Origin of the sequence: Roseibium sediminis (assembly GCF_008711325.1) — a bacterium.
Taxonomy (GTDB): domain Bacteria; phylum Pseudomonadota; class Alphaproteobacteria; order Rhizobiales; family Stappiaceae; genus Roseibium; species Roseibium sediminis.
Genome location: NZ_VXDB01000027.1, coordinates 1 through 54,101, shown reverse-complemented (window position 1 = coordinate 54,101; position 54,101 = coordinate 1). Strand labels below are relative to the sequence as shown.

At 57.9% G+C, this 54,101-nt stretch carries 47 protein-coding genes and 1 pseudogene; 19 read left to right on the top strand and 29 right to left on the bottom strand.

Annotated features, from left to right (window positions below; translation table 11 throughout):
- Nucleotides 1–127: 127 nt before the first annotated feature.
- Together F0155_RS20215 and F0155_RS20210 are read left to right on the top strand one after the other, a co-directional pair.
- Complete coding sequence (locus F0155_RS20215; RefSeq protein WP_150526380.1) at nt 128–1,465, top strand: hypothetical protein; 1,338 nt, start codon at nt 128–130, stop codon at nt 1,463–1,465.
- 134 nt (nt 1,466–1,599) lie between these two features.
- Complete coding sequence (locus F0155_RS20210) at nt 1,600–2,952, top strand: hypothetical protein (protein WP_150526379.1); 1,353 nt, start codon at nt 1,600–1,602, stop codon at nt 2,950–2,952.
- Nucleotides 2,953–2,969: 17 nt separating this feature from the next.
- Here the strand turns inward: F0155_RS20210 and F0155_RS20205 are convergent, their stop codons facing one another.
- The 5 genes from F0155_RS20205 to hmgA all read right to left on the bottom strand — a co-directional run bounded on the left by F0155_RS20205 (nt 2,970) and on the right by hmgA (nt 8,439).
- Complete coding sequence (locus F0155_RS20205) at nt 2,970–3,164, bottom strand: DUF2783 domain-containing protein (RefSeq protein ID WP_150526378.1); 195 nt, start codon at nt 3,162–3,164, stop codon at nt 2,970–2,972.
- A 1-nt stretch (nt 3,165) separates the two neighbouring features.
- Nucleotides 3,166–4,776: an FAD-dependent oxidoreductase gene (locus tag F0155_RS20200; protein ID WP_192913855.1), complete on the bottom strand. Its 1,611-nt coding sequence runs from the start codon at nt 4,774–4,776 to the stop codon at nt 3,166–3,168.
- A gap of 86 nt (nt 4,777–4,862) precedes the next feature.
- A complete protein-coding gene (locus F0155_RS20195) occupies nt 4,863–5,813 on the bottom strand; it encodes an MBL fold metallo-hydrolase (RefSeq protein WP_150526376.1) in 951 nt (316 codons plus the stop codon).
- 198 nt (nt 5,814–6,011) lie between these two features.
- Nucleotides 6,012–7,028, bottom strand: coding sequence for a fumarylacetoacetate hydrolase family protein (locus F0155_RS20190; RefSeq protein ID WP_150526375.1), 1,017 nt, complete (start codon nt 7,026–7,028; stop codon nt 6,012–6,014).
- 37 nt (nt 7,029–7,065) lie between these two features.
- The gene (gene hmgA / locus F0155_RS20185; protein WP_150526374.1) at nt 7,066–8,439 is read right to left on the bottom strand and encodes a homogentisate 1,2-dioxygenase; all 1,374 of its coding nucleotides are present in this window, start codon (nt 8,437–8,439) and stop codon (nt 7,066–7,068) included.
- A gap of 207 nt (nt 8,440–8,646) precedes the next feature.
- Here hmgA and F0155_RS20180 point away from each other — a divergent pair, with 207 nt between their 5' ends.
- Together F0155_RS20180 and F0155_RS20175 are read left to right on the top strand one after the other, a co-directional pair.
- Complete coding sequence (locus tag F0155_RS20180) at nt 8,647–10,680, top strand: methyl-accepting chemotaxis protein (RefSeq protein ID WP_150526373.1); 2,034 nt, start codon at nt 8,647–8,649, stop codon at nt 10,678–10,680.
- A gap of 273 nt (nt 10,681–10,953) precedes the next feature.
- Complete coding sequence (locus F0155_RS20175) at nt 10,954–11,280, top strand: hypothetical protein (RefSeq protein ID WP_204934555.1); 327 nt, start codon at nt 10,954–10,956, stop codon at nt 11,278–11,280.
- 504 nt (nt 11,281–11,784) lie between these two features.
- Here the strand turns inward: F0155_RS20175 and F0155_RS20170 are convergent.
- Nucleotides 11,785–13,257: a helicase HerA domain-containing protein gene (locus F0155_RS20170; RefSeq protein ID WP_150526372.1), complete on the bottom strand. Its 1,473-nt coding sequence runs from the start codon at nt 13,255–13,257 to the stop codon at nt 11,785–11,787.
- Nucleotides 13,258–13,809: 552 nt separating this feature from the next.
- On the opposite strand from F0155_RS20170, the gene F0155_RS20165 reads away from it, so the two are divergent.
- A complete protein-coding gene (locus F0155_RS20165) occupies nt 13,810–14,475 on the top strand; it encodes a cupin domain-containing protein (RefSeq protein ID WP_150526371.1) in 666 nt (221 codons plus the stop codon).
- A 146-nt stretch (nt 14,476–14,621) separates the two neighbouring features.
- On the opposite strand, the gene F0155_RS20160 is transcribed toward F0155_RS20165, so the two are convergent.
- Complete coding sequence (locus tag F0155_RS20160) at nt 14,622–15,149, bottom strand: DUF2867 domain-containing protein (protein ID WP_150526370.1); 528 nt, start codon at nt 15,147–15,149, stop codon at nt 14,622–14,624.
- Between the two features lie 257 nt (nt 15,150–15,406).
- The gene (locus tag F0155_RS20155) at nt 15,407–16,015 is read right to left on the bottom strand and encodes a nitroreductase family protein (RefSeq protein ID WP_150526369.1); all 609 of its coding nucleotides are present in this window, start codon (nt 16,013–16,015) and stop codon (nt 15,407–15,409) included.
- A gap of 329 nt (nt 16,016–16,344) precedes the next feature.
- Between F0155_RS20155 and F0155_RS20150 the strand changes: the two genes are divergently transcribed.
- On the top strand, nt 16,345–16,746 hold the full coding sequence (locus tag F0155_RS20150) for a VOC family protein (RefSeq protein WP_150526368.1): 402 nt from the start codon (nt 16,345–16,347) through the stop codon (nt 16,744–16,746).
- A 258-nt stretch (nt 16,747–17,004) separates the two neighbouring features.
- Nucleotides 17,005–17,877 carry an EamA family transporter gene (locus F0155_RS20145; RefSeq protein ID WP_150526367.1) on the top strand — a complete coding sequence of 291 codons (873 nt, stop codon included), beginning with the start codon at nt 17,005–17,007 and terminating at the stop codon, nt 17,875–17,877.
- 25 nt (nt 17,878–17,902) lie between these two features.
- Here the strand turns inward: F0155_RS20145 and F0155_RS20140 are convergent, their stop codons facing one another.
- From F0155_RS20140 to F0155_RS20120, 5 genes are all read right to left on the bottom strand, one after another.
- On the bottom strand, nt 17,903–19,417 hold the full coding sequence (locus F0155_RS20140; protein ID WP_150526366.1) for a malonate--CoA ligase: 1,515 nt from the start codon (nt 19,415–19,417) through the stop codon (nt 17,903–17,905).
- A 3-nt stretch (nt 19,418–19,420) separates the two neighbouring features.
- Nucleotides 19,421–20,779, bottom strand: a complete 1,359-nt coding sequence (locus F0155_RS20135; RefSeq protein WP_150526365.1) for a malonyl-CoA decarboxylase — start codon at nt 20,777–20,779, stop codon at nt 19,421–19,423.
- Nucleotides 20,776–22,092 (bottom strand): TRAP transporter large permease, encoded by a 1,317-nt coding sequence (locus F0155_RS20130; RefSeq protein WP_150526364.1) that lies wholly within the window; start codon nt 22,090–22,092, stop codon nt 20,776–20,778. Before F0155_RS20130 ends, F0155_RS20135 begins: the two co-directional genes overlap by 4 nt.
- Nucleotides 22,089–22,574 (bottom strand): TRAP transporter small permease subunit, encoded by a 486-nt coding sequence (locus F0155_RS20125; protein WP_150526363.1) that lies wholly within the window; start codon nt 22,572–22,574, stop codon nt 22,089–22,091. Before F0155_RS20125 ends, F0155_RS20130 begins: the two co-directional genes overlap by 4 nt.
- A gap of 120 nt (nt 22,575–22,694) precedes the next feature.
- Nucleotides 22,695–23,696 (bottom strand): TRAP transporter substrate-binding protein, encoded by a 1,002-nt coding sequence (locus tag F0155_RS20120; protein WP_150526362.1) that lies wholly within the window; start codon nt 23,694–23,696, stop codon nt 22,695–22,697.
- A gap of 154 nt (nt 23,697–23,850) precedes the next feature.
- On the opposite strand from F0155_RS20120, the gene F0155_RS20115 reads away from it, so the two are divergent.
- Together F0155_RS20115 and trhA are read left to right on the top strand one after the other, a co-directional pair.
- Complete coding sequence (locus tag F0155_RS20115; protein WP_204934553.1) at nt 23,851–24,534, top strand: GntR family transcriptional regulator; 684 nt, start codon at nt 23,851–23,853, stop codon at nt 24,532–24,534.
- Nucleotides 24,535–24,737: 203 nt separating this feature from the next.
- Nucleotides 24,738–25,385 carry a PAQR family membrane homeostasis protein TrhA gene (gene trhA, locus F0155_RS20110; RefSeq protein ID WP_150526360.1) on the top strand — a complete coding sequence of 216 codons (648 nt, stop codon included), beginning with the start codon at nt 24,738–24,740 and terminating at the stop codon, nt 25,383–25,385.
- Nucleotides 25,386–25,414: 29 nt separating this feature from the next.
- On the opposite strand, the gene F0155_RS20105 is transcribed toward trhA, so the two are convergent.
- Nucleotides 25,415–26,098: a L,D-transpeptidase gene (locus tag F0155_RS20105; protein WP_150526359.1), complete on the bottom strand. Its 684-nt coding sequence runs from the start codon at nt 26,096–26,098 to the stop codon at nt 25,415–25,417.
- Between the two features lie 195 nt (nt 26,099–26,293).
- On the opposite strand from F0155_RS20105, the gene F0155_RS20100 reads away from it, so the two are divergent.
- Complete coding sequence (locus F0155_RS20100) at nt 26,294–27,400, top strand: dipeptidase (RefSeq protein ID WP_150526381.1); 1,107 nt, start codon at nt 26,294–26,296, stop codon at nt 27,398–27,400.
- A gap of 358 nt (nt 27,401–27,758) precedes the next feature.
- Nucleotides 27,759–28,472, top strand: a complete 714-nt coding sequence (locus F0155_RS20095; protein ID WP_150526358.1) for a GntR family transcriptional regulator — start codon at nt 27,759–27,761, stop codon at nt 28,470–28,472.
- An 89-nt stretch (nt 28,473–28,561) separates the two neighbouring features.
- On the opposite strand, the gene F0155_RS20090 is transcribed toward F0155_RS20095, so the two are convergent.
- The 5 genes from F0155_RS20090 to F0155_RS20070 form a co-directional block, all read right to left on the bottom strand.
- Nucleotides 28,562–30,181, bottom strand: a complete 1,620-nt coding sequence (locus tag F0155_RS20090; protein WP_150526357.1) for an ABC transporter ATP-binding protein — start codon at nt 30,179–30,181, stop codon at nt 28,562–28,564.
- An 11-nt stretch (nt 30,182–30,192) separates the two neighbouring features.
- Nucleotides 30,193–31,320 carry an ABC transporter permease subunit gene (locus F0155_RS20085; RefSeq protein ID WP_150526356.1) on the bottom strand — a complete coding sequence of 376 codons (1,128 nt, stop codon included), beginning with the start codon at nt 31,318–31,320 and terminating at the stop codon, nt 30,193–30,195.
- 12 nt (nt 31,321–31,332) lie between these two features.
- Nucleotides 31,333–32,256, bottom strand: coding sequence for an oligopeptide ABC transporter permease OppB (gene oppB / locus F0155_RS20080; RefSeq protein WP_150526355.1), 924 nt, complete (start codon nt 32,254–32,256; stop codon nt 31,333–31,335).
- 134 nt (nt 32,257–32,390) lie between these two features.
- A complete protein-coding gene (locus F0155_RS20075; RefSeq protein WP_150526354.1) occupies nt 32,391–33,977 on the bottom strand; it encodes a peptide ABC transporter substrate-binding protein in 1,587 nt (528 codons plus the stop codon).
- Nucleotides 33,978–34,426: 449 nt separating this feature from the next.
- Nucleotides 34,427–34,891 (bottom strand): BA14K family protein, encoded by a 465-nt coding sequence (locus F0155_RS20070; protein WP_161599852.1) that lies wholly within the window; start codon nt 34,889–34,891, stop codon nt 34,427–34,429.
- A 186-nt stretch (nt 34,892–35,077) separates the two neighbouring features.
- Here F0155_RS20070 and F0155_RS20065 point away from each other — a divergent pair, with 186 nt between their 5' ends.
- Nucleotides 35,078–36,898 (top strand): ABC-F family ATP-binding cassette domain-containing protein, encoded by a 1,821-nt coding sequence (locus tag F0155_RS20065; protein WP_150526352.1) that lies wholly within the window; start codon nt 35,078–35,080, stop codon nt 36,896–36,898.
- Nucleotides 36,899–37,102: 204 nt separating this feature from the next.
- On the opposite strand, the gene F0155_RS20060 is transcribed toward F0155_RS20065, so the two are convergent.
- From F0155_RS20060 to F0155_RS20035, 6 genes are all read right to left on the bottom strand, one after another.
- Nucleotides 37,103–38,872: a hypothetical protein gene (locus tag F0155_RS20060; RefSeq protein ID WP_150526351.1), complete on the bottom strand. Its 1,770-nt coding sequence runs from the start codon at nt 38,870–38,872 to the stop codon at nt 37,103–37,105.
- A gap of 476 nt (nt 38,873–39,348) precedes the next feature.
- A complete protein-coding gene (locus F0155_RS20055) occupies nt 39,349–40,050 on the bottom strand; it encodes a pseudouridine synthase (protein ID WP_150526350.1) in 702 nt (233 codons plus the stop codon).
- Between the two features lie 338 nt (nt 40,051–40,388).
- Nucleotides 40,389–41,432, bottom strand: coding sequence for a class I SAM-dependent methyltransferase (locus tag F0155_RS20050; RefSeq protein ID WP_150526349.1), 1,044 nt, complete (start codon nt 41,430–41,432; stop codon nt 40,389–40,391).
- 67 nt (nt 41,433–41,499) lie between these two features.
- Nucleotides 41,500–42,081, bottom strand: coding sequence for a GDYXXLXY domain-containing protein (locus tag F0155_RS20045; protein ID WP_150526348.1), 582 nt, complete (start codon nt 42,079–42,081; stop codon nt 41,500–41,502).
- The gene (locus F0155_RS20040) at nt 42,078–43,436 is read right to left on the bottom strand and encodes a DUF2157 domain-containing protein (RefSeq protein ID WP_150526347.1); all 1,359 of its coding nucleotides are present in this window, start codon (nt 43,434–43,436) and stop codon (nt 42,078–42,080) included. The genes F0155_RS20045 and F0155_RS20040 overlap by 4 nt, the downstream gene beginning before the upstream one ends.
- Nucleotides 43,437–43,588: 152 nt before the next feature.
- A complete protein-coding gene (locus F0155_RS20035) occupies nt 43,589–44,461 on the bottom strand; it encodes a LysR family transcriptional regulator (protein WP_161599851.1) in 873 nt (290 codons plus the stop codon).
- Nucleotides 44,462–44,554: 93 nt separating this feature from the next.
- Here F0155_RS20035 and F0155_RS20030 point away from each other — a divergent pair, with 93 nt between their 5' ends.
- Nucleotides 44,555–45,316: a sulfite exporter TauE/SafE family protein gene (locus F0155_RS20030; protein WP_150526345.1), complete on the top strand. Its 762-nt coding sequence runs from the start codon at nt 44,555–44,557 to the stop codon at nt 45,314–45,316.
- Nucleotides 45,317–45,328: 12 nt separating this feature from the next.
- Here F0155_RS20030 and F0155_RS20025 read toward each other — a convergent pair whose 3' ends face one another.
- The gene (locus F0155_RS20025; RefSeq protein WP_150526344.1) at nt 45,329–46,264 is read right to left on the bottom strand and encodes a LysR family transcriptional regulator; all 936 of its coding nucleotides are present in this window, start codon (nt 46,262–46,264) and stop codon (nt 45,329–45,331) included.
- A 240-nt stretch (nt 46,265–46,504) separates the two neighbouring features.
- Here F0155_RS20025 and F0155_RS23825 point away from each other — a divergent pair.
- Nucleotides 46,505–47,071, top strand: a pseudogene (locus F0155_RS23825) (DUF992 domain-containing protein).
- Between the two features lie 76 nt (nt 47,072–47,147).
- Entirely contained in the window at nt 47,148–47,597 is a 450-nt protein-coding gene (locus F0155_RS20015) for a hypothetical protein (protein ID WP_150526343.1), read from the top strand.
- Between the two features lie 11 nt (nt 47,598–47,608).
- On the opposite strand, the gene F0155_RS20010 is transcribed toward F0155_RS20015, so the two are convergent.
- Nucleotides 47,609–48,241: a class I SAM-dependent methyltransferase gene (locus tag F0155_RS20010; protein ID WP_150526342.1), complete on the bottom strand. Its 633-nt coding sequence runs from the start codon at nt 48,239–48,241 to the stop codon at nt 47,609–47,611.
- A gap of 100 nt (nt 48,242–48,341) precedes the next feature.
- Between F0155_RS20010 and F0155_RS20005 the strand changes: the two genes are divergently transcribed.
- Nucleotides 48,342–49,268, top strand: a complete 927-nt coding sequence (locus F0155_RS20005) for a LysR family transcriptional regulator (RefSeq protein WP_150526341.1) — start codon at nt 48,342–48,344, stop codon at nt 49,266–49,268.
- Here F0155_RS20005 and F0155_RS20000 read toward each other — a convergent pair.
- Nucleotides 49,243–50,139: a lipase family protein gene (locus F0155_RS20000; RefSeq protein WP_150526340.1), complete on the bottom strand. Its 897-nt coding sequence runs from the start codon at nt 50,137–50,139 to the stop codon at nt 49,243–49,245. The two genes, F0155_RS20005 and F0155_RS20000, sit on opposite strands and share 26 nt — an antisense overlap.
- Before the next feature lie 339 nt (nt 50,140–50,478).
- On the opposite strand from F0155_RS20000, the gene F0155_RS19995 reads away from it, so the two are divergent.
- Together F0155_RS19995 and F0155_RS19990 are read left to right on the top strand one after the other, a co-directional pair.
- A complete protein-coding gene (locus tag F0155_RS19995; RefSeq protein WP_150526339.1) occupies nt 50,479–51,186 on the top strand; it encodes a ParA family protein in 708 nt (235 codons plus the stop codon).
- A gap of 360 nt (nt 51,187–51,546) precedes the next feature.
- Nucleotides 51,547–52,989, top strand: coding sequence for a di-heme oxidoredictase family protein (locus F0155_RS19990; RefSeq protein ID WP_161599850.1), 1,443 nt, complete (start codon nt 51,547–51,549; stop codon nt 52,987–52,989).
- A 66-nt stretch (nt 52,990–53,055) separates the two neighbouring features.
- Here the strand turns inward: F0155_RS19990 and F0155_RS19985 are convergent, their stop codons facing one another.
- The gene (locus tag F0155_RS19985) at nt 53,056–53,592 is read right to left on the bottom strand and encodes a hypothetical protein (RefSeq protein WP_150526337.1); all 537 of its coding nucleotides are present in this window, start codon (nt 53,590–53,592) and stop codon (nt 53,056–53,058) included.
- Between the two features lie 21 nt (nt 53,593–53,613).
- Between F0155_RS19985 and F0155_RS23470 the strand changes: the two genes are divergently transcribed.
- Entirely contained in the window at nt 53,614–53,751 is a 138-nt protein-coding gene (locus F0155_RS23470; RefSeq protein WP_161599849.1) for a hypothetical protein, read from the top strand.
- Nucleotides 53,752–54,101: the final 350 nt, after the last annotated feature.

The window sequence follows — 54,101 nt, the reverse complement described above, 5'->3', positions numbered from 1 at the left end:
CGGCTGCTCCTAAAAGGCCAAGCCAAAATCATTGGGTTTTTGCGGGTGTCCAGCTCTCGTTGCGTTAATCTGCAATTCACCCTGTCATGATCTGATCTTCTGCGTATTTATAACGAGGAGTTCACCATTGCTCGCGCCGGCACCTCTCAGCGGCATTGAAGCACTGATTCTGCACCCACGCAGAGAACGGATTGGCCGCGAGGTTCTTCGCGAGGCTGTTCGGGAAGCGCTTGAGCAAATTTGCCCGGATTCCGAGGTTTCGAATGTCGGTGGAGATGACCCGAACAGTGCGGCATTTGTTCTGGACTTCAATCATATCGAAGTGATTCAGGACTGCGATCCGCTTCAGGTCCATGACTTTCAAGACATTCTGGCGCTGGACGCAACGCTCGCGAGCTTTCCGAATGCCGAGACGGTCCTGCAAGATCACCAGTGCGTGACGAAAGTCTCCTTCATGAAGGGGGATGCGCGGGTCGAGCACCAACAACCCGGGGCCGCTTTTGCCGGTTTTGCGGCAGGTAGCATGATCCAACGCCCGACCTTTCGGACACCGGGAGAATTTCTGGAGGCAATGGCGGTCACGTCCGGTATCCTGGAAGCTCTTCGTCTATTGATGCTGTCGTCTGCGCTGATGTGGAAACATAATGGCGTGATCATGTCGCCAGAGCGCTTCCGGATGCTCAACTCGCCGGAGCTTGTTGAGCTTCTGTCCGTTCGGCCGGACTTCTTTGAGGGACCCGACACACCGGATGGCCGGGAAACATTGGGACTTTCCGTTTACGGATCGGAGTATCTGATCGGCAAACGGGTTGTCTTCGAAGCAGCTCCCGTTCCGATGGAATATCTTGTGGAGCAGGCCCTCGCCTTTCTGAAAACCTGCCTGATGCGCGACGACCTCTTGCCAGATGGCGACCTTTTCGGGGCAGACATCAAGGAACAAATCAGGGTTCGATATTCAGCCGCCCGATCTTCGCACGATGTCGGCAGCATCCGCCTGACCGTTGAGACGAGCACGTCCAATAATATTGTGCCTGATCTGGAGCCAGCGCCCCTCCTGTCATTTGAAGACGAGGAAGGAGTTGCCGACCGCGGCTGGTCCGAGACAGACGAAGCCGCCCTTGATCCGAACGACCCGATTGACGCTGCCATCCTGGCACGACTTCGGGATGCGCAACTTCCTGAGGCGGAGGACGAAGCGGAAAAGCCGTCACCCGCAACGCCTGTGGTGGAGCCCGTTGAAGAACCGCGGATCGCGAAGCCACTTCCCGAAGAGTTTTCCAGCAAACCGATTGTGGCGGAGGTTCAACCCCGCGCTCCGCGCACCTCCATTGCCGAATTGCGGAAATTTGCCGCTGACCACAGGGTTCCGGATCTGTCCGAGACCAAACCCGCAGGAGCCTCCTCCGCCTTCGGCAAGTTCGGGTCCGCGCTGTCCGGCCTTCTCCGGCGCAAGGATCAGCAATAAGGACCTTGCATTACAGCCACCCGAGGAATGCACAACTTGCGGGAACACTGATAAAAATCCGCTGTTTGTATTAAATCGATTTTCATGAATTCAACCCAAGGTTAGTCGGACCTGCTTTTCCGATCGAGATGATATTGACCCCTCCTGCCCTCACCGAAATTTCAAGCACTCTTCTGCATGATTGCCACCCGCAAGCATCGACCGAGCAACTGGTGGCCTTGCTGCAAGGGGAGCTGACCAAGTTCCGCATTCCGTTCCCGCCACGCTTTTCCGGCTCGGCAGACGGCTCGTTCATCGAAGCGGCACTGGGGGATGGCAAGCTTGTGCTGGAAACCGGGCAGGAACGCCTGCCGGTTGACCCTTTGCTTGATCTTGTCGCGGGCCTTCCCGATCCGGAAATCTTTGCAGATGCAGGACCGGTTTTGGCGAGGCATGTGTCCAGCACGCGCCTCACCTTGACACTCGACCCCGATCATCACTGGTCGACAGAAACAACTCTTGCCGTCGTCAGCCACATCACGGCCGTTCTGGCCTACGCCTTGCCGACGACAGCGGTATATTGGCCGCTCAGCGGATATGTGCTGCCAACAGATGCCTTTGCAGACCTTGCAGCCGACGACAATCTCCTGTTCCTGAACACCCGCCCGCAAATTAATGTGGTTTCCGATGGTGGCCTTCAGAAAACGGCGCATCAAGTGGACCTTGTCGGATCGGAAGTCTTCATCGGCCACAGGGTGCGGTTTGTGTCAGCGGACCGGCACCCGGCAGAGATGACGTCGGCCTGCCTGCAGTATCTTGCGGCCTGCCTTGAGCAGAATGCTCTCGTGACATCTGCTGATGATCTGGAACCGAAGGCAGGTGCGCTCACCTCCATAGATGTGCTGCAAGCAACATCGGAACCCGATGGACTTTCTGTCGTTCTCCTCGGCGATGGAAGCACTGAAGAAACGGCCGAAGAAGTTGCGTCTGTGTCCCTGCGTGGTTCGATCTCTGATATCGAAGTGGAGAGCTATGCAGCTGATGATGTTACTGGAGATATGCCAGCGCCACCTTTCTCTGCCACGGAACCGCCAGAAATTCCCGACAGCGCGATAGAGGCGCGTGAAGAGGATGATCGCTTTCATGCTGAAGAAGACCGCATGACCTCGATCGCACAAGAGCCGGACATTGAAACGCAGTCCATAGCCGCAGGGGCTGCGTTACCCCACCCCGCGATTCATTCTATCGAGGAAGACCTGGCCGATGCCGCCTACAGTGCAGCGGACACGGACTTTCAGCAGATGCAAGCACCGCGCTATGGCGAGCGCATCCCGTCCCGAGCAGAAAAGCCAATCGAACCCCAGAAGAGCAACATTGCCGAACTCCGCGCCTTTGCCCTAGCAAGCTCGGTGCGCGAAGAAGAAGCGGCAGCACGCAGACCACCTGTGCCAAACGGTTTGTTGGGTCGGCTGAAAGGCCTCATTCAGAAGCGTGAGAGGGCGAGTTGAGCGGGGCTTGCCCCGGTTCATTCCGAAGACAGGCTGGCCGCCTTCAGGCACTCGCGCAACACCTCGTTGTCGCCGATCTGGTTGGCGAGAACGAGGATCAACCGGGCATTGAGCGCATCGCTGTCCGCCTTGGATAGCCCTTCATGGGCGGCCAGAAGGTCGGCGTAGAAGTCGTCCGGGCGGGCAAGGTTCGGTTTCAGATTTGCACTCATCTCAAAGCTCCTTGCCAATGACGCGGCCCAGCGCACTCACAATGTCCGCTTCGTCATAAGTAGTCCAGCGGGCGGCGACATGCTGGTCAGGACGGATCAGGTAGACGGCACCGTCTTCATTGCCCAGATACCGGTCTTTCACGAACGGGTTGACGTCGCCCCCTTTGAGGCTAAGACCTTTCAGCGAAATTCCATGGGCGGACAGGCTGTCTGGAACATCACGGTTGATACCCAACACAACAAAATCATCCCCCAGCTTGTGCAGCAGCCAGTCCTCACCAAGCGGGCAATCTGCTGCAGGTGAGCCTGGACGGGTGCGCGCTGGAAGACTTGTCACGTCCGCACCGTTCAGCCGCGAGCAGTCATAGGTTGCGGGCAGCGACAGGCGACCGGAATTGACCAGAGGCCGGGCAAAGGCGTGATGTTCGGCAAGATCCAGAACAGCGTCACGGAAGATGCGGCTTTGCTCGGATTTCGGCGTGATGAAGTCGGTCGAGCGGCTGGAGTTCAAGATGTTTTCGTCAGCGGCGTGAATCCGCTCTTCGTCATAGGTATCAAGCAGGCTTTCCGGGGCCAGACCGTCCATCACCAGCTTCAGTTTCCAGACGAGATTGTCCGTGTCCTGAAATCCGGAGTTTGCGCCACGGGCTCCGAAGGGCGAGACCTGATGCGCGCTGTCGCCGGCAAAGATCACCCGGCCATGGCGGAACTTCTCCATTCGGCGGCACTGGAAGGTGTAGATCGACACCCATTCCAGATCGAACTCGACCTCCTCGCCCAACATCTGTTTCAGGCGCGGGATGACGTTTTCCGGCTTCTTTTCTTCTTCCTTGTCGATATCCCAGCCAAGCTGCAGATCGATGCGCCAGACGCCGTCCGGTTGCTTGTGCAGCAAGGCCGACTGCCCCTTGTTGAAGGGCGGATCGAACCAGAACCAGCGCTCGGTCGGGAAGTCCGCCTTCATGATCACATCGGCAATCAGGAAGTTGTCTTCAAAGACACGGCCTACGAAATCGAGGCCCAACATCTTGCGGGTTGGCGAGGCGGCGCCATCACAGGCGATCAGCCAGTCGGCTTCCAGATCATAAGGCCCGTCGGGTGTCTCGACGCTGATGCGGCTATGATCATCCCTCGCCTCCACGGCGGTCACTTTTGAACCGCCACGAATGTCGATTTGCTTGCCTTCCGCCTGCAGTGCGCGAATGCGCTCCACCAGATAAAGCTCGCAGTAATACTGCTGGAGGTTGATGAAGGCTGGTCGATTGTGGCCATCTTCAGGAAGAAGGTTGAACTCGTAGACCTTGCGGTCGCCGAAGAACACCTTGCCCAGATTCCACAATACCCCCTTATTCACATAGTCGTCGCCTGCACCGAGGCGATCGAGGATTTCCAGCGCCCGCTTGGAAAAACAGATGGCGCGTGACCCCCAGGAAACCTTGTCATTTTCATCCAGAATGACGACCGGCACGTCATGCTGTGCCAGATCAATCGCCACAGCCAGACCAATCGGCCCGGCCCCGATCACCACCGCCGGATGGCGAACCGGTGCATCTGCCTTCTGATCAGCAGACAATTGATACGGATAGAGCGGTGTTTCAAAGAGTTTGGTCACAACAATCCTCCTAGGGACCTGTTCAGTCCTTTCAAATGAGCACGGCTCCCTCCAAAACCGTGCTCAATCCGATTCAGGTCTTTTGGTTAGCCCTGCAGATCAGCCCACATTTTCGCGTCGCGTTCGGCGGTCCAGATGCGCGGCGTGTCGATATCGAGTGCCTCGTCATAGGCGCGGGCGACGTTGAACGGCAGGCAGTGTTCGTAGATCGCGTAATCCTTGAACTTCGGATCGCACTCGGCGCGGCAGGCGTCCCACGCTTCTTTCAGCGAGCCACCGCGCAGGGCAACGCGGGCGACCGGGCTGTAGGTGGATTTGACGAAATCCCTGGTGCTGTCGAGCGCAGCATTGACCATCTTGCTGCCGACAAGCGCGTCGCCGCGCCCCGGTGCGATGGCATCCAGATTGAAATTGCGGATCCGCTCCAGCGTGCCCGGCCAGTCATGAAAGTGACCATCGCCGCAGTAACAGGCCGAGTGGTATTCCACGATATCACCGGTGAACATGACATTTTCATCCGGCACATAGGCGACAATGTCACCAGCGGTATGTGCCCGGCCCAAATGCATCAGATCGACCCGACGCTTGCCGAGATAAACGGTCATGCGGTCGGTGAAGGTGGTGGTTGGCCATGTCAGACCGGGAATGCTTTCATGCCCCTGAAAGAGGCGCGGGAAGCGTTCGAATTCCGACGCCCAGTCTTCCGCACCGCGTTCTGCCACCATCGAGCGGGCCTTTTCGCTCATGATGATGGACTGCGCACCATAGGCAGACGCGCCCAGAACACGAACCGCGTGATAATGAGTCAGAACGAGATGCGTGATCGGCTTGTCGGTGACGGAGCGGATCTTCTCGATCACCTTGTTGGCCAGACGCGGGGTCGCTTGCGCCTCGATCACCATCACGCTGTCATCGCCAATGATGACGCCAGAATTCGGATCGCCTTCAGCAGTAAACGCCCAAAGGTCGCGGCCAATCTCGGTGAACGAGATTTCCTTTTCTTCCATGTCCCCGGCGGAAGCAAATTGCTTGGCCATCAGTGTTCTCCAGTTTCTTTTTGGGCAAGATGCCCGTCATGCCAGACAAGGAAGGCGTACCCGACCTCCGATCTCGCATCCTGAAATCAGCGCGGGCATAGCCCGCACAATCAAGGTATTCGTCGCGCCGTGCACGGCTGAAACGCTAGGCCGCAGATCATCACTCAGCCGTGCTGCAATCGTCTGCAATGACGATGCTCAGGTGCCTTCGTATTGTGTGACTGTCTGCTCGATGGCCCCAAAAATGGAATGACCATCCTTGTCGAGCATTTCGATGCGCACCTCGTCGCCGAACTTCAGGAACGGGGTTTTCGGTGCGCCGTCGTTGATGGTCTCGATCATGCGGATTTCAGCGATACAGGAATAGCCGACGCCGCCTTCAGAAACCGGCTTGCCCGGACCATCATCCATTTTGTTGGACACCGTGCCGGAACCAATGATGGCACCAGCGGACAAAGGCCGGGTCTTGGCGGCATGGGCGATTAGCTGCGGGAAGTCGAACGTCATGTCGATACCTGCTTCCGCGCGGCCAAACGGCTGGCCATTGAGATCCACCTTCAGCGGAAGATGCAGCTTGCCACCATCCCACGCATCGCCAAGGCTTTCCGGGGTCACGGCGACCGGAGAGAAAGCCGAAGACGGCTTGGATTGGAAGAAGCCGAAGCCCTTGCCAAGTTCCGCCGGAATGAGACCACGCAGAGACACGTCATTGACCAGCATGACCAGGCGGATCGCATCACGGGCCTGCTCAAGGCTCGCGCCCATCGGCACATCGCCCACGATGACCGCAACTTCGCCTTCCATGTCGATGCCATAGGCCTCATCGGCCATCTGGATCGGATCGCGCGGAGCGAGGAAAGCATCAGAGCCGCCCTGATACATCAGCGGATCAGTCCAGAAGCTTGGCGGCATTTCGGCATTGCGAGCCTTGCGCACCAGCTCCACGTGATTGACGTAGGCCGAGCCGTCGGCCCACTGATATGCACGTGGCAGCGGTGACAGGGCATCATGCTCGTGGAAACGGAGCGAAGGCACAGCATCATGGCTCAGGCTTTCGGCCAGCACTTCCAGCTTCGGCGCAATGGTTTCCCAATTGTCGAGCGCTGCCTGAAGAGTCGGCGCAATGTGCATGGCTTCCGTACAACGGGTCAGGCTGTCATTGACGATGACCAGCTTGCCATCACGGGAGCCATCCTTGAGCGAGGCGAGTTTCATAAAATTTCCCTTGGTTGATAAGGCGGAACGCCCCGGCTTATTTCTTGTCCCAGGTACCTTCAAGGGTTCCGTCAAATTTTTTCTCAAGGTTGTCCCAGCAGTCAATGTAGTCATCCTGCAGCGGAGCTTCCTTGGCCGCAAACTCCGTAAGATGTTGCGGGAAGCGGGTCTCGAACATGAAGGACATGGTCTTGTCCAGCTTGTTCGGCTTCAGCTCTTCTGTCGAGGCATTTTCGAAGGCATTGTTGTCTGGACCATGCGGCAGCATCATGTTGTGCAGGCTCATGCCGCCGGGAACGAAGCCTTCCGGTTTCGCATCATACTGGCCATAGATGTTACCCATCAGCTCGGACATGATGTTTTTGTGATACCAGGGCGGGCGGAACGTATCTTCCATCACCATCCACCGCTCGCGGAACAGGACGAAGTCGATATTGGCCGTGCCTGGAACGCCGCTCGGGGCGGTCAGGACGGTGAAGATCGACGGGTCCGGGTGATCGAACAGGATTGAGCCGACGGGGCAATAGGTGCGCAGATCATATTTCACCGGTGCGTAATTGCCGTGCCAGGCAACCACGTCCAGAGGTGATTGCGGAATCTCGCAGGTGTGGAACTGACCGCACCATTTGATTGTCAGCGTGCTGGTGACTTCGCGGTCTTCATACCAGGCAACCGGCGTCTTGAAGTCGCGGCGATTGGCCATGCAGTTTGCTCCGATCGGCCCCCTGCCCGGCAGCTCGAACTTCTGGCCGTAATTCTCGCAGACGAAACCACGTGCCGGACCATCCAGAAGCTCCACCCGGTAGACAAGGCCACGCGGGATGATCGCGATTTCTTTCGGCTCCAGATCGATTACGCCCAGCTCCGTGTAAAATCGCAGACGGCCTTCCTGCGGAACGACAAGGATTTCACTGTCGGCGGAGAAGAAATAGTCATCCACCATGCTCTCGGTGACAAGATAAATATGGGTTGCCATACCAACCTGCGTGTTCACATCGCCGGCAGTCGTCATGGTGCGCATGCCGGTCAGCCAGGTCAGCTTCTCGCCGGAATGCGCTACCGGATCCCAGCGGTATTGACCAAGCGAGATGACATCATCAATGACATTTGGTGCAGACTTCCAGTATGGCAGATCGATCTTGGTGTAACGGCTGGAATGCTTCACCGACGGGCGGATGCGGTAGCACCAGGTCCGCTCGTTCTGATGGCTTGGCGCGGTAAAGGCCGTGCCGGTGAGCTGCTCACCATAAAGGCCGAAGGCACATTTTTGCGGGCTGTTCATGCCCTGCGGCAAAGAACCCGGAATGCTCTCGGTCTCGAAATCATTGCCGAAGCCGGGCATGTAATCGAGCTTGGCCAGATTTATCGGCAGGCCGCGTGAGTCTTTGAGATCGGTGTTGACTTGGTCCATTGGAATTCCCTCCCGGACTTGGCTCTGATCAATTAGTTACATATGTAACCATCTTGTCGGCATTGGTCAAGCGTGGCTATTTTCAAATCATATAAGCAAAACAACTTATTGGTGTTTTGCATGGGTAATTTTTATCAGAGGTAAGTTTTATTTTACCATCTGAATAATAGCTTCGCCGCAATTACAACCTTGCAGAGCTCCCTGACCATGCCTCTCCGGAATAGAATTTTCTTCACGACAAGCGCCGCTTTTGTGGTCGGATTCGCCGCCCTGATCACCGTGACCATGCAGTCCGTCAACGGCATTGCGGAAGATGCAGGGCGCAGTTCCCTGAGCAAATCAACCGAAGCTCTGGCGAAGGAAGTGCAGCAGAGTGTGGGCGAGGCCCAGCTGGCAGCCCGTATGGCGGCCGATGCCATGGAAGGCTTGTTGAATTCCGGCATTTCGGACCGTCAGGCAATCGGCACGATCATGCAGAACATTATTGCCCGGAACCCTCAGTTTGTCGGTGGTGGTGCGGTGCTGGAGCCGAATATGGCGGGCCTCGACGCAGACAACATGGCTTCCGGCTTTTCCGACAAGGACGGTCGGTTTGCACCCTATTTCTTCCACGATGGCGGACAGGTTGCGTTTGAGCCGCTGCTTTTCGGTGGCGATAGCGGATCGGAAGACTGGTACGACAAGCCCCGGCGCCTTGGACATGACACCATCACCGAGCCTTACCTTTACCCTGTAAACGGCAAAGACGTGCTGATGGCAACGGCCTCCTCCCCGATCATGGGAGAGGATGGAACGGCAATTGGCGGCACGACCATCGACATTGCGCTGGACGGCATCCAGAAGACAGTGACAGCCTACAAGACCTATGAGAGTGGCTACACCGGTCTTTTGAGCGCCAGCGGTGTGTGGATCTCGCACCCGGATGCGAGCCTGTTGGGAAAAAAAGCCAGAGAGCCGCATCTTCAGGGTCTGTCTGCAATGAAGGACGCATTTGCGCTGACCCATCTTGACGGGGCAACCCAGGTGGTGCGTCCGTTCTCGCTGAAAGAGACCGGCGAAACATGGTTTGCCGTTGTGTCGGTCGCTGACAGCGAGCTGTTTGCCAGCGCCCGCCGCACCCTTTTCATTGACCTGGCTCTTTCCGGCGCCCTGCTTCTTGCCGGCACGGCCTTGATGTGGTGGCTGGGTACGGCAATTGCCAAGCCGGTGCAAAACCTTACGGCCCGCATGCGTCTGCTGGCTGAGGGCGACGCAGCCACTCCTGTCGACCATCTCGACCGCAAGGACGAAATCGGCCAGATGGCCAAGGCGCTGGAAATTTTCGTCGCAAACGAGATCGAACGTTGCAAGCTGCAATCGGATACCGATGCCGGGCAGATGGCCCAGATGGAACGTCAGGAAGCCATTGAGGCGATGATCCTCGAGTTCGAAGCCACGATTCGCCACGCTCTTGAAGAAGTGGCCAACGATTCCAGCCGCATGGAAGAAACGGCAACGGCCCTGGACAGGATTGCCCGCGGTACGTCGGACAAGGTCTCCTCTGCGTCTTCTTCTTCGGAAATCACGCGCACGAGCGTTCAAACGGTTGCCTCGGCTGCAGAAGAACTCTCCTCCTCGATCCATGAGATCGGTCGCCAGATCGACCAGACCAAGGACGTTGTCATCGTCGCCACCGAGGCTGCCAATGAGTCCAACCGCAAGGTGGAAAGCCTTGAAAGCGCAGCCCAGAAGATTGGCGAAGTGGTTACGCTTATCCAGGCCATCGCAGAGCAGACCAATCTTCTGGCCCTGAACGCGACCATTGAGGCCGCACGCGCCGGGGAAGCTGGCAAGGGCTTTGCCGTCGTGGCCGCCGAGGTGAAGGAACTGGCAACCCAAACGGCAAAGGCAACCGAAGACATTTCCACGCAGATTGCCGGAATTCAGGCCTCGACCAAGGATGCCGCAGGGTCCATCGAGCAGATCGCGCTGACCATGGATGAAGTCAACCGCTTCACGGCCTCCATTGCATCGGCCATCACCCAGCAGGGTGATGCGACGCAGGAAATCTCCCACAATGTTCAGCAGGCTGCCGCATGCTCGTCGGACATGTCCACGAGTGTCTCCGATGTCCTTGAAGCAGCGGAGAAGACCAGCACCTCAGCCGCCGACGTTCTGGCAGTTTCGAGAAGCGTGTCGGCTCATGCGCGGGATCTGAACACGACGATTGCGGACTTCCTGCAGCGGGTTCGTGCCGCCTGACCCTGTTTGGGGGCGCGATGCACATTCGGGCCGCGCCCTCTTCTCCTTGAAAACGATCAGACCCCGCCCCAATCCCGCGGGGTCTTTTTGCATGCGGACTCTCGCCAATCAGCGATTTCCACGGGTCAGTATCTGATTTCGCGCCGTCTCCTTTCATTCCAGCCTGCCCCATGCAGGAGCCTGCTGCCAGACTCACTTCTTGTTCACATTTGCTGACTATGGTAGGAACAGAACAAGAACATTGAGTGATTCCGGATCAGGAGACAGAGGATCATGACGGCCTTTTTCCCACGCCCGCCAGCGGACCTATTGCCCGAGTTTGCCCGTATGCTTGACCGGACCTGCACACCCGGTACCGCGTCGATCCAGTCGAGCGAACTCGACTTGATGATGCTCTATCTGGAAAAGGCACTTGGACGTGCCATCCGCATCCGGGGCAATGCAACAGCGGGCAGTTATCTTGAACGTGTCCTGCAACGCACGATCAATGGTCTGGAGGCGGAAATCGCCCAGTTGAGATACCTGCTGGCACAAAGGGACTTCGAACCTGCCGTCAGATCCGCCGGACCTTCAACAGAGCGGATGCGACCGGCCATCTGATGGCCGGACCCGCAAACCCGGGCACTTGCAAGTGCCAGATCTGCTGGATCATGTATTCCCCTGCGTGGGGCATGTGATTTTTCCACCGGCCATCGGAAAATTGCCCAGCTACCGACAGCCAAAACTGCGACTACGCATCAAAGTCTACGTATCATGGCATTTTTATCAGTAATGAGCCTGATTGCACAATTCTTCCGCTACGGTATTTTAACGAACTATTAACACTGGGCAATCGAAGCCTAGGGCGTGCGCAGCGGGGCAAGGGACATGGTTTGGCTTCTAGCCAAATATCTTTATATCGGCGGGGTGACTTTTGTCCTGACCGTTTCGATCATTGAGCTGTTGCAACGGCGGAGATTTGACTTCCGAACCTTCGTTGCATCCGTGTTCTGTTCGGTGGCAGCGCCGTTTACTGCCGTAATCCGACTTCTCGGGCGCATTCTGTTCCAACGGAACTAGGCTATCGCGCCATCGTCTGGTTTTTGCGTCAATTTGCCGAGCTCTTCAAGCGGCGGCTTCATCACCGGGTGCGGTTTGCCAGCCGAGATCCGTCAGGGTCACGATCCGGTTTCCCCGCAGGTCGGTCGCGCAAACCAGAAACCCTCTTTCTTCCATATGGCTGAGAAGCCAGCGTGCCCGTCCCGGCGAGCGCGTGCCGTAAGCTGTCGCAATTTCCTGATTGCCCGGACAAGGTGACTTTGCGAGCGCCGCCTTTGCGAGCAACAGGTAAACACCACGCATATCATCCGGCAGCTCGGCCGCGATCAGTTCCGCCTGCTGCCAGGCCCCCTCGTCCACTTCCTCCTTGTCGACACCCGCACGGGCGACAGAGAGCTTTTCTCGGAAAACAGCAAGGTCCGGCGCACCGCCTGCGAGCTTGGCAATCCGGCAGCGGACCTGAAAATCCTGATAGAGCGATGCAATCGGCTGGAAGGCTGCGTCTGGTTCAGCGAGGATTTCGGAGATGATGATCTGGATCTTCTCTTCCCGCTCACCATAATCCAAAAGGTTTTCTGCTGGTTCCACAGCATCGCGTGCTTCCTTGCCCGCCACATCCAGCTGATCAAGAACCTCGCCGGTGGTTGCTGGCTCGGGAATGCGAAACCGCGGTGTGGGCGCCTCCCCCTCGGACGGCGTGAAGATGAGGTCCTTGGCTTCCGCCTTTGGCTGTTCCGGCAAGGGCATCAGTTTCGGGCTGCCACCGCGCCCGGCTGTTTCCACCGTGCCGATTTTCACGGAAATGGGCCGCCTTGAAAGTGCGGGACCAAGGGCAATGAAATGTCCCCGATCAAGATTGCGGAAGGCTTCCGCCTGACGGCGCTCCATGCCGAGAAGGTCTGCAGCGCGAGCCATGTCGATGTCAAGGAACGTGCGCCCCATGAGGAAGTTCGAGGCTTCCGCGGCAACGTTCTTGGCGAGCTTTGCAAGGCGCTGGGTTGCGATGACCCCGGCGAGGCCGCGCTTGCGGCCACGGCACATGAGGTTAGTCATCGCACCAAGGGATCTGCGCCGGGCCTCCTCTGTCACTTCGCCTGCCGCTGCGGGCGCAAAGAGTTGGGCTTCGTCGACGATCACCAGCATAGGATACCAAAGGGATCGGTCAGCATCGAACAAACCGTCAAGGAACGTTGCGGCGGCCTTCATCTGGCGGTCCGCATCCAGACCTTCCAGATTGAGAACGACGGAGACACGGTGCTGGCGCACACGACCGGCAATCATCTGCAGGTCTTTTTCCGTCCCGACGGCATCAACCACCACATGGCCGTATTTTTCGGCCAGGGACACGAAGTCGCCTTCCGGATCAATGATCGCTTGCTGAACCCAGGGAGCGGACTGTTCCAGAAGTCTGCGCAGGAGGTGGGATTTGCCAGAGCCGGAATTGCCCTGAACCAGCAGGCGGGTCGCCAGAAGTTCTTCCAGGTCCATCCCGGCCTTCTGTCCGCCAGCCATGTCTCCCATGTCGATGTGAACCGTCATGCGTCTTCCCGGCCCAGCCAAAGCGGCTTGTCCATTTTCCCATACAAGTTTCGATTGGTTCCGCCACTCAGCACGATTCCCGCCCTAAAGCAAAGGCGGGATTGCCGGTACCCCCGATTTCCAAAGGGCAGAACAGGGGCCAAATCCCGGTGATTGCACGATTTTGCGAGAGTTAACCCCTGTTACCTCTGGTAAATTCCCCCCTCCCATAACATTGTTTTTCGAAAATCGGCCAAATTCCGGTCACGGGTCCGGTTTCATTTCAAAACCACATGAAAGTAAGTATTTTTACTGAAGTTTCGAGCGTTTGCCGGGATTCCTGACGGGTAAGCAGTCAATCGGTCATCCGTAATTTCCATAATATATCAATTGTTGAACTCTGCTCTATCCGGCGCACTTTACCGAAACTTAATAAACAATTACTCCCGCGGCTCGGTGAATTGCTTCAATGTTGCTCCTGTACTGAAGAGCTGGATACGAATTTTGCTCAAAAATGAGCTTCTGAGGGGTGGCGCCCTCGCGTAACAGAACGAACAGTGCAGGAGTAATGCGGTGCAAATTCATGCTGACCTGACAAAAAGAGCTGTAGTCAACACCATCTCCCAGGACTGGGTCCCATCCCCAATGTCCGGTGTGGAAAGCCAGTTATTGGAAAGCGATGATCGAGAGACCGAACGGGCAACAAGCCTCGTCAGATTTGCACCGGGGAGCCGATTTGTGACAGAGACGCATGACATGAGCGAGGAATTCCTCGTTCTCGATGGTGTCTATAGTGACGAAAGAGGCGACTTTCAAAAGGGAATGTATGTCCGCAATCCTCCGGGATCGGAGTTCATTTCCAGCAGTACTCCGGGGGCGATTATCATGGTCAAGCGTCACCGGACACATCCAAAGTACAAACAACAAGTGCACGTGGATACTGAAGACCCAATAGGGTGGCAAATAGGGCGCATCGGCGAAAAGGTCCTCCCCCTCTTCGCTGACAGCCGGGAAACGGTTTCAATGCTGGATTGGGAACCCGGTTGCTCATTTGCCACCCAAACTCTTTCCGGTGGTGCGGAGTATCTCGTTCTGGAAGGCCGTTTTCAGGACGAGGAGAGCAGCTACCCTTCCGGAACATGGCTGCGCCTGCCGGCTGGCTCGCAGCAAACAATTCGCTCAATCAGCGGTGCACGTGTTTGGCGGAAGCTGGGACATCTTATGATCCCGAATGCTTGAACAAGTAACCGAAAGCCTTTCCCCCTGACCGGCCGTGGTTGCGCGACAGCATTATGCTGCCTGAACGGCCTGCGGCGACTCGTTCCAGCTTACCTGGCAGCACGGCGGTCAAAGCGGACCGGAGCCAAAAGACGGGGTCTTGCCATTTAGGTTGTTTCAGCAACGGCCTGGTTCAGAAATGCCGATACGATCCGCTTGTGGAACGGCAAGATGAGCGCGAGATAGAGATGGCCGGCGATGTTGTGGCGCCGGCAGCATGTGGCGGCAAGAACGCGCGGTTCGCCCGATGCGTTTTCCCTTAGAATTGAAACCCGGAAATCCTGATGCCAGTCATCCTCTCCAAGGATAATTTCACCCGCGTCAACATCATAAATCCTGAAGAAACCGATGCGGTCCCCGACGCCGAGTTGGGACCAGTGCGTTTGCGCTGAACGAGCGGCCAGATCGATACCCGTCTTGAGTCCGAAGGGTCGAGCAATTGCATCCCGCAGGTTCATCATGCGCCGAACCCAGGGAAGGTCCGCTGTCAGCACCAAAGTGGCCAATTCCCGAATGTCTGCCGTCTGCAAATCCGATCTCCCGGAAAGGGAAACAGCGAAAACATCAAGGTAGTCGCTGTTCCAGCGATAGGTGTTCAGGAGACTGTGAGACGGGAGCGATGCAGTTACGGCCATGAGGCACCTCGATTACGGTTCACTTCTGGCTAGGCTGTGTGGACGAATTGGCGATGTATTTCGCCGGGAAATTCAGCGTTCAAGATCAGGCCGAGCCGACGCGGGCGATGTGGTGCATCGCCGAGCCGGATTTGCCTTGGTATTGGGCGCCGCCAATTCGTCCTCACAGCCTAGTACGCCCCCTCCCAGTATCACAGGCGCCGATTGTCACAGGTTGAAAAAATCCAATCCTCCATCATGACGCGATCTCGAAGCAACTACCCCTTGAAGCTGCCATTCCAGGCGGTTTCCGACAGAGGTCTGCGCGGACTTGGTTTTTCACGGTCGCGCAAACCATCGGCAAGGGCATTCGGGTCGCCAAGCTTACCTACAGCAAAGGCCATTTCAATCTTGAACCGGTCCGGCACATTCAAGACCTCGCGGATCATTTCGGTTTCTGTCACCGCCATGCCATGGGTGTGGTAACCAAGCATGGTTGCCTGCAAGGCCGCACTGCCCCACGCCGACCCGGTATCGAGCGTATGATAGGCCGACGGTTGATCCGGGCGATCGCCGCTTCCCGGCATGATCGTGTCGGAGACGATGAAGACCAGAGCCGAAGCCGTATGTGCCCACGTCCTGTTGAAGGGCATCAGGAGGTCGATGAATTTTTGAAAATGTGCATCAGACCGGCGGGCGTAGACGAACCGCCACGGCTGGACATTGTAAGCTGACGGAGCCCAACGAGCCGCTTCAAAAATGGTCAGCAAATCCTCTTCCGGCATGTCCTGCGGCACAAAAGACCGAGGCGACCACCGGCTTACAAAAACGGAATCAACGGCATGATCCGTGCGGCGCAAGGACGATTGATCAGGTTGATGGGTCATAACATTTCCTCCTGAATGCACACTGGAGCACGTCTCGTTTTTACTGAATCACTCGACGCGCTCAAAATACTTGATTTGTCGCGTTTCCTAACGGCGAACCGGTGTCCACTTCGCCTGGCAACGCTTTGAACGAACGCGGTGAAATGCAGATAAGGTTCATTTATCTTTATTTCAAGATACTTTTCTTCGAGATTTTTAACCCTCAGGCCCTTGCCCCAAGAATGACTGATATGCCCATGGTGCAGGCTGGACAATACGCAGACCAATGGATATGCCCTAAAGGCACCTTTCCATGGGCCTCGCCCCTTCATTCATTTTGAGACAGACAAATGGCCGAAACTTCGGGACTTAATCATCTTGGACTTTCCGTAATGAACCTTGATGCAACGACAGAGTTCTTCGTTACGGTCCTGAACTGGGAAGAAACGGCGCGAGATGACAGCTACCCGCGCAATTCGATTACCGATGGGAGCCTGCGCCTGACGCTCTGGCAGGTAGACCACAGCGCTCCAATCAACGGATTTGACCGCCGGGCAAATGTCGGCCTGCACCATCTGGCTCTGACGGTTGATACCGAGACTGATCTGAACACGCTTGCACAGCGCATTTCCAGCTGGCCGGGCGTTGTCGTGGACTTCATGCCGGAGCTTATGGGACGTGGCCCGCGCAAACACATGATGTTTCGCGAACCGGGCGGCATTCGGGTTGAGCTCACCTGGCCCGGACAGTGACGACTACATGTCGCCTTTAGGGAAGTTTGGCCTTGCGGCGAGCCGATTTGACTAATTAGACTGCTAACATTCGACTGAGTGGCAACTAGGGTTCCGGGGTCACATCAACGGAAAACCGATCGGATCAGATGGGATTTCCGGACTTGCTGGACCGAGCGTTGCAGAAACCGCGGGAGTTCTGCGGCTGCACCCAAGGGATAAAAGCCCAGGGGAGGAGACGTCGAGATCAACCACGCCTTGGCGTATAAGGAGATCTCAATGACGGTTACCTCGCTGCTGCTCGTTATTCTGGCAGCCCTTATTCACGCGTCCTGGAACCTGATGGCCAAGAAGGCCGCCAATGTCGGGGCTGTTTTCGTCTTTGCCTACAATCTGGTCTGCGGTGTCGTCTATGCGCCCTGGGTCATCTATCTGCTGGTGACCGACAGCATTACCTGGACCATGGAAACAGTCGGCTTTGTACTCGCAAGTGGTCTGATCCATCTGGCCTACAGCCTTTGCCTGCAACGGGGATACAGGGTCGCCGACCTTTCGGTGGTCTACCCGATTGCCCGCGGCACCGGCCCGATGCTCTCCACAATCGGCGCCTTCATCATCCTTCAGGAATCGCCCAGCCTGACCGGCATTGCCGGCCTGATCCTTGTGGTATCCGGCATTCTCCTGATCGCCACGCAAGGCAACCTGACCGCGTTCCGCAAACCAGAAGGCATGGCCGGGGTGCGCTGGGGAACGCTGACCGGCGGTCTTATCGCGACCTATACCGTGGTTGATGCCTATTCGGTGAAAATGCTCGGCATTGCGCCGGTGGTCCTCGACTGGTTTTCCAATCTCCTGCGCTTCTTCCTGTTGTTGCCGCTGGTGCTTGCCAATCCGCGCCGGGCGGTTGAGTCCATGCGCGGATATTGGTGGCACGCGATCGGAGTGGGTGTTCTCTCACCCCTCTCCTACATTCTGGTGCTTTATGCCCTGTCCACCGGAGCCCCGCTGAGCCTTGTCGCCCCCATGCGTGAATCCTCCATGATGGTCGGCGCTCTCATGGGGATGCTGATCCTGCGCGAGCAGGTCGGCTTCTGGCGGCTGATCGGCTGCGCGGTCCTCGTCAGCGGCGTCATCCTCCTGTCGCAGTCGTGACCGCGACAGGGTCGTTCGATGCGGATTATCCGGCCAGGGCGTCCTTGTAGGTCTCTCTGAGCGCCACTTTCTGGATCTTGCCCATGGTGTTGCGCGGCAGGGCATCGAGGAAAACAACCTTTTTGGGCTGTTTGAAACGGGCGAGCTTGTCCTTCAGCTCGGCAATCACCTCGTCCTCACTGAGCGCACTGCCTGCACGGCAGGCAATCACGGCCACGACCCCTTCGCCGAAATCGGGATGCGGAACGCCAATGACCGCGCTTTCCGCCACGCCCTGAATTTCGTCAATGGCGGTCTCCACTTCTGCGGGATAGATGTTGAAGCCACCGGAAATGATCAGGTCCTTGGAGCGTCCAACGATCTGGACATAGCCCTTCTCGTCGATGCGTCCCATATCGCCGGTGATGAAAAAGCCGTCCGCCCGGAACTCCTCGGCTGTCTTTTCCGGCATGCGCCAGTATCCCTGAAAGACGTTCGGTCCCTTCACCTCGATGATACCGACATCGCCATCCGGCACTTCCCGGCCCGTGACCGGATCGGCAATGCGCAGCCCGACGCCCGGCAGGTGATGCCCGACAGTGCCCGCCCGCCGTTCGCCCTCATAGGGATTGGACGTGTTCATGTTCGTTTCGGTCATGCCATAGCGTTCCAGGATGGCGTGGCCGGTGCGCTCGGAAAACTCCTTGTGCGTTTCAGCCGACAATGGCGCCGAACCGGAAATGAACAGACGCATATGCTTGACCAGATCGCGGGTGAAGGCCTCTGCCCCCAGCAGGCGGGTGTAGAATGTTGGCACCCCCATCATGCTGCTGGCGCGCGGCAGAAGGCGCAAGACGGCATCAAGATCGAATTTCGGCAGGAACAGCATCGAGCCGCCGGCAAAGAGCGTCACGTTGGTTGCCACGAACAGACCGTGCGTGTGGAAAATCGGCAGGGCATGCAGCAGCACATCATCGGCAGTAAAGCGCCAATACTCGACCAGTGTTCGTGCGTTGGAAGCAAGGTTCTCGTGGCTGAGCATGGCCCCTTTGGAGCGACCTGTGGTGCCGGACGTATAGAGAATGGCGGCAAGGTCATCATCAAGGCGGGCGACGTCTTCGAACTCGGCTGCTGCGTTCCCGGCAAGTGTGCTCAAACTCCCCTGCCCGCTGGCATCCAGCGTTTGAAGCTTCGCGCCAACCTTGTCTGCCGTTGCCTGAAGCGCATCCTGTTTGCCCGGATCGCAGACCAATACGGCAGGCTCCGCGTCGCTGACAAAATAATCGATCTCGGCGGCAGTGTAAGCCGTGTTGAGCGGCAGAAACACGGCCCCTGCCCGCACGGTTCCCAGATACAGCATCAGGGCTTCCGGCGTTTTTTCCACCTGCACGGCGACCCGGTCACCAGCCTGAACGCCCAATCCGGTCAGCGCATTGGCATATTGGGCCGACAAGGCCAGCATGTCCGCAAAGCTGATCGCTCGACCCGCTTCGGTTTCCAGAAAGGTTTTCGACGGATCGGCGATGCGGGACCGGATTTCTGCAAACAAATGGTTGGACATCAATCAACTCGCGGCAAGGACAGGTTTGGGTTCGGGCACGGAGCGCGCCAGTTTCAACACGGCACTGCTGGCGGCGACCTCTCCGGTCGCAGCATATGATTCGTGATTTTTCTCGATATAGCGCAGGTCGTAAAGGTAGTTGACCATCAGGCCATGGGCCTGTGACAGGCCGTTTCTCGAGCGGTCGCCGAGCCAGTTCACACGCTCCAGCCGCGCGCCGTTTCCAATGTGGAACCGGGCGACCGGATCAAGGGTCCGGCCCTTGCCATCCTTGCCCCGCGCCAGATAGTGCGCACAAAGGGGAACCAGCGCATGTTCCAGTTGCCTTTCGGCATCGGGATTTCCGGCCCAATCATCGCTGGCAAGCAGGCCACGATCCACCTCATCCAGATGCGCTGCAATCGGGGACTTGACGTCGGACAGTTCCTTTTTCAGCCAGCGCGCAAAACCGGGGACCGGCGACAGGGTTACAAAGGTCTTCAGCGCCGGAAGTTCCCGGCGCAGTTCCTCCACCACCTGCTTGATCAGGAAATTGCCGAAGGAAATGCCCCGCAGCCCCTTTTGGCAATTGGAAATGGAGTAAAAGACGGCAGTCGTTGCCTCGCTGGCGGCAAGTTCCGATCGCTCCTCGGTCAGAATGGGCGCGATGGCAGACGGGATTTCCCGTGTCAGCGCCACTTCGACAAATATCAGCAGATCATCCACCAGCGCAGGATGGAAAAACGCATAAAGGCGTCGGTCTTCCAGACTGATCCGCCGCCTGAGGTCATCCCAACCGGTGATCTCGTGTACCGCCTCATACTTGATGATCTTTTCGAGGATGGCGGCCGGGGTCGACCAGTCGATCCGCCGCATGACAAGAAAACCCCGATTGAACCACGAGGAAAACAGGTGTTCGAAATCCTGGTCGACTTCACGCAGCTCGGGATTGTCCTTCAAGAGGTCCAGAAGATCGGAGCGAATGTCGACAAGGGCCCGCGTTCCGCCGGGAGCAAGGTTCAAACGGCGGATCAGCTCCTGACGCTTTGGCTCAGACACCTGATGCAGGTGGCGCAGGGCCGCGCTGTCCTTCGGCTTGTCCTGCAGCCTGGCAATGGCGGTTTCCACCGCCTTGGCATCAACACCAAACCGCTCTCGCAAGGCCTTGAAGAAGGCCAGCCTGTCGCCCTTGCCCAGACGCCTGTATTCGCACAGAACCTCTTCGGCAATCGCGACACCGGAGGCTTCACCGCGCCCTGACAACAAGGCCTCGCAGAGATCAAGCAGGGGCTCGTCACTCGAGCGGTTCAGCCGCGCTTCCAGCAGCGCCCGCCCCTGTTCGGTGATCGACGTCAGCAACTCGCCGAAGAAGCTCGTGTTCATATGGCCCTACCCATGATCAGTTCCGGAAGTCCCGTCGCAATTTGCGGGAACAGGCACAGGAGCACGATTCCCACCACCATGCACAGGACATATGGGATCGACCCACGCAGAATTTCACCGAGAGTGATCTGCGGCGCAATGCCGTTGATGACATACAGGTTGAGACCAACGGGCGGCGTGATCAGGCCGATTTCCATGTTGATGGTCAGGACGACAGCGAACCAGTAGGGATCGAAACCGGCCTGCAGGATGATCGGCAGCAGGATCGGAGCGGTCATCAGGATCACGGCAACCGGCGGCAGGAAGAACCCGGCAAAGAGCAGGAAGACGTTGATCAGACCCATCAGAACCCAGCGGTTCACATCCAGCGCGGCAATCCATTCAGCGATGGACTGGGTGATGAACATGGACGACAGGGTGAAGGAAAACAGCTCGGACGCCCCGATGATCATCATGATCATCACGCTTTCCTTCAATGTATCGCGGAACATGTCCGTGACCTTGGACACGCTCCACATACGGTAGATGACGATTGCCAGAATAATGCAGAACAGGGCACCAACACCGGAGGCCTCGGAGGGCGTGGCCACTCCTCCGTACAGTACAAACAGGATGGCGACGATGATCGCCAGGAACGGAAGGATCCGAGGCAGTGCTGCAAACCGTTCGGCCATGGAGTAGCGGCGAGTGACTTCAGAAAGACCAATGCCACGGCGACGGCAATCATACACCGTCCAGACCATGAACAGGATCGTCAGCATCACGCCCGGCAACAGTCCGGCCAGAAAAAGTCGCCCGATCGAGGTCTCCGTCGCAATGCCATAGACAATCATGGTGATCGACGGGGGAATGAGAATGCCGAGCGTTCCGCCTGCGGCAATGGACCCGGCGGCGATCTCGTTCGGATAACCGCGCTTGGTCATTTCCGGAATGCCCATCTTGCCAATGGCGGCGCAGGTGGCGGGCGATGATCCGGACAAGGCGGAAAAGATGGAACAGGCTCCAAGGTTCGACAGCACCAGCCCACCGGGAACCCGGTTCAGCCAGCGATCGAGCGCCTCGTAAAGATCCTTTCCTGCAGGAGAAGACGCAACGGCCGCCCCCATGAGGATGAACATCGGGATCGAGACAAGTCCGAAATTCGCCAGCCCGCCAAAGAAGCTTTCGCCGAGAATGGACAAACTTCCGGGACCATCGACGATAATCAGCGCGGCGATGGAGACAAAGCCAAGGGCAAAGGCGATCGGTGTGCCGATCCCCAAAAGGGCCAGCAGGGCAAGAAGGACAAGCAGTCCGGATACAAGAGGGCTCATGCCTCGTCCCTCCAGATTTTCGCAAGTTCGGCGATGTATTGAAGTGTCATGAGGCCGACGCCAAGCGGCAGCGGCAGCAGCGGAATCCAGAGCGGCAGTGCCCAGACCGTGTCCGTGGTCCAGCCATAGGACCAGGCTTCTTCAAAATAGACCGAGCCCGACCAGGCCAGCAGCGCGCAAAAGCCGAGCCCGAATGCACCGGCCAGCGACTTCATTGCCTTTCGCATCGTGCCATGGGTGGCCTGCTGGAGCAGGTCGACATTCACATGTCCCTTCTCCATCAACACGAAGGGCGAGGCCAGAAAGGTCATGGCAACGAGCGAGTAGATGACAAACTCGGTTTGCCAGACGGTCGAGGCATTCAGGAAATAGCGCAGCACGACCATCTGGGTGACAACAAGGATGGCGGCAGCAAGAAGCAAAAGGGAAACGACGGCAAAGAAACGCGAAAGCGCGGATACCAGTCGGATATAGCCAGTCATGCAACAGGTCCCGAGGCAAACAGGGGGCGCAACGTGCCGAGACCCCGGCACGATGGCAGACAGGATGAAACGTGAGGAACGAGGCTTCGGCGAATGCCCGCCGAAGCCCTCAAACTTGGCCTATTCGACGGCGAGTGCCTTGTCGATCAGGGCCTGACCGCCTTCAACCTTCTCGGCGAAATTCTTGTAGGAGGTCTCCTTGGCGATCGCGAGCCAGGCGTTGTAGTTGTCGGCGGACATCTCAACCACTTCGACGCCAGCCTTCTGGAACGCATCGACCATCTTGTCGTCAAGACCAGCCGCTTCGCCGGAGAAGTAGTCTTCGGCGATCTTGGACGCTGCCATCAGAGCATCCTGCTGCTCCTTGTTGAGCTTGTCCCAAGAGCGCTTGGACATGAGGATCGGCTCGTACATGAACCACAGGGCGTTTGCGCCGGGCTTGGTCAAGCAGGTTGTCTGCTCGAAAATCCGGTAGGACACGAACGAGCCGGAAGATGTGTTGGCCGCGTCAAGAACGCCGGTCTGGAGGCCGGTGTAAATCTCGGATGACGGCATGGAGGCGATGGAGCCGCCTGCCCCGACCAGCATTTCCTCAAAGGCCGGACCGGCGGCGCGGGTCACCTGCCCCTGCATGGTTTCCGGGCTGGTGATGCACTGCTTGCGGGAAGCAAATCCACCAGCGAGCCACGCATCAGCCAGCACCACAACACCCGCATCATTGATGACCGCCTTGATGTCATCCATGAAGGGCGAGGTGTTCAGACGGCGGGCGCGCTCGTGATTGCGGACAAGACCGGGCATGAGGGTTGCGGAGAACTCCGGATGACGACCGGACGCATAGTCCAGCGGGAAAGCGGAGATATCCAGCTGCCCCTTGGTCATGGCGCCCCACTGTTCCTTTGCCTTGAACAGGGACTGACCCGGATAGACCTGAATCTTCAGGCCGACATTGGCCTTTTCCACCTCGCGCGCAAGGATCTGCACCATTTCGTCGCGCACATCGCCCTTGCCGCCCGGCCACTGATGCGAGGCTTTCAAGGTGACATCTGCGAGAGCGGAAATCGGGCTGATTGCAAGCGTCATTACGCCCGCCAGCAACGCGGACTTTGCCAAGAACTTCATCTTTTTCCTCCCAAAGGACGCAAGGCCGGTTCCCGGCCAGCCTGTCGCGTCATTGACGGTTTACGTCGGGGCTCAGGTAATCACAGCTTCCGCATGCGAGTCAATCTTTTTTGTATACAAGATTTTTCATTTCGCATAATCTCAGACCATGAACATGACACTCACCCCTGTTCGGCGGGCGGAAAGCCTGCGCGAAAGTCTGGAAGGCGACATCGCCACAGGCCTCTATCCGGCAGGCACACGGCTGGATGAAGTGAAGCTTGCCAGCCGCTTTGGCGTGTCGCGCACCCCCATCCGGGAAGCCTTGATCGAGTTGGCGGCGTCTGGTCTGGTCGAAATCCGGCCGCGGCGCGGTGCCTTCGTGCGGGAAATCAGCATTCCCCGGCTTGTGGAGATGTTCGAGGTGATGGCGGAGTACGAGGCCATGTGCGGCAGGCTGGCCGCGCGCCGGATCACACCGGAAGAGCTGGTCGCGCTGCAAACCGCGCATGAAGCCTGCCAGAATGCAGAAACTGCCGGAGATCCGGACGGCTATTTCCACGCAAACCAGACGTTTCACGAAGCGATCTACCTTGCCAGCCATAACGGCTTCCTCGCCGAGCAGGCCAGCGGCCTCAGCAATCGGCTGAAGGCCTATCGCCGCCTGCAGCTGCGGGTGCGCAACCGGGTTGCCTCCTCACTTGCCGAACATCAGGCCATTGTTGACGCCATTGCATCGGGGGACAGTGAAGCCGCCGCCACCGCCTTGCGCCAGCACGTCCTTATCCAGGGCGAACGCTTCAACGACTTCGTTTCTCAGGTGTCCCGCCATCAGGGGGCCGGTGGTTCTTCAGGCTGAATCCTGAGGCTTTCCACAACAGACAAGCCGTTGTTATCATTGCACCTCCGGCAGATATGCAGCAAATGCGGCTGCCATGATTGCGTTTGTCATAAAACTCAGCGCAACAGACCATTAACTTCGTTGAGTCACCCTTTTGGGATGGGGCGTGACTGTTTGGGTACCCAGCGCCCCCTTCCCGTTCTCAACGAAGGGAGTCCACCATGGACCGAACCCAAACGCTTGCCGAATACATAGCTGACGGCGCCGTTCATGTGATCGGTATCGGGCTAGGTTTGGCCGCCACAATCACATTGGCGTCTATTGTCTGGAACAGCCCCGATTTCGGTCGTCAGACGAGCGTCCTGATCTATGCAGGATGCCTCATGACGATGCTGGTGTGCTCAGCCAGCTACAACATGCTGGCCAAGGACTACAAGACCAGCTTTCTGAGACGGCTGGACCACGCCGCCATTTTCCTGATGATCGGGGGAACCTACACGCCGCTTGCCGCGATGGTCATCGGCGGCTGGACCGGTAGCATCCTGCTCGCCGTGGTCTGGACTGGAGCACTGGTCGGAGCGGGTCTGAAACTTCTGGCAAGCAAGGAACTTGACCGGATAACAGTTCCGATCTGCCTCGGCCTTGGCTGGATCGTTGTCTTTGCAATTCAGCCGCTGTCTGAAAATGCCACCGAGTTCGGGTTCTGGATGATTGTTACAGGTGGCCTGCTCTATACGGTCGGCACCGTATTCTACGCCTGGAAGAAGCTGCCCTTCCAGAATGCCATCTGGCACGTGTTTGTTCTGGGCGCGGCCATCTGCCATTTTGCAGCTGTCTTGAACGATGTGGCCATGTTCAAGGTGGCCTGACCTTCTTTCGTCAGGCCACGGGAAGACGCCTAGCTCTCTTCCTCGCCCTTGCTCAGGACGATCACCTTGGTGCGCAGCGGGACACGCTCGAACAGGTCGATGACATCCTGTTGCCACATGCGGATACACCCTGACGACACGCTTTTGCCGATGCTGTCCGGCTGGTTGGTGCCGTGAATGCGGAAAAGGGTGTCGCGGGAGCCTTGCCAAAGGTCCATTGCACGAGCGCCCAGCGGGTTTTTCAATCCCGGCGGGAAGCCATCGACCCAGTATTTCTCAAGTGACGGCTTGCGCTCGATCATTTCCCGTGGAGGGCGCCAGAGCGGATGTTCACGCTTGACGCGGATCTGCGCCTCGCCAGACCAGGCAAAGCCGGCCTTGCCAACGCCAATGCCGTAGCGAAGCGCCGTCTTGTTGGACAGGGTCCAGTAGAGAAAGTTGTGATACGGGTCGACGATGATGGTGCCCGGATTTTCCCGAGACCGGTAGTCGACCACCTGCCGCCAGAACTTCTGGTCAAAGGACTTGTAGTTGATCGCAGGCCAGGTGAACTCGCCATCCTCAAGCGCAGCATAGGCCGCGTCATAATCGAAGCTCTCGTCCGGAAGCGGAGGCTGACCGGGCAATCCGACCGAAACACATCCGGACATTGCCAGGCCAAGGCCCGAAATTCCGGCAATCACGAAACTGCGCCGTGTTAGTCCCTGTTCCACGCTGTCACCTTACCCGTCTGCTTCGGACGCCTCGGTCCGCTTGATGCAACATCGGCATCTTCAGCCGCAATTGCTTATCGCTTTCCCCAGCGTCCCCGCAAGGGGGTGCCAAACTTTTTGCAACTCCTTAATTCCGGATGGAGTTAGCTGTTTGCGATGGCACAACCATATGTTAGAGCCAATCTCGTCCAATTGATGACGCTCCTTGTGATTGAGGATCATCCCTTGCCTTCCGGTACTCCCGCGCATTCAATTCCCGTATTCGACGGCCATAACGATTCCCTGCTCAAACTGGAAACACTGGCCGGGACGCCCCGCGAGCGGGATTTTTTAGACCGATCGGATCAGGGCCATATCGACCTGCCGCGGGCAAGGGAAGGCAATTTTGCAGGCGGCCTGTTTGCCGCCTTCGTTCCCTCGAACATCGATTACGATTTCACAACGCCGTTCAACCCGAATGATCCGCGCAATTATGCGCAAGTGCCTCAGCCCGACGCCCTGAACTTCACACTGCGTCTGTTTGCACGTGCGCAGAGGCTGGAACGGACCTCCAAGAGCCAGATCCGGATCTGTCGATCTGTTGCGGAACTCCGGGCGGCCATGGCAGCCGGCCAACTTGCCATGAGCCTTCACATCGAAGGGGCGGAGGCGATTGACACGGACTTCAACGCACTGGAAGTCCTTCACGCAGCAGGCCTTCGCTCGCTAGGCATTGTGTGGAGCAGGCCCAATGCCTTTGGACATGGCGTGCCCATGGCCTTCCCTTCGTCTCCCGACACGGGCCCCGGCCTGACGGATGCCGGAAAGGCGCTCGTGAAAGCCTCCAACGAATTGGGCATCTTGATCGATCTGTCGCATCTGACGGAAAAAGGCTTCTGGGATGTTGCAAGGCACAGCAACGCCCCGCTCGTTGCCAGCCATTCCAATGCCCATGCCCTGTGCCCCTCGGCCCGCAACCTCACAGACAAGCAACTGGATGCCATTCGCGAGAGCGGTGGACTTGTCGGCCTGAACTTTCAGGTGTCCTTCCTTCGGGAAGACGGTGGTTATGCGCGCCAAACTCCGATGGATGTCGCCGTGCGCCATATCTCACATCTTGTCGAGAGGCTCGGCGAAGACGGCGTGGGAATCGGTTCAGACTTCGATGGATGCAGTCCGCCGGACTGTTTGAGAGATGTTTCCTGCTTGCCTGATCTGGTTCAGGCGCTGCTTGACGCAGGGTTCGGAACAGAATTGGTCCAAAAGATAGCCTTTGACAACTGGTTGAACGTATTGGACCGCACGAATCCAATACCAATCTAAAACCCCTCACGAGATTGTGATCTTACAACTCTATGTTGCTGAGTGATTAAGGTTTCTTGTCACGCTAGCCTGTTTTTACGGCAGTTTTGCCGTTCTGAAAAATGACGAGGGGCTTACAGACAGCAAGGGGATTCTGGAGGAACGAACTCCAGACAGCAATACGACTAAAGGTTGCATTCCGTCCTATTGCTTCATTTCCTGCAAAGCTGCAGAAGCTTCAAGTCAGAGAGTTTGGTGCACGACCCATCTGCCCACACAAAAAGACCAGAAGGTCTTGGGCCGTTCTCCCCGCCTGACTGCATCCTGCAGCAGGCGGGCGTCATCCAATCAACGTGTGCCCAACAGGGGCTTTTGATACATGCAGCACGCCAGCGCAATCGCTGACCTTCGGTGGTCGAGATATGACGACCACCCCAAGACAAAAAAATCGAATGCTGTCTATGAATCCCTCAAACGCCTGATAGTCATTGGCGACCTCACACCAGCAAGCTCCATCACCGAACAGGCACTGGCCCGGGATTACGATTGCTCGCAGAGCACGGTCCGCGAGGCTCTGCTGCGCCTTCAGGAAGACGGGCTGGTTCTAAGGCATGGCTATCGCGGAACGGCGGTAACCGAAGCCACCGACGAGGAAACGGCGCTGATGCTGCGGCTGCGGCTCAGCATTGAGCTAAGTGCGCTGGAACAGGTCGTGGCCAACATCACTCCCGACCGGATCGCTGATCTTCGGGTGATCGCCGATCTCTATGACGAGCGGCGGGCCGTACGCGACCTTTACGGCGTCTCGGAAGCCGATATCGCCTTTCACATGACATTGCATCAGGTCGCAAACATGCCCGTGGTGGAGCCCATCTTGCAGCGCTCCATCATTCACGTGCATCGCTTCCTTTTGACACGGCACCGACCCAACCTCGTCTGGATCAAGGAAATCGAGGCATCCCACTCTGCCCTTCTGGATGCCATCGAGGCGGGTGACTACGAGGCCGCCAAGGATCTTACCTATCGCCACACCACGACCAGCACGATCGAGGTCGATCCGGTCATTCGCCAACGCCTTGTCGGCGCTCTTTGACCGTCTGAGGTGACACTCGGGGAATTGAAAAAGGGCGGCTCAAGGCCGCCCTTTACGCATTTCGCACCCTGTCCTAGTCGACCGGGTTGTCAGGCGCTTGCCTTGAGCTGGTTCTGCGTGAACATCGCCGCGCCAATCAGCTTCTTCGTGTAGGCGTTTTGCGGGTTCTGGAAGATATCTTCCGTCGGCCCGGCCTCGATCACCTTGCCTGTCTTCATCACCATCACCGTATCGGCAATCGCTCGAACGACAGCCAGATCGTGGCTGATGAAGAGATAAGTCAAGCCATGCGCAGACTGTAGCTCGCGGAGAAGCTCGACAATCTGCTTCTGGATCGTCCGGTCGAGCGCGGAAGTCGGCTCGTCGAGAACCACCAGCTCAGGCTTCAGCACCATGGTCCGCGCGATGGCGATACGCTGACGCTGACCGCCGGAGAACTCGTGCGGATAACGGTTGCGCACGCTCGGATCGAGGGAAACCTCTTCCAGAGCCTGACAAGCCCGATCATCGCGGTCCTTCGCCGTCAGCGATGGCTCATGCACCAGAAGGCCTTCGGAGATGATCTGGCCAACTGTAAGACGCGGGCTCAGCGAGCCGAACGGGTCCTGGAAGACCAGCTGCATGTTCCGGCGCAGCTTCTGCATCTGCGCACGGGTCTTGCCGGTGATCAGCTCGCCATTATAGACGACCCGACCCGTTGCAGGCAGCAGGTTCAGGACCGCACGCCCCAGAGTGGACTTGCCCGATCCGCTCTCCCCCACGATGCCAAGCGTCTGTCCCTTTCTCAGGAACAGGCTGACATCGTCGACCGCACGCAGGATATGCGCGGGCTTGAGGAAGCCCGGATCCAGCACGAACTCCACATTCACCTTCTGAACTTCCAGAAGCGGCTTTGCACTGTCCGGTACCGGCGCCTTTGACCCGGTCGGTTCTGCATCGAGCAACATGCGGGTATAGGGGTGCTGCGGGTTGGTGAAGATTTCCGCCGTCTTGCCGCTTTCCACGACCTCGCCGGTCTTCATCACGTAAACGCGGTCGGAGATCTGGCGAACGATACCAAGGTCATGGGTGATGAAGATCACCGCCATGCCGAGGCGCTTTTGCAGGTCCGCGAGAAGATCGAGGATCTGCGCCTGCGTGGTCACATCCAGCGCCGTTGTCGGCTCGTCGGCAATCAGGACATCCGGATCGTTGGCAAGCGCCATGGCGATCATCACACGCTGACGCTGGCCGCCGGACATCTCATACGGATACGCATTGATCTTGCGCTCTGGCTCGGGAATGTTCACCAGCTTGAGCAGATCCAGCGCCTTGGCCATCGCCGCCTTCCAGGAAAGGCCACCATGCACCACCATCGGCTCCGCCAGCTGGCGACCGATCGTGTAGAGCGGATCGAGCGAGGTCATCGGCTCCTGGAAGATCATGGTGATCTTCTTGCCGCGCACCTTGTTCAGCTCTCGGATCGACAGGCCGAGAATGTTGCGCCCTTCATAGTCGACGACGCCATCTGTCCGCCCGTTGGAAGCCAGAAGCCCCATCGCGGCCATCATGGTCTGGCTTTTGCCGGACCCGCTTTCGCCCACGATTGCAACCGTTTCGCCAGCCTTGACGTGAATGTCGACACCGCGCACGGCCTCAACGACCCCTGTCGGGGTGTCGAAGTTGACCTTGAGGCCCTGGATGTCGAGGACTGTCTTTTTCGTTTCCATGGTCATCTCCCTCACCGGTCTTTCGGATCCAGCGCATCGCGCAGGCCGTCACCAATGAAGTTCAAGGCAAACAGCGTCGATGTCAGGAAGATGGACGGGAAGATCAGCATCCAGCCGGCGCCCTGCAGGTTGCGCGCGCCTTCGGAAATCAGAACACCCCAACTGGTCATCGGCTCCTGAACCCCGAGGCCGAGGAACGACAGGAAGCTTTCCAGCAGAATGACCTTGGGAACCAGAAGCGTCATGTAGACCACGACAGGACCCAGCGTGTTCGGGATGATGTGACGTCGCACGATGCCACCATCGGAAACACCCATGGCCTCTGCCGCCTGAACGTATTCCTGCCGTTTGATGGACAGCGTCTGGCCGCGAACGATACGGGCCATGTCCAGCCATTCCACCGCTCCGACCGCAATGAACATCAGCACGAAATTCCGGCCAAAGAACACGACAAGCATGATCACGAAGAAGATGAAGGGCAGCGAATAGAGGATATCGACCACACGCATCATCATCTGGTCGACGCGCCCGCCAAGATAGCCGGAGGTTGCGCCGTAGAGGACACCGATGGAGATTGCGACGGCTGTTGCAAGAAGACCGATGGTCAGGGATACCCGGCCCGCAATGAAGGTGCGGGTCATCATGTCCCGGCCATTGGCATCGGTGCCGAAGTAGAAGTGCAGATAGTTGATATCCGCCTTGATGACCGCTGACTTCTTGTCTGCTGCGAAGTCAACAAGCTCCGCGTTCTTGAAGAGGTCACTGCGATCAAAATAGCGCGTGGAGCGTGGATCGATTTCCTTCTTGGAAGAAATTCTCGCCGACACCACATCGCCGTTGCGCTCATACCCCTCAATCGTCAGGCGCGCACGCTTGACCACGCTCTCGAACGCAGGCTGGACCTGCTCGGGAAGCGGATAGGCGGTCAGGCTCGCGGGAACCTTCACATAGTCCCGATAAACCTTGTCGAACTCGTGTGGCGACAGCATCGGACCGATGACAGACAGCACCGAGATGACGGCCAGCACGATCATGGAGCCGACAGCCGCCTTGTTGGCAAGCAAACGGTCTCGAGCATCGTCCCAAAGGGACCGCCCCCTTGTGGGCACCACTGAAATATCCTGGGTGGTAACAGACATGAATCAGCCCCCTCAGTCGTAGCGTACGCGCGGATCAAGCAGCGCATAAAGCAGATCCACGACCAGGTTGAAGATGATGACGAAGCAGGCAACCACAACGACCGTTCCCATAACGAGGGTGTAGTCGCGGTTCAGGGCGCCTTGCACGAAGTAGCGGCCAATGCCGGGGATGCCGAAGATCGTCTCGATAACGACCGAGCCGGTCAAAAGCGCGGCAGCTGCCGGGCCGAGATAGGAGACGACCGGCAAAATGGCCCCGCGCAGGGCATGGACAATAACGACCATATAGCTGGTCAGACCGTAGGCCCGGGCGGTTCGCACATGGTTGGAACGCAGGGCTTCAATCATTGACCCACGCGTCAGGCGCGCGACCACGGCAATCTGCGGCAGGGCCAGCGTGATGACCGGCAGGATCTTGTTGATGAAGGCACCATTGCCCCAGCCGCCAACCGGCAACCAGCCAAGCCAGACACCAAGAAGCAACGTCAGGATGGGAGCAACGACGAAGTTCGGGATTGTCACGCCAAGGGTTGCGGCCGCCATGATGGAATAGTCAGCCGGCTTGTTCTGGCGAAGTGCAGCAGCAACACCCAGCATGCCGCCAACCACAAGGGCAAGGCACAGGGCGCTGAGGCCAAGCTGGATGGAAATCGGCAGGCTTTCGGCGAACAGCTCGTTGATCGAGAAATCCCGGAAATAGAAGCTTGGCCCGAAATCAAGCTGAACGATGCTCTTGAGGTAAAGCAGGTACTGCTCCCAGAGCGGCTTGTCGAGATTGTAAATCTTGTTCAGGTTCTCCATCACCTTTGCTTCAAGCGGCCGTTCAAGGTCGAAAGGACCTCCTGGCGCGATGCGGATGAGAAAGAACGAGATCGTTATGATCAGAAATATGGTCGGAATTGCTGCGAGCAACCGGCCCAGCACATAGCGGGTCATGCAATTAGCCCCTTGTTATACGGCGGCCTTATAGAAAATGGATCCGGGACTTTGTGCCCGGTTATATTTGCCGCCCTGCAAGCGCGAACAGCGCATGGAACCCCATGCGCTGCCCAGCTTGTGGTTAGAGGACCTTACTCGGAGATGCTCATCCAACGGGTCGGGTGAATGTTTTGAAGATTATCCTCAAATCCCGCGACCTTGTCGGAAACAAGATTCATTGATCCGTAGTACATCAGCGGGATGAATGGCAGGTCACGCATGAATAGCTCTTCGGCCTGCCTGAGCAGGGAGGCACGCTTCTCCAGATCTACAGTTGCCGCAGCCTGATCCATCAGCCCGTCATAATCAGGGTTTTCGTAACGTGCGTAGTTGAAGCCCGTGTTATCGCTCTCGACCATGAACAGGAAGTTCTGCGGGTCGGAGTAGTCGCCAATCCAGCCGGCACGTGCAACGTCAAAGTCCTGACGGTCACGCAGCATGGCGTAGTGTGTCTTGGTGTCGGTGTTGACCATGGAGACTTCCACACCGAGAGGTTTCCACATGTCTGCAATCGCAACTGCGGTGTTCTTGTGGTTCTCGGACGTGTTGTAGTTGATGGTGAGTTTGACAGGGTTATTCGGGCCGTAACCAGCCTTTTCGAGGAGCTCGAGAGCCTTTTCTTCGCGATCAATCTGGCTCATATCCTTGTAGGACGCAAAAGCCGGTTCACCATAGTTGCCGATTCCCGGCGGTATGAAGGAATAACCGGCGACCATGGTGTCGCTCCAGATGTCCTGAGCGAGGAACTCGCGGTCGATGGACATGGAGAGAGCCTGACGAACGTCCGGATTTCTGAGTGCTTCGTCTTCGTGGTTGAGGGCATAATAATAGGTGCCCAGATAAGGAGCCACACGGAACTTGCTGCCCAGGTTTTCCTTCATGAAAGCAACCTGCTCAACCGGAGCATCGTTGTTGGTGTGCAGTTCACCAGCCTGGAACCGGCGAAGGGCCGCGCCGCGGTCTTCGGTTGGGTAGAACTGGACGGCGTCGATCTGAACGTTTGCCGCATCATGGAAGTGCGGGTTCTTGACCGCCTTGACGTGGGCGTTCGGAATGAACTCGGCCAAAACATAAGCACCATTGGTGACAATGTTTTCCGGCTTCACGAAATCGGTTCCATGTGCTTCAACGCTTGCCGGATGGACCGGAAGGCCGGTCTGGTGAGCGAGCAGATCGATGAAGTACGGGGTGGCAGCTTCGAGGGTAATTTCCAGCGTCTTGTCATCAATTGCCTTGATGCCAAGTTCTTCCGGCTTCATGTCACCCTTGTTGATCTTTTCGGCATTCTTGATCGGATACAGAACAGTCGCATATTTCGCGCCGGTTTCCGGGTTCATGATGCGCTGAAGGGAATAAACAAAATCGCCAGCAACGACCGGATCGCCGTTGGACCACTTGGCGTTGTCGCGCAGGGTAAAGGTGTAAACTTTGCCGTCGTCAGACACTTTCCATTCGGTCGCAACGCCCGGGATAACGGTTCCCTGTGCGCTGTAAGCCACCAGACCTTCATAAAGGTCGCGCAGGATGTGCGCTTCATAGGTGGTGGATGTCTTGTGCTGGTCGAGCGTTTCCGGATCAGCCGAGTTCCCCCGGTGGTAAACCACCTCGGCCATTGCTGTGAGTGATGTTGCGGCCATCAGGGCAGCTGCGAGCGCAGTTGTGCGCAGAGACTTGATCATGATTGTCTCCCCTCTTTGTTTGTTGGTCTATCGTCTAAGATAGGCAGGCAAGATTCCACGCCCGCCCCCTGCAATCAAGCGCTGAGTTAAGGTTCTGTTTCCTTTTTTGCGGGAAGTGACAATGATCACCTTACGTCACCCAAGAATTCAGGAAAATCCTTCCGACTTGCGGAAAAAGACGGAATTCTGTTCCGCTTAATTTGCATTCCAAATCAAGTTCGGAAGTATTGCGCAGCCGCTCCGATACCCCTAACCCAACGCCCATTTTGAATGGCGAGAGACATATCCCATAAGTTTCAATTACTTATCCTGCAATCACAAAATTCACCCCGATTCCGGAGCGGAAGGGGCCGAGCGTGAAAAGAAATTCCTCGCCGTGGTCCGTTTCACGCCTTCGACCGTTTGCTCTCTGCCTGCGCCCTTTTCGGACTACAACCTGCCCCCGTCACTCACCTGCAATAGCGACGTCGTCCGCTGTGGGCGAGATAGGTTCCGCTCCGCGCGTCAAAGGATTTGAACTTGCGCGCGCAATAGGCGATCCACTGGGGCGTGAAGGGAACCAGCCCGTTCTTGGCCAGCGGAATGCGTGACGGTGCGCGATAGACCGGAACCACCGGGCGCGGCGGCGCATAGTAGTATCTGCGATGCTGGTAATAAGGCCGGTAAATCGGACGCGGATAATAAGGGCGGTAATAGCGTGGCCGATAATAGGAGCGCCCGATATAGATGGAGGCCGACGATCCACCTCCGTGATATCCATAGCCAAAGCCGGAGCCGACGTAGAATCCACCGCCAATCACCACATCTCCCGCCACTGCTGGCGGAATTGCAGTTACCGATGTCAGCGCAAGAACCAGACCGGCGAACAAAGCGCGCAGTCTTTCAAGCGGTCTTTTACAGAAAAGCCGGGTCATGAGTGTCCCCATTGTCACCTGTTGTCCCAAAGCGCCCATGCGCCGTGAGGTCCCGCCGCTGACCATGGTAGCTGCAAAAAACGCTCAGGTCCCGTGACAGGGCAAATAAATTCACTTGCAATTGATCCGCCAATCGTTTTCCTGACGCCCTCAGGCTCCCATCATCCGAATTGATCCCTTTTTCCCATGGCTCCTCCCCTTCTGCACCTGCGCGACATCAAGCTGACCTTTGGCGGCACCCCGCTCCTCACCGGCGCCGAACTGGCGGTTTCCGAGGGCGAACGGCTGTGCCTTGTCGGGCGAAACGGGTCCGGCAAGTCCACGCTTCTCAAGATTGCAGCAGGCATGGTCGAGGCCGATGGCGGCGAGCGGTTCTTCCAGCCGGGTCGTACCTTGCGCTATCTGCCGCAGGAGCCGGACTTGTCCGCCTATGCCACCACGCTCGACTATGTGAACGAGGGACTGACCGCCGGGGATGATCCCTATCGCGGACAATATCTTCTGGACGTGCTGGGCCTCACCGGCAAGGAGGACCCGAACAGCCTGTCCGGTGGTGAAGCGCGCCGCGCTGCGCTTGCCCGCACGCTGGCCCCGGAACCGGACATCCTGCTTCTGGACGAGCCGACCAACCATCTGGATCTTCCGGCCATCGAATGGCTGGAAGCGGAGCTGAAAAGCCTGAAGTCGGCAATCGTGCTTATTTCCCACGACCGGCGCTTTCTGGAAAACCTGTCGCGCGCCACCGTGTGGATCGACCGTGGTGTTTCCCGCCGCCTCGACCGGGGCTTTGGTCATTTCGAGGCCTGGCGCGACGACGTGTTCGAACAGGAAGAGATCGACCAGCAGAAGCTGGCGCAAAAGATCAAGCGCGAAGAACACTGGATGACCTATGGCGTCACCGCGAGGCGCAAGCGCAACATGCGCCGCGTGCGCGAGCTTGCCGATCTGCGCAAGCAAAAGCGCGACCATCGCGGCCCGCAGGGCACGGCAACGCTGAAGGCGACCGAGGCCGAGGTCTCCGGCAAGCTGGTGATCGAAGCCAAAACCATTGCCAAGAGCTTCGGCGACCGCGCCATCGTGAAGGATTTCTCCACCCGCATTCAACGCGGCGACCGCATCGGGCTTGTCGGCGCCAACGGGGCCGGCAAGACAACGCTTCTTAAAATGCTCACCGGCGAGCTGGAGCCGGACAGCGGATCCGTTCGCCTTGGCACCAATCTGGAAATGGTGACGCTGGACCAAAAGCGCGAAAGGCTCGACCCCACCGACACGCTTGCCTCGGTTCTCACCGGCGGGCGCGGCGACACGGTGGTCATCGGCGACGAGACCAAGCATGTCATCGGCTACATGAAGGACTTCCTGTTCTCTCCCGAACAGGCGCGCACGCCGGTTGGCGTTTTGTCCGGCGGCGAACGCGCCCGCGTCATGCTGGCCCGGGCGCTTGCCAATTCTTCCAACCTGATGGTGCTGGATGAACCGACCAACGATCTGGACCTTGAGACCCTCGACCTGTTGCAGGAACTTCTGGCCGACTATCAGGGTACGGCGCTGATCGTCTCCCACGACCGCGACTTCCTCGACCGGGTGGCAACCTCCGTTGTCGTTTCGGAAGGCGATGGCGTCTGGCAGGAATATGCCGGCGGCTATTCCGACATGCTGGCCCAGCGCGGCGAAGGCGTCACCGCCCGCAAGGTGGAGAAAGCCGCAGCACCGAAAAAGGACAAGACCTCCGAGCCAGCCAAACCGGCTGCGCAGGCAGGTTCAAAGAAGTCCAGGCTCAGCTTCACCCAACAGCATCTCCTCAAGACCCTGCCGGAAAAGATAGATGCGCTCGATTCCAAGTTGCAAAAACTGCAGCAGGAGATGAACGACCCGAACCTTTACGCGAAGAACCCTGACAAGTTTGCCAAGCTTTCCGCGCAAATAACTGACGCTACGGAAGAAAAGCATTCTCTGGAAGAGCAGTGGCTGGAGCTGGAAATGCTCAAGGAAGAGATGGAAGGCTGAGGCAGACGGCACTCCGGTTTTGCCGCTTGCTCTTCAGGTCATCCCCGACTTGATCGGGGATCCAATAGGCCGACCAGTCGGGCACGGATATTTCAATACACGCTCCGACAACACCGCCACCACCCTGCCCCTTCCCGCACTTTCGGGTTTCAATGGATCCCCGATCAAGTCGGGGATGACGGGCGGAGGGAGTGGTGGGAACGGCTAAACGTCGAGCGTGTCTTGATCGTCGTCTTCGTTCTCCAACGCGTCATTCTCATCCTGATTTAAAGAGCGCGATGCCTTAGCCAATTCATCGCGAATTTCTTTCAGGCTGGGAAGGTATTCGGCAAGCTTTGAAAAGCCCCCCGTCAGGACCGATGCGACTTTCTTCGATATGAATTTAGCCGCATCTTTCTTGAGTTCGTTTCCAACACCTTTGACAATTTCTTTCGACTGTTTTCGCAATTCCTGCTGAACAACCCTCGCAATGTTCCTATCAGCCATTGCCTGATCAACAGCATGATCAGCCCGCACCTGGGCATCAGGTTCGTTATCGGCAGCGCTAACCATTGCACTCAGGCTGTTTTGAGCGCGCGAAGTCAGTGCGCCGTCAATTCGGGAGGTTTGTTCAGCAATCTCCTGAAGCACATGGATAACCTTGTCGGAGTTATCCGGTCGGATTTCGCGCCGAAGTTTTTCGCGCTCGATGATGGCAGTTTCAGCGTAACACGCTTGAAGATCTTTGAGCCCATCGAGCACATCCGCGAGGGTCTCATCCAACTCGTCAGATCCAGAACCTCCTTCGCTAGCGAGCTTTTTTTCTTGGCGCAGAATTGAAACTTCAAACGAGCGTAGAAAGGCTGGAAGGCTTTTGCCCTCAAAGTCCGCTTGATTGAGCAGTTCTGCCAACTCCCTTAACTTTCGCTCCAGCCGCGCTGGCAAACACCCGTTGCTGCGTCGAGGGTCAGCTAATTTACCAAAAAGTTCGGCAAGCGCTGATTTGAGGTTGCGCGCAAAGGCATCTCGCATTTCTCGCGATACCGTTAGGTCCGCACCAACCTGCATAATGTCATAGCTGGAACCATCGAACCTGTAGAAGAAGTGTGCTGCGGTCTGACCTGCTGGAAGGTCTCCTTCCGTTCCGATGGTTTTTGCGCCTTCAGCTTCTCTATCGGGGGCATACTTCTCAATCAACGAATTGATGATCAGCTTCTTGATCGCCGGATTCACCGCTTTCGGGCCTTGTTCCCAAAGTTCTTCGGGAAGGGTCAAGCGGGAGATTTCGAGGTCTTCGTTTGCCGGGCGACCGTGGAGGCGGTCTTCGTACCAAACGGTCCAGACGTCCCAATCCTGATCGAGATCAAGCAACGTTTGGCTGAGTTTTTGCCAACTTTCTAAAATTTGCGGAGGTACGGGCTCTTCATGCCAAAGAGCTCGTGCGGCAAGTTGCTCGGCGGTTATACCAGTGTTAATCAGCTGAATATCGTGGCTTAGGGGCCTAGTGACATCAGTTGTAGCTGCGTAAACGGCCGCAGCGGTTTTAGAGGCAGCAGCAGCGTCTATTGCGTAGGCGCGCTCAGAGGAAGAATCGGAAGAGCTAGAGGAAAAAGTGGCAGAGGCAGCATGGGCAGAGGCGGACGTGGCCCTCGCAGCCCTTGCCGATTCGGAAGCAGCAGCGTAGGCAGCTCTAGAGACGGCATAAGCATCGGCTGAGTAAGCGGCAGTCCTCGCAGCTCGGGTAGCTCCAGAAGCGAAGGCTCTTAAGTCTGTTTCGCGAGCAGGAAACCGTGCCGACGTCCACGAAATAGACACACCCAGAAAAACTGGCAAGACTAAGTCGTTGGCATACTCTTTGGGTCTATAGCGCAAAAAACTGTCTAACAGTGGAACAACCCGCTGTGCCGTTCTAGACGAAATGGCCACTGACACGTCGCGCGGCTGGATTTTCAGCCAAGCTTCCAGTTCCTCCCGATCAAACTCTTTCTCGGCCACCCAGCCTCACAAAATTCAATATTCCAATCACTCAGCAGAATTGCGAGTTCGCGAAAGTTTGTCCAGCCGCTGAGCGGTTGCACTGCCACTATCCACACCCTCGGTAGTCATCCCCGACTTGATCGGGGATCCAATAGACCAACCAGCCGGGCACGGACGTTTCAAAACGCGCTCCGACCACACCGCAACCACCCTGCCCCTTCCTGCACTTTCGGGTTTCAATGGATCCCCGATCAAGTCGGGGATGACGGGCGGAGGGAGTTGGTGGGAACGGTTATTTGTCGAGGAACAATGCCCAGAGGCTCGGCCTGTTCCCCTCCCACTTGTGGGGAGGGGTTAGGGGTGGGGGTATACTGTGGCCCGCACCCATGTCCTTTAGGAGGAGGAGGAGAGTTTCACCCCCACCCTTGCCCTCCCCACAAGGGGGAGGGGATTGAGAGATCACGCGGCAAGTCTCGATAGTGGGACTGCTTCCACTACCCCTCGAAAATCCTCGCCTTGTCGGCCTCGTCCAAAAGGCGCCATTTGCCTTCTTCGAGGCCGTCGAGGGAAAGACCGCCGATGCGGGAGCGGGAGAGGTCGGTGACGTGGTTGCCGGTGGCGGCGAACATGCGGCGGACCTGATGGTAGCGGCCCTCGTGCAGCGTGAGGCGAGCGTGGGTGGCGTCGATCACGTCCAGTTCTGCCGGTTTCAGCGGCTTGTCCTCGCTTTCCAGCATCATGTCGCCAGAGGCAAAGAGAGCCGCTTCGTCACCCTTCATCGGACGGTCCAGCGTCACGTCATAGACCTTGGGCACATCGGCCTTCGGGGAAATGACCTTGTGCAGGAACGTGCCGTCGTCGGTGAAGAGCAGGAGACCTGAGGTTTCCTTGTCGAGGCGGCCAATGGTGGAAAGCGCGGGCTTGCGCATGCGAAACCGGTCCGGCAGGAGGTCATACACCAGCCGCCCCTGATCCTTGATGGAACAGGTGTAGCCAAGCGGCTTGTTCATCACCAGCACCATGCCCGGCGCGGGGTCCAGCGGCTCGTCGTCGAACAGGACGTCTTCGTGAGGGACGTTGCTGTCCGCCTTCAGGCGATTGCCCGCCCGGTCCGTCACCCAGCCGTGGCGGATGGCCGTCTGGATTTCCTTGCGGCTGCCATAGCCCAGATTGGCGATGAGTTTCACGAGACGCATTTTTCAAATTCCCTGGCCGATCAGGGGCCACAATCGTTCTGTTTTCTTGGTCCTTCCGTTCATGGAACCACGGAAGAGCCCGGTTTCACCTCAAGGCATCGGGCTCGCCGATCCCGGGTCTTTGCTTCGCTTTGCCCGGGATGACTCCCGCAAAGGCAGAATCGGTTCCCCTCCCCCTTGTGGGGAGGGGTTAGGGGTGGGGGTATCGTGCGGCCCGCACCCATGTCCTTTAGGAGGAGAGATTTTCACCCCCGCCCTTGCCCTCCCCACAAGGGAGAGGGGATGCGAGTGGATGGCTTTCCGGTGCTTCTGCCATCCAACCCGTCGAAAGCTCTTACCTAGCGCCCCTTGCCCTTTCTGGCGCAGATGACCTTGTAGCCGCCTTCATCGGCGATCATGTCGACCGAGGCAAAGAGGTCCTTCAGCGTGTGTTCATAGGGCAGATGCCGGTTGGCAACGAGATAGAGCAAACCGCTGGAACGCAAGCCGCCGAACGCTGCCTTTATGAAGCCCTGCCCCACATCGGCGCGGTCCGCCTTGCCGGTCTGGTGGAAGGGCGGGTTCATGATGACGAAGTCATACGGGCCCTCGATGCCCTTGGTGACATCGGACCAGATGCCGGTCAGCGTTGCACGCTCGCGGTAGCCCTTGAGGTTTTCCTGCGCCAGATCGAGCGCGCGTTTTTCGGCCTCATACAGGTCGATTGACGTCACTTTCGGGGCCTTGTCCAGCAACGCACGGGAGAGAACGCCAAAGCCTGCTCCAAGATCCGCCCCGCGCCCGGAAAGCGTCTCCGGCAGGTGATCGATCAACAGACGGGAGGCAGGATCTATCCGGTCCCAGGCAAAAAGGCCCGGACGGCTTTGCCACAACCCATCGAGAACCGCGCGCGGCTCGTCCAGCCGGGACCATTCGGCCATCAGACCGGTGTCGAGTTTTTCCGGATCCATCGGATGCCAGACAACGCGGCACTTGTTCTTGGACAGGCTATCGGCGCCGCCGAGCAGGCTTTCAAGATCGGATTCCAGCGTCTTTGCGCCTTCCGTGTTGGCCGCGCAGGCCAGAACCATGCCGCCGGGGCGCACCTTCATGGCGGCCCGCGCCAGCTGGGCGCGCGCTTCCTGTCGCTGGCGGGTCGGCAGCACCAGAACGAGATCGAAGCCGCCTTCGTCCGTCTCCGCGCTCACCTTGTAGCCTGCCTTATCCAGAGCGTCGCGGCTGGGGGCAAAGCTCTGTTCGCAGGTCACATCGGCCACATCAAGCAAAGCCAGTTCCCGCCCGGCCCGCGCCCGCAGAAACAGAACACGGGCTTCCTCGTCCAGATCAACCTGTGCGGTTTCAAGCGGCAGGAACAGGGTTTTCAGCACCGGATCGGTGGTCATGCGGGATCTGCTTTCATAAGGAGGCGTCACATACTGAGCGCCTCCTTACTCTCCGGGGATCAAAAAATCAAAAGGTGCCGTCGGATTCAAACGGCTTTCCGTCCACAAGCAAACGTAGTGGCATGGACCGCCCATCCTCGTGTAGCGCGATCACCAGCTTCACCCGCTCGCGCGGCAACCGCTCGATCACCTTGCCCGCCCCTTCCGGAAGGAAGAAGGCATCGAGGCCGTAGCGCACGCGCAGATCGTCGTTCCAGTTTGGCTGTACTTCGCCGCGCAAGGCCAGTTCTCCGGCCTCTTTGCGAGTGGCGGAAACCTTCACCGGTCTGGCAAAACCGTCGCTGCCGGTTTCGAGACTGACAAAGATCTCCTGCCCGTTGCGCCACTTTGTATCTGCCCCCGGCACATCGCGGGACAGGGTTGTAGCAGCAAGGTTCAGGATCACGTATTCGCCGCGCAAGAGGTCACGCGGGTCAACGGGGATCAGCTCCAGTGTCACCTCGCGGCCCTCGGTTTGCACCTGCAGGCGGTCCATCAGCGGCAGGGCGATCAGCCCCAGCTGGATCAGTGCGACCAGCCCCCAGCGCAGCCAGGGAGAGGACTGCAGGCTCTTGCCGGAAATGGGAGAAAGTGTTGCGGAGGATGTCATTGTGCGGCCTCCTTGCCCGAAGCGGGTGTTTTGGCCGGAGAAAAGTGCTTCAGCAGCTTCATGGCCGCAAAGGCCAGGACGAGCAGCAAGAGACCGGCAATGAGGAAGAACAGGGCCTGCCCAAGCAGCGATCCGATGGTTTCATAAAGCAGCCAGAGGGAAATCACGGACAGGGCTGCATATCCGCCAAGGCTCCAGAGGTGCCGCCGATAAAGTGTACCCAACACCACGATCGCGATGCTGGCGGCAAGAGCCAGCGCGGACAGCACGATCATGCTGTCAATCACCAGCGGCATGAAGGCTGCCAGAAGCGCGAGAAAGATCACGCCGAACAAGGTCAGCGCCTTGCCGGTCTTGAAAGAAAGCACAGCACCTATGACCGAACTTGCCAGAGCCAGCGCCAGCAGGACGAATTGAGGAATGGTGGAGAAATTCTGGATGAACGGCATTTCGTTGCCGTCCGCCAGAACAATCAGAAGGAATGGTGTGAGGGCACACAGGATCAGGATACCCGCATCCTGAAAGCTGGACATCAGCATCCAGTGACCAAGGTGTCGTTTGGGATAAGAGCTCGCCCACTTGATGGCCATGTCGATGATGGCAGGCACCTGCACCATGATGGCTGCCAGACAGGCAAATCCGGTGATGACCATGAACTCTTCAAGATCACGGTGCACGCCTTCCTTGGGCGCATAGTCGACGATCAGACGTCCGACACTCACCATCAAGAGGGCAACGGTCAACCACCTGGTCAGCATATTCGAATAGCGGGCGGCGTGAAGCGCGGTCGCGGCGAAAAATACAAACCCGATGATATTTGCCTGAAGCAAGCCCGCTCCGAATTCCGGCCTCTCCCACTGCCAGATGATCGCGGCGATGGCACTGATGATCAGCGATGCTCTGGACCCGGTCAGCCAGGCAGCCGCCAGCGCACCGATTGTCACGAGAAAGGCGCCGCCGCTCAAGTTGGCCGAGAGATGGAAAATCTGCCCGACAAGCGCCATACCACAGATAAATGTCAGGGACGCGAAGGCGGTTGCAAGATCAGCGAGACCCTTCTTGCCTTTGGAAGCGCACAATGCCGCAACGCCATGGGACCCGGCCACCAGAAGGACAATACCGATCAGCTTGGCATTGCGCGGAATGCCATCCCAGTTGGCCGCGATAAAGGCGGCGAGAGCCAGCGCAACGCAGACAACACCGATCCCGGCCAAGGCCAGTGGCAATCCGGATCGTCCGTCTCCGCCTTCGATTTCCCGAAGGATATTGGCCGCGCTATCGGAGGAGACCCAGCCCTTTTCGACCCATCGTTCAAGGTCCGGCTTCAGGTTCCGGTGGTAAAAATAGTCCAGCATCGCAATCCATTCAGCTAAAAGGAGACTCTTCCAATACCCTATCCCGGCGTCTCTGCACAGTTTGCCGGGTGTCGGGTTCGATTGAACCGGCAGACGTGAACAACCCCGACGACCTCCTTTGTGAGACGCCGCATTCCCAGCTTGGGCCGGCTCTAACGAACGTCCCGAAAGAGATCCGCAAGCCACGCCCAGACGACCTGACACCTTGGCAGGGATGCAAGGTCGGAGTGGACCATCACCCACACTTCCCGCTCCACATTCGGAACAGCATCGCTGCTTTCCATGCGAACGAGGCGCGGATCAGCCTCAGCCAGCAGGCTTGGCAGGACGGACCGCCCTGCCCCGTTTGCAACAGCCTCGATGGCACTGTCGGCATCACCAACCCGCATGTTCGCAAAGCTGCCGCCCGCCTTTCGCACATGGTCGTGCATCCATTTGACTTGCGGCAGGTGTTGCCAGGCTTCCTGATGAGTGACCCACGGCATGTCGTCTTCGTTCGGGTCCCGGTAGATGCGACTGCAATAAACCGCATGCTTCAGGACACCCAGCTTCTTGGTTCTCACCATCAGGCCTCCCGTTTCAGGTCTCGACAAGCGCAAGGCCATGTCGGTTTCCCGTTTGGAGAGGCTGAGGTATCGCAAGTCCGGGTGCAGTTCGAGCTCAAGATCAGGATACTCGGCCAGAAGCTCGCGCGATCGGGGGATGACCAGCCGGTTGAGCAACATCGGCACGGAGGTGAGACGCACGCAGCCCGACACACCCTGACGGCTTCCGCTGGCCTCGCTCTCAAGGGACGACAGCTCCAGTTCAATCCGCTCGGCCCGTTCGGCGGCCGCCAGCCCCAAGTCCGTCAGGCGGACGCTGCCATCGGCCAACCGCTCGATCAACCGCGCCCCCAGTTCGTCCTGCAGCGTGCGGATGCGGCGGGAAACCGTTGTTGTATCGACCTTGAGCACCGCTCCTGCAGCGCCAAAGGACCCATGGCGTTTGACTGCCAGCAGGCAGCGCAGATCATTCCAGTTCATGCCTTGCATTTTTGCAGCCTACCACGGCATTTTTGCAGCTTCACCTGAAATTCTACAGGGCCTATTCCTTTTGCGACCCGCGAAAGGTGCCCCATGCTCACATCCATAGCCGCATTTGCCGAACTGCCCGTGTTCGATCTTGTCCTGTGCATGGCTGCAGTTTTTGTTGCCGGACTTGTGCGCGGCTTTGCCGGCTTTGGCCTGTCCGCAATTCTCATGGCCAGCATTGTGCTCATTTTGCCGCCCATCCAGCTGATCCCGATCTGTTATGTTCTTGAGTCTGCAGCAAGCCTTGCCATGTTTCGCGGCGGCATTCGCGATGCGGACATGCGGATCGTCTGGTTGCTCGTCGTTGGCTCTGCCATCGGTGTTCCGCTTGGGCTTTGGGCCACAACGACAGTTCCGGTCGACGTTTCGCGGAAAGTGGCCTTGGTGCTGATACTGGTGCTGACGATCCTGCAATTCTTCAAGATCGCCCCCAAGAACCTGGGGCGGACCAGTGGCCCTGCAGTCACCGGTGTCGTCGCAGGAATTGCCACCGGACTTGCCTCTGTCGGCGGCATGGTGGTTGCGCTCTACGTTCTTGCCAGCGATGTCCCGGCACGGGTGATGCGCGCCTCGCTCGTCATGTATCTCTTCACCGGCATGTTTACCTCGGCCATCTTCCTCTATCTTTATGACGTGATGACCATGGAGGCCTTGAAGCGCGGCGCGGTTCTCGCTCCGGCCGTTCTTGCCGGTGTGTTTCTCGGAAGCTTCCTGTTTCGCCCCTCCCTTGCGCCCTACTACAAGGCAGTCTGCCTTGCACTGCTGGGGACCCTGTCCCTGTCCGGGCTCGCACGTCTGGCTTTTTAGGCGGCGGAAAGCCTAGGCTGATGCTTCCTCTTCCAGAGCGGCAGCCTCTTCAAGGGCGGCAGCTTCTGCGGCAACTTCCTCGATGATTTCCTCCTGATCCTCATCCACCTTCGCAGCAACACGTCTCAGGAGCTCGATTGCGGTTTCGATGGAGTCCATTTCCTTCTCGGTTTGCCAGACACACCAGGCCGGAAACGGAAAGACGGGAGCATGGGGGATGATCGACAACGAATGCGCCTCCAGCTGGTCCTCAACGATACGGGCGGGGAAATAGGCAGCTCGCTTGTGATCGACAATATATTCCAGGGCCATCGACCCGATGCCGAGGGTGGTTCGTGATGCCCTGAATTCCGGGAACGCGCTCTTGTGGGCCGCCACGAACTCGCTGCCCCAATCGATGAAGACATACCTGTCATCCAGCGTCTCGGGATAATCTACATCCGGGCCAACCAATACGAGCTGGTCTTCGAAGAGCAATTCGGCCCTCAGCCCCGGTCGGATTTGCGGCGTATACATGAGCCCGATATCCAGCGCGCCCTCCAGCATCATTCGCGTGAGGCGGTCCGGCATGCCGATCTCGGCCCGGAAGGCCACTTCTGGCAACATGCGTTCCAGCAACCGGAGCCAGCGCAGCCCGAACCCTGGCCACAGGCTGTACTGCGAGCCGATGATGAGGGTTTCGCTATAGCCTTCAGGAACGCTGACCTGGTATCGCGCCTCTTCCCAGACCCGCAGCATGGAACGGGCAAAGCGGTCAAACTGCTCACCGGCAGACGTCAGCTGAGCCCCGGCCTTGCTTCGGTTGAACAGGCTGACGCCAAGCAAATCTTCCAGACGCCGAATTCTCAGGCTCACCGCGGACTGGGTCACATGCAAACGTTGCGCAGCGGCATGGAAGTTTCCGGAATCTGCAACCTGCAGGAATGTTCTGGCCAGCTCTATATCCATTCTTCAGCCCCTACGTTATGTGATAAGCGAATCTCATCTCATCGATTATTATTTAGCGTTTTTCTTATCTGAAATTCCAGCCTATTTGAACTTCATGGAGAGGTTCAAAGCAATGAAACCACATCAGACACCGCAGGAAACTTGCTCCGGCAAGATCACCATGACCGTGCTCGACTGTGCGTTTTGGCTCGCCGTCACTGTGTACGGAGCCAGCGTCCTCTTCGTGTTTTTGCTGGTCCCATGAGGGGCCCGCAAACGGAACATCCCGTTCTCTGGAGTATTGAAATGAAAAAACAGATGATCCTCGCTGCCCTGACCGTTCTCGCTCTGGCACCTGTTGGTGAAGCGCTTGCGGCCAAGAAGCTGCCCGCTGAAAAGCCGCTCGCGGAAAAGGGTCCTGAAGGCCGCACCCGGTTCGGTGTTCTAGCTTGCGAAATCGACGGCGGCATTGGCCTTGTTGTCGGTTCGTCCAAAGGCGTTCAATGCACGTTTGAGAACAGCCAGACCGGCAAGACCGATTCCTATGTCGGCAACATCTCGAAGCTTGGTATCGACATCGGCGTGACCGGCAAACAGTACATGCGTTGAGCCGTCTACGCGCCAGACGCTGCCACGGTGAAGGAAGGCTTCGCAGGACGCTATAGCGGCGTATCCGCCGGCGGCGCAATCGGCGTTGCCTTCGGTGCGAACGCCCTGATCGGCGGCTCCGACAAGCAGATCGTTCTGCAGCCGTTCAGCGTTCAGGCCGGAACAGGCCTCAACGTCGCCGTTGGCGTGTCTTCCATGAAAATCGAGCGCAAGAACTAAGCGCGGGAGACACCAACTTGCCGGATGGCGGTCGGCGGGAAACCGCCATCCGGTGACCTTTAGGGAGGAGAGAGCAATGGCTCAGCAGCTTTTCGGGCGTTACGAATACGTGTCCATTCCGGAAATGGCGATCACCGGAATGCCGGCAACACTCGAGACCACATTTGACAACAGCTTCCTGTCGGTCTCCCGGCCAATCGTCATTTCGCGCAACACGCATGCGCGCCTGCAGTTCAGCCTCTTGAGCTCCGATGGCGAACAAATCCACACACTTCGCCTCACCGGCGCTCGCGACATGCGATGGCCAGGTGGTCGACGCGAGCGCATCTATCGCAGCGCCGTAACGGTCATGCTCGGCCAACAAATGCAGCGTGTGGAGCTTTGGCTCACGACCGAACGCCTGCGCTCAACCGACCTTGTCCTTGGCCGCGGCCACCTGCCGGAAGACAGCGAAGTGTGCTGGGAGGCGGCCTTCACCCAAGGCCTCGGACGCCCGCCCCTGCACCAACTCATGCATTCGGCATAACCTGTGCGATGTCAGCCCTTGCGGGCGATGAGAAACCGCGAGCGGACAACGCCGCCGAATGTGCGGTGCTCAAGGATATTGAGGCCGGCATCCAGCATCATCTCGTCCACTTCCGAGATGGAAAGACTGCGGACCGGTGGCGCCTTGCCGAGAAGCCGCATCAGCCCGACAATCGGCAACAGGTAGAGTGACCGGTATTTCAGGCAGGCGGTCTTGGTGATGACAAGGCCGCCGGGACGCGCCAGACCGGCAAGGCGGTTCACCATTGCGGATGGGTCGTCGACGAGATGAAGGAAGTTGAACCCCATCACGACGTCATAGCCGGCTCCGTTCTCACCCTCTTGTTCCAGTGCCGGATCAAAGGGATCTGCGCGCACAAAGGTCACGTTGTCGTGGCCGCCTGCGATCAGCTTTTCCTTGGCGATCGCGATCATCTCCGACGAATAATCACTGGCTGTCATGTGCTTTACATTCGCAGCAAGACGCAGGGCCGTCGTGCCCGTGCCGCAGCCGACTTCCAGCACCTCATCGCGAACGGACAGACGTGCCGCCACTCTGGCCAGCCAGCTCTCGTAGGCTTGCGGGTTACCGATCTTTGCAGAGGCATATTTGCGGGCAACTCCATCCCAGAAACTTGCAGTCATGGTCTTGAACCTGTGTGCGAACTGTTGGTGCAGGAAGTGGTAATGGCAGTTCTTTCAAACGTAAATTGCCGAATTTTGCTGACATGATATACATAAACGCATGAATTGGTCAGCTCTCACCTTTGACTGGAATCAGGCTCGGGCCTTTCTTGCCACCGCAGAAGAAGGATCACTCTCGGCGGCGGCGAAGGTGCTTGGCCTGACGCAACCCACCATCGGCCGGCAGATCACCGCTCTGGAAGAGGAGCTCGGCGTCATCCTGTTCGAGCGGCAGGGGCGCAGTGTCAGCCTGACACCGACAGGCACGAAGCTCCTCACGCACATTCAGGAGATGGCCGAAGCTGCGGCTGCCTTTTCTCTGGCAGCCAATGGCCAGTCCACAATTGTCGACGGAGATGTCACGATCTCCGTGTCGGACGTCATTGCGGCACATATCCTGCCGGGACTCCTTCCCGAGTTGACGGAACGCGCGCCCGGTCTTTCCATCGAGATCGTTGCAACCTACCAACTCAGCGACCTGCGCAAGCGCGAGGCGGATATTGCGCTTCGGCATGTACGCCCGACCGAACCCGACCTCTTTGCCCGGCTGATCTGCGATATGACCGCCCGCCCCTATGTCTCACGCACATTCATGGAGCGCCTGCCGCATCCACCTAAGCTTGAGGACCTCAAGACGCTGCCCTTCATCGGGTTCGGCGACAAGGAGCTGATGGCGCAACGGATGAGTGACTTCGGGTTCCCGGTCACAGCCTCCAATGTCCGCTACAATTGCGTCAGCGGCGTCGTTGCCTGGCAGATGGTGCGCGACGGGCTGGGCGTCGGCGTGATGGCCGATGACGTTGCGCGCCGCAGCCCGGAGGTCGTTCCGCTGTTTTCGGACAGTGCGCCGATCAGCTTTCCGCTCTGGATTGTCACCCACAGGGAACTGAAAACCAGTCGCAAGATCCGCCTTGTCTTCGATTTTCTGGCAGAGCGACTGCAATCGACACTCGGACAGCTGCCTACCCCGCCTGGAACATCCAGTTGAGCACCAGACGCCAATCGGTCATGCGGATCGGCGTTCCGTGGACACCTGTATCGAACAGCGTGAACTTGATCGGATATCCCGGCGCAGACTGGCGGATCTGCTTGAAGAAATTCGCCTGCGTTTCCCAGTTATAGACCGTATCGTCGCTGCCATAGCCCATGTAGATGGGCACACGACGTGACAGGGCTCCAGAGGACAGAAAGCCCGGGTCCTTTGGCGACCCGAGGAAAAGAATGCCGCTGAGATTTTGCGCGTATTGTCCGTTCTTCAGAAGGTTCCAGCAGATGATGCCGCCCATCGAACCGCAGGCGACAATTACCTTGGCCCGTGGAGACACCTGCTTCTGATAACGGATCAGGGCATCGATATCAGCCGTGCCCTTGGCACCAAAATCAGCGAACTCGGCGGACAGATACGCCCCGCCGTTCCGGACCATCAGGTTCTGCACACGATTGAAATTGCCGCCAAAGGTGACGTCATTCATGCCCTGAAAGCGGTTGCCGCCCTGACCGTGAATATAGATCACGACCGCATTTGCGCCACCCTGCGCCCTGCCGACACCCATGTAGCGAACGGTTCGGCCATTGGCCCGCAATTCGTAACTCTCGCGGCTGCTCTTGGGCTTGTAGGAGACGTAGTTGCCGAACACCTCGCGCTGATCGACCTTGTCCCGGTCATAGAGATCGCGCTGCTTGGAGTACTCCACCACGAGGAAATCACCATCGAAATGGGACGCCGTCACCTTCTTGTACTGGAAGAGATCATCCTTGAAGGGCGCAAGGGACTGGGCGCCCGCTGCCGAGTTTAGCGTCATGAGACAGGCCGCCATTGCCAGACATCTCGCAAACTTGGACAAAATGGCAGGCGACATAAGGTCTTCTCCGGACAAATTCGAACCTACAAAAAGCAACAATTTCCCGAGTCTATTTCAAAACCATGCCGGTTTGAAGGCGATGCGGCGTCACTTCTGTGCATGACCGACCGGTTTCCTCATTGGAATTATTCCCAGTAATTTGTGAAACACCGCCACCCCACTTCGCGCACTTTTAATATCTTACCCTTGGTAATTTTGCGCAAATACGCTCCTTACCCTGCAGTCATTGACAATATTCTTTTGCCTTATTCTAAATTTTAACAATTTGTTAACCACGCATTACCAATAATCACAACCATAAGGTGAATCATCACCGGTGATTTTCGGGAGGGCGATGTGCCAGTCATTTCGTTTGCAAATGCCAAAGGGGGAGCCGGAAAAACCACGGCTGCGCTTTTGCTTGCGACCGAAATCGCCGATCGCCGCAAGACCGTTACACTTGTCGACGCCGACCCGCAAAAGTGGCTATCGAAATGGGCAGAGCTTCCGAATGTGAACCCGCGCATTTCCGTGGTCAGCGTGACTTCTGCGTCCAGCATCATCGGTCAGATACAAGATGCCTCCACGACGTCCGACTACGTGATCGTCGATCTGGAGGGCACGGAAAACCTTCTCGTTGCCAATGCGATTTCCATGTCCGATCTGGTGATCGTGCCGATCCAGGGATCGGCAATGGATGCACGCGGCGGATCGAAGATCCTTGCCCTTGTCCGCAAGCTTCAGAAAATCGTCCATCATGACATTCAGCACTGCGTCCTGCTGACACGCACCACCGCAGTGGTGACCACCCGCGCCATGCGGGCCGTTCAGGAACACCTGGCTGCCATCGGCGTGGAAACCCTCATGACACCCCTCGTTGAGCGGGCCGCCTTCCGCGACCTGTTCGATTTTGGTGGCAGCCTGTCACAGCTGGCCAACCATCCGGTGTCCAACCTCGAAAATGCAAAAGAAAATGCAACCATGTATGTGGCCGAGGTTCTCGGCCGCCTCGAAACAGTGACTTCAAGGAACCGCTGGTACCAAAAACAAAAGGCAGCATCCTGAAACTCTGAAAAGAAAATGTGCACTTGTCCCATCGACTCGGCCGGACGCCCCACCATCGTCCGGCCTTTTCTTTTCCCAACTCCCCCTAAACCAACTCATATAACTTCATACTTACGTTATACTTTCATATATTAAACACCACTCCCCGTCACACTTGATACACTCTGATACAAACCAGCATATACTTGCGACAGACGATACACTTTCAGACACAATCTGAGGTCGCAACACAGCTACGATCTGGCAAGTCACACGGAGGACTTGCACATGACTTCGAGCGCCATTCAAAAGGCTGTCGTACTTACTTTCCTGTACCCCCTTCTTCTTTCCAGCCAATCTCACGCGGAAGCCCCCGCCCCCATGAACCAGTTTCGGCTGAACGAGATCGTCCGCGAAGACCCCCGTAAGGCCTTCGAGGAAGCCTTTGAGGCTGGTGACGAGCTGACGGAGGCCATGTTCACGATCGAGCGTGGTGCCGGGGCGATGGTTGGCCGCGATGGCCAGCGCTTTACCCGCATGCCGCGAGCTGACCTCAATGCAGACGGGGAATGGACGACGCATCTGCCCGCCCGTGAAGCTGGCCCCGTCGCCCAGTCCTGCATTGCCTGCCACGCCGCCCCTTATGGCAATGGTGCAGGCCCCAACCCGATGAACGGGATTGTGGATCCGCTGCATTCGGGCGACCCAAAGAAGTTCCTTGTGCGCAACACCCCGCACCTCTTTGCCCTTGGAGCGGTGCAAAGGATCGCAGAGGAGATGACAGCGGAGCTGAAGGCGCAGGAAGCCGGGCTTGGAAGATCCGTGTGCGAGACGGGCAAGTCGGGCAGCGTGTCACTTGTCGCCAAGGGCGTTTCCTTTGGAATACTTGCCGCGTCCCCGGCCCTAACCCCGACCCCGACCCCGGGCAACGGCAATTGCGTTGCGGCCTTTGACACAGGCATGGTCGAGGGTGTTGATGCCGATCTCATCATCAAGATGTTTGGCTGGAAGGGCGCCCATGCGAGCCTTCGCACCTTCACACGCCACGCCGCCCATAATGAACTGGGCATGCAGGCGGTTGAGCTGGTCGGGGAAACCGACGGGGATCATGACGGTGTCACCAACGAGCTGACGATCGGCGACTTGACCGCCTTGACAATCTACATGGCGGCCCTGGAACGCCCCACGTCCAAGCTTGAACTGGCCGAGCTCGGCCTGATGGAACTGGGCGACGGTGAAGCTGCTGAAATTCGCAAGGGGGAAGCCCTGTTCGCCAAGGCCCAGTGCAGCTCTTGCCACATGCCCGTTCTGGAGGTCGTGGACCCGATGTTCCGCGAGCCGAGCCGTCAGGCCGGTTTCTTTGAAACGACGCTCCCCTCCGGCCAGACAGCCCTTGAGGCCGGCCTTCTTCAGGACGCCGCCGTCACCTTCGACCTGACCGCAGACAGCCCGAACAACCACGTGGTTCTGGCCAATGGCGACGCCCGCAATCTGGGTGCCTTCCCGAAAACCGCCTCTGGCGGGGCCCGGATTGCCTGGTATTCCGATTTCAAGCGCCACGACATGGGTGAGAAACTGGCCGACCCGGTCGATGTGCACGGCTTCGGCGCCTCTGTCTGGCCGACCCGGTCGCTTGCGGGCGTTGGCTCCACCGGGCCATGGCTGCACAACGGCAATGCGACCACGCTCCACGACGCGATCATCGCCCATGGCGGCGAAGCCGAGGCCAGCCGGTCAGCCTATGAAGCACTGCCCACCCCCGACCGTCAGGCCCTCGTCGCCTTTCTGGAAAACCTGATCCTTCAGGATCTCGATCCGAAATAGGCGCGTAACACTACGGCAGCCCCCTGGCACCCCATCCGGGGGGCAGTCTTTGCTCCAATTTCCGTTTCAACCAAAGCGATAGACTATGTGTGGGTAGTTTTCGGACATCTGATACGCCCATTGCTTAGGGTTCGATGGAACCAAGGTCTCATTAAAACCTTTGACCTGGCTCCCATCTTCCCGAAAGAGCTTGAGTATAATTCCATCATCCGTGTCAGTCGTCTCAATGCGCCCAATTTCTCGAATATGAATAGTATTTACAGTCTCGGGGTTCCCATTAACCAATCGACAAGACCACCGAACCAGTTCACCTGTATCCAAATGGATGCGGGATCCCCATGATTCGTTTCGAAGAATATCTCTTAACACCAAGCAAAAAAACAAAATGGCCAATATTATTCCGAGAAAAGGCCAAATCGGAAAAATCTGCCCCCTCGCCACGAAGAAGGAGAAGTAGAAATCTTTAGCCCATACAGAAGCAAAAAGAGCAATTATCGCAATTGAACCTAGTGTACCCCAGTCTTTTCTTGATCTCCGCTCATAAAAATAAGCCCAATCTTGCTTCACCGAAGAGATGTTTTCAGCAGAAGTCAATTTCTCCAATACCTCCTCCAAGAAAATTAGATGGCACCGACTATAAATGAGAGCACACCCGCTGGCCCAAGAAAAAAACCGGACGACTTGCTAGCTTCCAACACCGAAGCACTGCCCACCGCCGACCGTCAGGCCCTCGTCGCCTTTCTGGAAAACCTGATCCTTTAGGATCTCGATCCGAAATAGGCGCGACCTTTCCCTTGTCAGGAGGGCAAGGGTGAGGATGAAGATCTTGTCACCGGATCAGAGGCCAGAACGCCCTGAAGTGTCCACCCCACCCCTAACCCCTCCCCACAAGGGGGAGGGGAACAAAGGCGGCACACCCTCTTCCGTCATCCCGGCCAAGCGAAGCGCGAGCCGGGATCGGAGAGCCCCCAATGTCCATGTAAGGTACCGGGTTCACCGACCCCGGATCTCCGCTGCGCTTCGTCCGGGGTGACGACATAGAGATGCTGCTACACCGCCCTCTCCCATTGGGAGAGGGCCGGGGTGAGGGACTGAAATGTCTTGGCTTTCGG

Coding starts and splice junctions, on each gene's coding strand:
- F0155_RS20205 (WP_150526378.1), bottom strand. CDS start 3,164: ATGAGTGCAAATCTGAAACCGAACCTTGCCCGCCCGGACGACTTCTAC.
- F0155_RS20090 (WP_150526357.1), bottom strand. CDS start 30,181: ATGGAAACGAAAAAGACAGTCCTCGACATCCAGGGCCTCAAGGTCAAC.
- F0155_RS20140 (WP_150526366.1), bottom strand. CDS start 19,417: ATGTCCAACCATTTGTTTGCAGAAATCCGGTCCCGCATCGCCGATCCG.
- F0155_RS20045 (WP_150526348.1), bottom strand. CDS start 42,081: ATGACATCCTCCGCAACACTTTCTCCCATTTCCGGCAAGAGCCTGCAG.
- F0155_RS20055 (WP_150526350.1), bottom strand. CDS start 40,050: ATGCGTCTCGTGAAACTCATCGCCAATCTGGGCTATGGCAGCCGCAAG.
- F0155_RS20070 (WP_161599852.1), bottom strand. CDS start 34,891: ATGACCCGGCTTTTCTGTAAAAGACCGCTTGAAAGACTGCGCGCTTTG.
- F0155_RS20040 (WP_150526347.1), bottom strand. CDS start 43,436: ATGCTGGACTATTTTTACCACCGGAACCTGAAGCCGGACCTTGAACGA.
- F0155_RS20095 (WP_150526358.1), top strand. CDS start 27,759: ATGCAGCACGCCAGCGCAATCGCTGACCTTCGGTGGTCGAGATATGAC.
- F0155_RS20035 (WP_161599851.1), bottom strand. CDS start 44,461: ATGAACTGGAATGATCTGCGCTGCCTGCTGGCAGTCAAACGCCATGGG.
- F0155_RS20145 (WP_150526367.1), top strand. CDS start 17,005: ATGACGGTTACCTCGCTGCTGCTCGTTATTCTGGCAGCCCTTATTCAC.
- F0155_RS20135 (WP_150526365.1), bottom strand. CDS start 20,779: ATGAACACGAGCTTCTTCGGCGAGTTGCTGACGTCGATCACCGAACAG.
- F0155_RS20160 (WP_150526370.1), bottom strand. CDS start 15,149: ATGGCCGTAACTGCATCGCTCCCGTCTCACAGTCTCCTGAACACCTAT.
- F0155_RS20195 (WP_150526376.1), bottom strand. CDS start 5,813: ATGGCCAAGCAATTTGCTTCCGCCGGGGACATGGAAGAAAAGGAAATC.
- F0155_RS20175 (WP_204934555.1), top strand. CDS start 10,954: ATGACGGCCTTTTTCCCACGCCCGCCAGCGGACCTATTGCCCGAGTTT.
- F0155_RS20115 (WP_204934553.1), top strand. CDS start 23,851: ATGACACTCACCCCTGTTCGGCGGGCGGAAAGCCTGCGCGAAAGTCTG.
- F0155_RS20100 (WP_150526381.1), top strand. CDS start 26,294: ATGACGCTCCTTGTGATTGAGGATCATCCCTTGCCTTCCGGTACTCCC.
- F0155_RS20005 (WP_150526341.1), top strand. CDS start 48,342: ATGAATTGGTCAGCTCTCACCTTTGACTGGAATCAGGCTCGGGCCTTT.
- F0155_RS20015 (WP_150526343.1), top strand. CDS start 47,148: ATGGCTCAGCAGCTTTTCGGGCGTTACGAATACGTGTCCATTCCGGAA.
- F0155_RS20065 (WP_150526352.1), top strand. CDS start 35,078: ATGGCTCCTCCCCTTCTGCACCTGCGCGACATCAAGCTGACCTTTGGC.
- hmgA (WP_150526374.1), bottom strand. CDS start 8,439: ATGGACCAAGTCAACACCGATCTCAAAGACTCACGCGGCCTGCCGATA.
- F0155_RS20120 (WP_150526362.1), bottom strand. CDS start 23,696: ATGAAGTTCTTGGCAAAGTCCGCGTTGCTGGCGGGCGTAATGACGCTT.
- F0155_RS20155 (WP_150526369.1), bottom strand. CDS start 16,015: ATGACCCATCAACCTGATCAATCGTCCTTGCGCCGCACGGATCATGCC.
- oppB (WP_150526355.1), bottom strand. CDS start 32,256: ATGACCCGCTATGTGCTGGGCCGGTTGCTCGCAGCAATTCCGACCATA.
- F0155_RS20190 (WP_150526375.1), bottom strand. CDS start 7,028: ATGAAACTCGCCTCGCTCAAGGATGGCTCCCGTGATGGCAAGCTGGTC.
- F0155_RS20030 (WP_150526345.1), top strand. CDS start 44,555: ATGCTCACATCCATAGCCGCATTTGCCGAACTGCCCGTGTTCGATCTT.
- F0155_RS20050 (WP_150526349.1), bottom strand. CDS start 41,432: ATGACCACCGATCCGGTGCTGAAAACCCTGTTCCTGCCGCTTGAAACC.
- F0155_RS20150 (WP_150526368.1), top strand. CDS start 16,345: ATGGCCGAAACTTCGGGACTTAATCATCTTGGACTTTCCGTAATGAAC.
- F0155_RS20075 (WP_150526354.1), bottom strand. CDS start 33,977: ATGATCAAGTCTCTGCGCACAACTGCGCTCGCAGCTGCCCTGATGGCC.
- F0155_RS20130 (WP_150526364.1), bottom strand. CDS start 22,092: ATGAGCCCTCTTGTATCCGGACTGCTTGTCCTTCTTGCCCTGCTGGCC.
- F0155_RS20085 (WP_150526356.1), bottom strand. CDS start 31,320: ATGTCTGTTACCACCCAGGATATTTCAGTGGTGCCCACAAGGGGGCGG.
- F0155_RS23470 (WP_161599849.1), top strand. CDS start 53,614: ATGGCACCGACTATAAATGAGAGCACACCCGCTGGCCCAAGAAAAAAA.
- F0155_RS20010 (WP_150526342.1), bottom strand. CDS start 48,241: ATGACTGCAAGTTTCTGGGATGGAGTTGCCCGCAAATATGCCTCTGCA.
- F0155_RS20180 (WP_150526373.1), top strand. CDS start 8,647: ATGCCTCTCCGGAATAGAATTTTCTTCACGACAAGCGCCGCTTTTGTG.
- F0155_RS20025 (WP_150526344.1), bottom strand. CDS start 46,264: ATGGATATAGAGCTGGCCAGAACATTCCTGCAGGTTGCAGATTCCGGA.
- F0155_RS20000 (WP_150526340.1), bottom strand. CDS start 50,139: ATGTCGCCTGCCATTTTGTCCAAGTTTGCGAGATGTCTGGCAATGGCG.
- F0155_RS20170 (WP_150526372.1), bottom strand. CDS start 13,257: ATGACGGTTCACATCGACATGGGAGACATGGCTGGCGGACAGAAGGCC.
- F0155_RS19990 (WP_161599850.1), top strand. CDS start 51,547: ATGAACCAGTTTCGGCTGAACGAGATCGTCCGCGAAGACCCCCGTAAG.
- F0155_RS20125 (WP_150526363.1), bottom strand. CDS start 22,574: ATGACTGGCTATATCCGACTGGTATCCGCGCTTTCGCGTTTCTTTGCC.
- trhA (WP_150526360.1), top strand. CDS start 24,738: ATGGACCGAACCCAAACGCTTGCCGAATACATAGCTGACGGCGCCGTT.